Source organism: Stenotrophomonas sp. CASM101, assembly GCF_049384845.1.
Taxonomy (GTDB): Bacteria; Pseudomonadota; Gammaproteobacteria; order Xanthomonadales; family Xanthomonadaceae; genus Stenotrophomonas; species Stenotrophomonas hibiscicola.
This window is the reverse complement of sequence record NZ_JBMRFR010000003.1, coordinates 286173-342451: the sequence shown is the minus strand read 5'-3', so window position 1 is coordinate 342451 and position 56279 is coordinate 286173. Positions and strand designations below refer to the sequence as shown.

The window sequence follows — 56279 nt, the reverse complement described above, 5'->3', positions numbered from 1 at the left end:
GCGACGGGTAACTGACCTCGCGACCGAGGCTGGAATCCTGTGGGGTGTTCATGGGGGGCATTGTATCGCGCGGACGGCGGGCCTTCGGCCGGGCCGGCCAACGGCGAAGCCCCTCCGTGGTGGTTGTATTGGGATGATCGCGAAAGGCGGTCTATCGGCTTGGCCGGATGGGCAGGCGGGTCGGGGGACGCCGTAAACCCGTCCATGGGGGCTTGGCCGCGGCATCCATGCCGCAGACACCCCCGCCCCGCCTGCCCACCCGGCCCCTGACAGTTCCTTGCACGCGGCCACCACCACGGGAAAGATCAGAAAATCAAGATCAAAAGCCGATTCTTCAGACGTTCACGACGCCTGCCGTGTCGACCAGGGTCGACACCCACCAGAAGCAGAGTGTCGTTCCGACAGCCCGCGGGAAACTGTCGAAGGCGGGGCGGTCCGGTGGCAGGGGCGTGAGCCGCATGGATGCGGCGACCGAGCTTACATGGACGTACTTGCAGCGTCCCCTGCCACCGGACCCACCCCGCCATCCCTCAGGAAACCAGCTTTTGCCGTTGACGTGGCTTTGGTCTCGGCGGGTGCAGGGCTGCAAGCCCTGCCGGAAACCCTCACCCCGCCGGAGTGCCGGTACCGTGCAGGTAATCCAGGCTCACCTGCAGCAACGCGCGCAATCCCACATCCAGCGCCTTCTCATCCAGCAGGAACTTCGGCGAATGATTGGCCGGCGCCGTCGCCGGGTCGATGCCCACGCTGGTGGAACCGACGAAGAAGAACATGCCAGGCACTTCCTTCGCGTACAGCGAGAAATCCTCCGCGCCCATCTGAAGCGGTGGCTCGTACACGTTGTCCTTGCCCACCACCGCCTGCAGGCTCGGCAGCATCTTCGCGGTCAGCGCCGGGTCGTTCACCGTGGCCGGGTTGCCCTCCGATTCGTAGATGTCGGTCACCGCCTTGGCACCGTGCGCGGCGGCCGTGTGCTCGGCCACGTTGCGCAGGTCGGCGAAGATCTGCTGGCGCATCCCTTCGTCGAAGGTCCGGATGGTGCCGACCATCTCCACTTCATCGGGAATGATGTTGTAGCGGATGCCGCCGTTGATTGCGCCGAAGGTCAGCACCGCCGGTTGCTTGGACAGGTTGGCACGGCGGCTGACGATGGTCTGCGCGGTGCCGACCAGATCGGCGGTGGCGACGATCGGGTCAACACCGTTCCACGGTGCCGAGCCATGCGTCTGGCGCCCGATCACTTTGATGCCGAAACGGTCCGAGGCGGCCATCAACGGGCCACCGCGCACCGCGATCTGGCCGGCCTGCACGCTGGAGAACACATGCAGGCCAAACACCGCCTCCGGCTTGAAATCGGCGAACAGCCCTTCCTTCAGCATGAGTGCGGCACCGCCCTCTTCCGGCGGCGGCGCGCCCTCCTCGGCCGGCTGGAAGATCAGCATCACCTGGCCCGGCAGGTCCTTCTTCATCGACACCAGTGCTTCGGCCACGCCGAGCAGCGTCGCGGTGTGCGCGTCGTGGCCACAGGCATGCATCACGCCCACGGTCTGCCCGCGGTACTGGTCAGTGGCCTTGGAAGCGAACGGCAGGCCGGTCTGCTCGGTCACCGGCAGCGCGTCCATGTCCGCGCGCAATGCGATCTTCGGGCCCGGCTTGCCGCCTTCGATGATCGCCACCACGCCGTGGTGGGCGATGCCGGTCTTCGGCTTCAGGCCCATCGCCCGCAGGCGCTTGGCGACTTCGGCCGAGGTACGCACTTCGCGGTTGGACAGCTCCGGGTGCTGGTGGAAATCACGACGCCACTCGATCACCTTGGACTGCAGCCGCTGCGCGGCGGCGGTCACTTCCGGGCGCTGCCCGTCCTGGGCGTGGGCAAGGGCCGGCAGGGCCAGCAGCAGGGCGGACAGCAGCAGCGAACGGCGCATCACAATCTCCACGGCAGGGGGTTCCAGCTGAATGTAGGGCAACACTGCCGCCACGGGAACCTCCGGCGCGGCATCCGGTCTTAGCGCCCGTCCCATCCGTCATGCAGGAAACGTGATGTGGCACAGGTATGCTTTGCGCATTGCCCCCGGGTCGCGCCCGGTCCAGCCCTTTTGGAGTCCTCGTAATGTCACGTGTTTGGAAGATCGTGCTGCTGGTCGTGGCAGTGCTGGTGCTGGCCGTGGTCGGCCTGCGGGTCATCGGCGGCGGCAAGGACGAGGCTGGAAAACCGGCTGCGGGCGCACGCCAGGGCGGCGAAGACCCGGATGCGGGCCCGGTGCCGGTGACCGTGGTCGATGCCACCCGCCAGGACGTACCGGTGTACGCCAGCGCGCTGGGCACGGTGACCGCAATGAATACCGTTACGGTCAGCCCGCAGGTCGGCGGCCAGCTGATGAGCCTGAATTTCCGCGAAGGCCAGGAAGTGAAGCAGGGTGATGTGCTGGCGGTGATCGATCCGCGCACTGCCCAGGCCAGCTATGACCAGGCCGCGGCAGCCAAGCGCCAGAACGAAGCCCTGCTGGCCACCGCGCGCTCCAACTACCAGCGCTCCAACGCGCCGGAATACCGCCAGTACGTCGCCAAGACCGATCTGGATACACAGCGAAACCAAGTGGCACAGTACGAAAGCGCAGTCGCTGCGAACGAGGCCAGCATGCGCTCGGCGCAGGTGCAGCTGCAGTACACCCGGGTCACTGCGCCGATCTCCGGCATCGCCGGCATCCGTGCGGTCGATGCGGGCAACGTGGTCAACGCCGGCACCGCGCTGGTCACGCTGACCCAGATCCATCCGATCCACGTGCTGTTCAACCTGCCCGAGCGCCAGCTGGGTGATGTGCGCCAGGCACAGGCCGCCGGCACGGTGCCGGTGGCCGCGCTGGACCGCGCCGACTCGCATGTTCTGTCCGGCGACGGCAAGCTGGACGTGGTCGACAACCTGATCAGTGCGGACAGCGGCACGTTCAAGGCACGTGCGGTCTTCGACAACACCGACAATGGCCTGTGGCCGGGCCAGTTCGTCAACGTGCGCATGCAGCTGCGCACGATCGCCGGTGGCGTGGTCATCCCGACCCAGGCGGTGCTGCGTGGCCCGGATGGCGAATACGTCTATGTCGTGCAGGGCGACAACACGGTGAAGATGCAGACCGTGCGCAGCGGCGTGGAAGTGGGCGACAGCCAGGTGCAGATTGCCGAAGGCCTGAAAGGCGGCGAGCGGGTGGTCAGTGAAGGCCAGTTCCGCCTGAAGCCGGGCAGCAAGGTCACCGCACTGAAGCCGGGCCAGACCCCGGCCGCACCGACCGAGGCCGAGCTGAAGGCGGCCGAGCAGAAGAACGGTGGCGGCGGTGGCCGTCGCGGTGGTGGCCCGCGCTGAGCGCAGGCGACTGTTCTCCCTCGCGCCGGCATGCTCGTCGGCGCCGACATTGAAGTGCCAGCAAGGATCAGTCCGTGGGCTTTTCGACGATCTTCATCCGCCGCCCGATCGCCACCTCGCTGTTGATGGCGGGCCTGTTGCTGCTGGGCATCCTCGGCTACCGCAAGCTGCCGGTGTCGGCGCTGCCGGAAATCGATGCGCCCAGCCTGGTGGTCACCACCCAGTACCCCGGCGCCAACGCCACCACCATGGCCTCGCTGGTCACCACGCCGCTGGAGCGCCAGTTCGGGCAGATCTCCGGGCTGGAGCTGATGACCTCCGACTCGTCGGCCGGGTTGTCCACGATCATCCTGCAGTTCTCGATGGACCGGAACATCGACATCGCCGCGCAGGACGTACAGGCGGCGATACGCCAGGCCACCCTGCCCTCGTCGCTGCCCTACCAGCCGGTCTACAACCGGGTGAACCCGGCTGACGCGGCCATCGTTACCTTGAAACTGACGTCTGACACGCGTCCGCTGCGCGATGTCAACAACTACGCCGACTCCATCCTGGCCCAGCGCCTGTCACAGGTGCAGGGCGTCGGCCTGGTCTCGATTGCCGGCAACGTGCGCCCGGCCGTGCGCATCCAGGTCAATCCGGCGCAGCTGTCGAACATGGGCCTGCCCCTGGAACAGCTGCGCAGCGCGCTCACCCAGGCCAACGTCAATGCGCCCAAGGGCTCGTTGAACGGCAAGACCCAGTCCTACAGCATCGGCACCAACGACCAGCTGGCCAGCGCCGCCGAGTACCGCGACACCATCATCAGCTACAAGAACGGCCGCCCGGTGCGGCTGTCGGACGTGGCCGAGGTGGTCGATGGCGTGGAGAACGACCAGCTCGCCGCCTGGGCCGATGGCAAGCCGGCGGTGCTGTTGGAAGTGCGGCGCCAGCCCGGTGCCAACATCGTGCAGACGGTCGAGCGCATCCGCGCGATCCTGCCGCAGCTGCAGGGCGTGCTGCCAGCCGACGTGCACCTGGAGATCTTCAACGACCGTACCGAGACCATCCGCGCCTCGGTGCACGAAGTGCAGTTCACCCTGATCCTCACCATCGGCCTGGTGGTGGCGGTGATCTTCGTGTTCCTGCGCCGGTTGTGGGCCACGATCATTCCCTCGGTGGCGGTACCGCTCTCGCTGGCCGGCACTTTCGCGGTGATGGCCTTTGCCGGCATGTCGCTGGACAACCTCTCGCTGATGGCGCTGGTGGTGGCCACCGGTTTCGTGGTCGACGATGCGATCGTGATGATCGAGAACATCGTGCGGTATATCGAACAGGGCAAGAGCGGCAAGGAAGCGGCCGAGATCGGTGCACGCCAGATCGGCTTCACCGTGCTGTCGCTGACCATCTCGCTGGTGGCGGTGTTCCTGCCGCTGCTGCTGATGCCCGGTGTGACCGGCCGCCTGTTCCATGAGTTCGCCTGGGTGCTGAGCATCGCGGTGGTGCTGTCGATGCTGATCTCGCTGACGCTCACCCCGATGATGTGCGCCTACCTGCTCAAGCCCGACGCCCTGCCCGAGGGCGAGGACGCGCACGAGCGCGCGGCGGCGGCCGGCAAGCAGAACCTGTGGACGCGCACCGTCGGCCTGTACGAGCACAGCCTGGACTGGGTGCTGGGCCACCAGCGCCTGACCCTGGCCGTGGCCGGCGGCGCACTGGTGCTGACCGTGCTGCTGTACGTGCTGATTCCCAAGGGCCTGCTGCCCGAACAGGACACCGGCCTGATCACCGGCGTGGTGCAGGCCGACCAGAACATCGCCTTCCCGCAGATGGAGCAGCGCACCAGGCAGGTGGCCGAAGCGCTGCGCCAGGATCCGGACGTGACCGGCGTATCGGCCTTCATCGGCGCCGGCAGCATGAACCCCACGCTCAACCAGGGCCAGCTGTCGATCGTGCTGAAGGAACGCGGCGAGCGCGCTGGCCTGGAGGACATCCTGCCGCGCCTGCAGAAGGCAGTGGCCGGCATTCCGGGGGTGGCGCTGTACCTGAAGCCGGTGCAGGACGTAACCCTGGATACCCGTGTGGCCGCCACCGAGTACCAGTACTCGCTGTCGGACGTGGATTCGGCGACGGTGGCGACCCAGGCCACGCGCCTGACCGAAGCGCTGCGCAAGCGCCCGGAACTGGCCGACGTCGACAACAACCTGTCCAGCCAGGGCCGCGCCCTGGAGCTGAACATCGACCGGGACAAGGCCAGCGTGCTGGGCGTGCCGATGCAGACCATCGACGACACGCTCTACGATGCGTTCGGCCAGCGCCAGATCTCGACCATCTTCACCGAGCTCAACCAGTATCGCGTGGTGCTGGAAGTGGCACCGGAGTTCCGCACCAGCACCGCGCTGATGGAACAGCTGGCGGTCGCCTCCAACGGCGCCGGCGCATTGACCGGCACCAATGCCACCAGCTTCGGCCAGGTCACCTCCTCCAACTCGTCCACCGCCACCGGCATCGGCGCGCAGAACACCGGCATCACCGTCGGCGCCGGCAACATCATTCCGCTGTCGGCGCTGGCCGAAGGCAAGGTGAGCAGCGCACCGCTGGTGGTCAGCCACCAGCAGCAGCTGCCGGCGGTGACGGTGTCGTTCAACGTGGCGCCGGGCTATTCGCTGTCCGAAGCGGTGCGAGCGATCCAGGAGACCAAGGACAGCCTGGACATGCCGGCACATCTGCATGCCGAATTCATCGGCAAGGCAGCCGAGTTCACCGGCAGCCAGACCGATGTGGTGTGGCTGCTGCTGGCCTCGCTGGTGGTGATCTACATCGTGCTGGGCGTGCTCTACGAGAGCTACATCCACCCGATCACGATCATCTCCACGCTGCCGCCGGCCGGTGTCGGCGCGCTGCTGGCGCTGATGCTGTGCGGGCTGAGCCTGTCGGTGGATGGCATCGTCGGCATCGTGCTGCTGATCGGCATCGTCAAGAAGAACGGTATCATGATGGTCGACTTCGCGATCGAGGCGCGCCGCGCCGGTGCCAACGCGCATGACGCGATCCGTCGCGCCTGCCTGCTGCGCTTCCGCCCGATCATGATGACCACCGCCGCAGCCATGCTCGGCGCACTGCCGCTGGCGCTGGGCACCGGCATCGGTTCGGAGCTGCGCCGCCCGCTGGGTATCGCCATCGTCGGCGGCCTGCTGCTGTCGCAGCTGGTCACGCTGTACACCACGCCGGTGATCTACCTGTACATGGAGCGCTTCTCCGAGTGGCTGGCGCGCCGCCGCGAACAGCGCGCGCTGCGCAATGGTTCGCTGCAGGAGCCGCAGGCATGATCCACGCCCCGCTGCTGCGGGAGGCCGCACGATGAACCTGTCCGGCCCTTTCATCCGCCGCCCGATCGGCACCGCGCTGCTGGCCATCGGCTTGTTCATGGTCGGCCTGATCTGCTACCTGCGCCTGGGCGTGTCGGCGCTGCCGAACATCGAGATCCCCGTGATCTTCGTGCACGCCAGCCAGTCCGGCGCCGATGCGGCAACCATGGCGTCCACGGTCACCGCACCGCTGGAACGCCACCTCGGCCAGCTGCCGGGCATCGACCGCATGCGCTCGTCGAGCTCGGAAGGCAGCTCGCTGGTGTTCATGATCTTCCAGAGCGGCCACGACATCGATTCGGCCGCGCTGGACGTGCAGACCGCGATCAACTCGGCGCAGGCCGACCTGCCCTCGGGCATGGGCTCGCCGATGTACCAGAAGGCAAACCCGAACGACGACCCGGTCATCGCCATTGCGCTGACCTCGCAGACGCAGTCGGCCGACGAGCTCTACAACGTCGCCGATTCGCTGCTGGCACAGCGCATCCGCCAGATCAGCGGCGTGGCCTCGGTGGACATCGCCGGTGCCTCGACGCCGGCCGTGCGCGTGGACGTCAACCTGCGCCTGATGAACGCGCTGGGCCTGACTGCCGATGATCTGCGCAACGCCGTACGCGCAGCCAATGTCACCTCGCCCACCGGCTTCCTCAGCGATGGAAATACCACCACCGCGATCATCGCCAACGATTCGGTCGCGCGTGCAGCCGACTTCGCCGACCTGGTGGTGAAGACCCAGGGCGATGGCCGGGTGATCCGCCTGAAGGACATCGCCAACGTCTATGACGGCCAGCAGGATGCCTACCAGGCCGCCTGGTTCGACCACAAGCCGGCGGTGGTGATGTACGTGTTCACCCGCGCCGGGGCCAACATCGTGGAGACCGTGGACCGGGTCAAGGCGCAGATTCCCGCGCTGCGCGACTACCTGCAGCCCGGCACCACGATGACGCCGTACTTCGACCGTACGCCGACCATCCGCTCGTCGCTGCATGAAGTGCAGATTACCCTGCTGATCAGCCTGGCGATGGTGGTGCTGACCATGGCGCTGTTCCTGCGCCGGCTGGCGCCGACGCTGATCGCCGCCGTAACCGTGCCGCTGTCGCTGGCCGGTGCGGCGCTGGTGATGTACGTGATGGGCTTCACCCTGAACAACCTGAGCCTGCTGGCGCTGGTGATCGCGATCGGCTTCGTGGTGGACGATGCGATCGTGGTGATCGAGAACATCATGCGCCATCTCGACGAGGGCATGCCGCGCATGCAGGCGGCACTGACCGGCGCGCGCGAGATCGGCTTCACCATCGTCTCGATCACTGCCTCGCTGGTGGCGGTGTTCATTCCGCTGCTGTTCGCCAGCGGCATGATGGGCGCGTTCTTCCGCGAGTTCACCGTCACCCTGGTGGCGGCCATTGTGGTCTCGATGATCGTCTCGCTGACGCTGACCCCGGCGCTGTGCAGCCGCTTCCTCAGTGCGCACGACCACAGCGCGCCGCCGTCGCGTTTCGGCCGCTGGCTCGATGCCGGCCACGAGCGGATGCTGCGCATCTACACCGTGTTCCTCGACTTCTCGCTGCGCCACGCGCTGCTGCTATCGTTGACGCCGTTGCTGCTGATCGCCGCCACCATCTTCCTGTTCGGTGCAGTGAAGAAGGGTGCGTTCCCGCCGCAGGACACCGGCCTGATCTGGGGCCGGGCCAATTCCAGCGCCACTGTTTCCTTCGAGGACATGGTCAGCCGCCAGCGTCGCATCACCGACATGCTGATGGCCGACCCGGCAGTGAAGACCGTGGGCGTTCGCCTGGGCAGCGGCCGCCAGGGGTCGAGTGCGCAGTTCAACATCGAGCTGAAATCGCGCAGGGAAGGCCGTCGCGAAACCACCGCGCACGCCCTGGCGCGGCTGAGCGCCAAGGCCGACCGCTACCCCGACCTGCAACTGCGCCTGCGCGCTATCCAGGATCTGCCCAGCAATGACGGCGGCGGCTCAAGCCAGGGCGCGCAGTACCGCATCTCGCTGCAGGGCAACGACCTGGCATCACTGCAGGAGTGGTTGCCCAAGCTGCAGGCGGAGCTGAAGAAGAACCCGAAGCTGCGCGACGTCGGCACCGACGTGGACAATGCCGGCCTGCGCCAGAACATCCAGATCGACCGCGCAAAGGCCGCGCGCCTGGGCATCACGGTGGGCGCCATCGACGGCGCGCTGTACGGTGCGTTCGGCCAGCGCCAGATCTCCACCATCTATTCGGACATCAACCAGTACAGCGTGGTGGTCAATGCCCTGCCCTCGCAGACCGCCACCCCGGCGGCGCTGGATGAGGTGTACGTGCGTGCGCGCAACGGCGACATGGTGCCGATCACCGCGGTGGCCACCCAGGTGCCCGGCCTGGCACCGTCGCAGATCACCCATGAAAACCAGTACACGACGATGGACCTCAGCTACAACCTTGCTCCGAACGTGAGCATGGGCGAAGCCAAGGCGATCATCGACGCCACCGTAGCCGGCATGCGCATGCCCGGTGACATCCGCCTGGCCGACGACGCGGGCTTCGGCTTCAATTCAGATCCCAGCGACATGCTGATCCTGGTGTTTGCCGCGATCCTGACCGTCTACCTGGTGCTGGGCATGCTCTACGAGAGCCTGATCCACCCGGTCACCATCCTGTCCACGCTGCCGGCGGCGGGCGTCGGTGCGCTGCTGGCGTTGTTCGGCACCAACACCGAACTGTCGGTGATCTCGATGATCGCGCTGGTGCTGCTGATCGGCATCGTCAAGAAGAACGCGATCATGATGATCGACTTCGCGCTGGTGGCGCAGCGCGAGCATGGGCTGGCGCCGCGCGAGGCGGCACGCGAGGCCAGCATCGTGCGCTTCCGTCCGATCATGATGACCACGATGGTGGCGATCCTGGCAGCGGTTCCGCTGGCGATCGGCCTGGGCGAAGGGTCCGAACTGCGTCGTCCGCTGGGTATCGCGATGATCGGCGGCCTGCTGTTCTCGCAGAGCCTGACCCTGCTCAGCACGCCGGCGCTGTACGTGATCTTCTCGTGCCTGGCCGAACGCTGGCGGGCCCGTCGCGCGCGCAGGCGCGAAGCGAAGCTGCTCAAGCGCGCGCAGCGGGCGTAGGGCGGCCCATCCACGCATGGCGTGGATCTACGGGGGTAGAGCCGGCCACTGGCCGGCTTTCTCCGTATGGCGAATCTGCCGGCCAGCGGCCGGCACTACCGTGGATGCGAATGGTGGGTACGGACCGTGGGTGCGGACCGTTGGTCCGCACGCCTCCAGGTTTGACGTGCCGTAACGAAAAGAGAACAATTCTCATCCAGCCACGGTCCTGCGCCCCGTTGCGGCGCCCCGCTGCCTTCCCCGGCCAGCCTGCGTGATCCCAGCCACTGCCCCTTCCCCCACCCGTGGGCGGATGGCCTGTGGCCGTCCGTCGAGGACCACCATCGATGCTGCCTTCCCGTCTCCCCCGCCTGGCCCTGCTGGCCTCCGCCCTGTCCGCCGCCTGCGCTGCCCATGCCGAAGCGCCGGCCGTCAGCCGCAAAGCCACCGATCTGGATGCGGTGAATGTCACCGCCGAACGCACCCATACCGACGCCGGCGCACTGGGCGACCGCGCCCTGCGCGACACTCCGTTTGCGATCACCGCTGTTGGCCGCGAGCAGATCGAGCAGCGCCAGGTGGTCTCGCTGGGCGAAGCCTTCCTGCTTGACCCTTCGGTCACCACCCAGGTCAGCGCCTACGCCAGCGGCTGGAGCTCACCCATCCGCAATCGCGGTATCGAACTGAATTTTGACAGCTATCGCGTCAATGGCCTGCAGGTCTCTTCCTGGGGTACCGAATGGCCGCTGGAAGTGATGGAACAGGTCGATCTGCTGAAAGGCCCGGGCGGCTTCCTGTACGGGTTCGGTGCACCCGGCGGCATCGTCAACTACATCACCAAGAAGCCGACGGACACGCCCACCTTCTCCGCCCAGCTGGGTTGGCGTGAACAGGGCATCGTCAGCGGCGGCATCGACGTTGGCGGACGTTTCGGCAACGAGCAGATGTTCGGCTACCGTTTCAACGCCTTCCAGGAAAAGGGCGAGACCTTCAATGGTGGGCACGTCGATCGCAAGGTTGGCGCACTCTCGCTGGATGCCCGTCTGAGCGATGTACTGACCTGGACCTTCGACGGCGTATTCCAGTCACGCGATCTGCGCGAAGAATCGCCGCAGTACTACTTCCGTGGCCTGACATCGCTGCCGCGACCGATTGCCGGGGATACCCACAACAGCGTGCCCGGCACCTACTACGACACCCGATCCAGCCTGCTGTCGACCGGCTTGAACTGGCAGATCAACAGCGACTGGAAAGCCAGCCTGAGTTACGGCGTCACCACCTCGTGGAACGACGTCAACAAGATCTTCGCCTACATCGACAATCCCAACGGCGACTATGACGTCAACGTCTACGAACTGGGCGGCAAGAGCGAGTGGAAGCTGGCCCAGGCGATGCTGCAGGGCAGCTTCCGCACTGGCCCGCTGCAGCATCAGGTGGTGGCGGGCATCAGCCACCAGACCGGGCTGGGCTGGGACCGCCCCTACGAATGGAACCTGATCGGCCGCGGCAACCTGTACCAGCGCCACGCCATCCGCCACGATGCCGTCGGTTCACGAGTGATGACCCGTGGCGACGAAGCCGTGCAGCAAGCGGTGTTCGCAAGCGATACCGTCGATCTCGGCAGTGGCTGGTCGGTATTGGCAGGCTGGCGTTACAACGACTACGAGACCAGGGGCCGCTACCACACCTACCCGGTCACACCGACCTACGCGGTGATGCTCAAGCCCCGCGAGGCCGTCACCCTCTACGCCAGCTACATCGAATCGCTGGAAGCGGGCAGCCGCGTGGGCAACAGCTACGTCAACGCCGGCGACGTGCTCGACCCGACCATCAGCAAGCAGTACGAGATCGGCGCGAAGGTCGAGGGGGCACGCTGGAATGCGAACCTGGCGGCGTTCCGGCTGGAGCGTGGCGCCAACATCGATGAGCTCACGCCTGCCGGCAAGCGCCTGGTGCAGGACGGCATCACGCTGTACGAAGGCATCGAAGCCAGTGCCGACCTGCACCTCAACGATGCCCTGACGGTCGGCGGTGGCGTCACCTGGCTGGACCCGACCTACGACAGGCTGTCGCCGGCCAGCGCCGCACAGGAAGGCAACCGTACCGCCGGTGCCGCGCGCTGGAGCGGCGTCATGCATGCCACCTACCAGCTGCCGTGGGTGGACGGCCTGGAAACGTATGCGGCCGTGCGCTACTACGGCGATGTCTGGTACGACGCCGACAACACCCTGAAGCTGCCCGACTACACGCTGGTGAATGCCGGCGTCGGCTACCGGCTGCTTGCCTCGGGCCACCCGGTGACCCTGCGTGCCAGCGTCGAGAACCTGGCCAACCGGAAGTACTGGTCCAACGCTGGCGCCGGCCTGCCGCGTACGTTCGCGGTGAGCGTTCGGTTCGACATGTAACCCCGGCAACCCCGTAGTGCCGCCCGCCGGCCGGCTCCTCGCACCTTCGTCCGGGCGCATGAAGAGCCGGGCAACGGCCGGCACTACCGCGTATCGAGCGGAAAATCATCCACGCGTGGCGTGGATCTACCATTTCACGCGTGGCCCGCAATAATGGTGGAAGACCCTTCCACCGAGCCTGCATGTCCGCCCGCCAATCCCGCCTCAGCCGCCTCTGGGCCCACGAAAAGGCCAGCTACGGCCTGCGCGTGTTCATCGCGCTGGCCACCGCGGTTGCTGTGTGCTGGCAGTTCGATGCATTGACTGCCCTGCCGGGCGTGTTCCTCGGCATCATCGCCAGTGCCATCGCGGAAACCGACGACAACTGGTGGGGCCGGACCAAGGCCGTGATGCTGTCGCTGCTGTGCTTCTGCCTCGCTGCGGCCTCGGTGATCTGGCTGTTCCCGTGGCCGTGGGTCTTCATCGGCGCGCTGGCACTGTCCACCTTCGGCCTGACCCTGCTTGGCGCGCTCGGCGAGCGCTACGCGTCGATCGCCCAGGCGACGGTGACGCTGGCGATCTACACCATGATCGGCCTGGAGCAGCATGGCGTCGGCGACCTGCACAGCGCGCTGGACGCGGTCAGCCACCTGCTGGCCGGTGCGGTCTGGTATGGCCTGCTGTCGATCCTGTGGACCGCGCTGTTCGCCAACCGTCCGGTGCGCGAACGCGTGGCGCGGCTGTATCAGGAACTGGGCCGCTACCTGCAGCTGAAGGCCGCGCTGTTCGAGCCGGTGAGGGAAGCAGACCTGCAACGTCGCCAACTCGACCTGGCCGAACAGAACCGGCGTGTGGTCGGTGCGTTGAACGAGGCCAAGACCGCGATCCTGGCCCGCTTCGGCCGTTCCGGGCGGCCGGGCGTGAACTCCGGCCTGTACCTGCGTCTCTATTACATGGCACAGGATTTCCACGAGCGCGCCAGTTCCTCGCACTACCCCTATGGCGCGCTGGTCGACGCCTTCTTCCACAGCGATGTGCTGTACCGCTGCCAGCGCCTGCTCGACCTGCAGGGCCAGGCCTGCGCGCGCCTGGGCGAAGCGATCCGCCTGCGCCGTCCGTTCGTGTATGACGAAAGCAACCAGCAGGCCGGACGCGATCTGGCCGATGCGCTGGCCTACCTGCGTGACCAGCAGCGCCCGCAGTGGCAGCGCCTGCTTGGTTCTCTGGACCTGCTGGTGCACAACCTGCGCAGCATCGAGCGCCGCCTGCTGGACGCCGAGCGCTCCGAGGCCAGTCTGGACAACGTCGACACCCGCCTGCGCGACAGCAACCCGCACACGTTGCGCGAGATGGGCGTGCGCATCCGCCAGCAGCTCACGCCCGGCTCGGTGCTATTCCGCCATGGCCTGCGCATGGCGCTGGCGCTGATCGCCGGCTTTGCCGCGATACGCCTGTTCAATGCACAGAACGGCTCGTGGGTGCTGCTGACCATCGTGTTCGTGTGCCGCCCCAACTTCGGTGCCACCCGCCAGCGCCTGGCGCAACGCATCGTCGGCACCGTGGCCGGCCTGGTACTGACCTGGGCGCTGTTGCAGCTGTTCCCACAGCTGCACGTGCAGCTGCTGATCGCACTGCTGTCGGCGCTGCTGTTCTTCTTCACCCGTACCGATCGCTACCTGGTGGCATCGGCGGCGATCACGGTGATGGCGCTGACCTGCTTCAACCTTATCGGCGACGGCTTCGTGCTGATCGTGCCGCGCATGGTCGATACGCTGCTGGGCTGCGTGATCGCCGCCGTCGCCGCATTCCTGATCCTGCCCGACTGGCAGGGCCGGCAGCTGCATCTCGTCCTGGCACGCGTGCTGGACACTGCGGCTCGCTACCTGGATTCGGTGCTGGGCCAGTACCGCAGCGGCATGCGCGATGACCTGGCCTACCGCATCGCCCGCCGCGACATGCACAACGCCGACGCCGCGCTGTCCACCGCATTGTCGAACATGCTGCGCGAACCCGGCCATGTGCGCCGCAATCTGGATGCCGGCTTCCGCTTCCTGGCGCTGTCCAACACGCTGCTGGGGCATCTGTCGGCGCTGGGTGCGCACCGCGACCAGGTGGACAGCTATGCTGGCGATCCACTGGCGCTGGCCGCGGGCGATCGCGTGCGCAAGGCACTTCAGCAGCTGGCGACGGCGCTGACCGCGCGGCAACCCGTTGCGGAAGATGACAACGACTCAGACCGCGCGGTGGCCGCCGAGCTGGAGCAGATCGACGAGGCGATGCCGCCGAAACTGCAGCTGATCCGTACCCAGATGGCGCTGGTGCTGCGGATGCTGCCGAAGGTGCGTGCAGCGGCCAATGAGGCAGTGACCAACCTGACCTGATTCCTTGTCGCTGGTCGGACATCCCATCCGCGCGTGGCGTGGATCTACTGCACCGTGTGCAACCGTGTGTTGCGCCTTGCGATGCATCCCGATCACGTTCCCGCGCGGATACTGGGTGATCCCCTGGTACTGGAATCCCCCATGAAGATCGAACTCGCCGGCCGCACCGCGCTGGTCACCGCCTCCACCGCCGGCATCGGCCTGGCGATCGCCCAGGGTCTTGCCGCGGCGGGTGCGCGGGTCATTCTCAACGGCCGCAGCACCGACAGTGTCGAACGCGCCCGCCAGCGCCTGCTCGCTACCGTCCCGGGTGCCGAGGTGATCGGCGTGGCCGCCGATCTCTCCGATGCGGCCGGCGTCGATACGCTGCTGGCCGGCCTGCCCAAGGTCGACATCCTGGTCAACAACGCCGGCGTCTTCGGCCCCGAGGACTTCTTCGAGACCGAAGATGCCACCTGGGAGCGTTACTGGCAGACCAACGTGATGTCCGGTGTGCGCCTGTCGCGGGCACTGCTGCCGGCGATGGTCGATGCCGGCTGGGGTCGCGTGCTGTTCATCTCCTCCGAATCGGCACGCAACATTCCCGCCGACATGATCCACTACGGGGTCAGCAAGACCGCGCAGCTGTCGCTGTCGCGCGGCCTGGCCAAGCGCGTGGCCGGCAGTGGCGTCACCGTCAACGCGGTGCTGCCCGGCCCGACCCTGTCCGATGGCTTCGCGGCGATGTTCGAGGATGAACGCCAGCGCAGCGGCAAGCCGCTGGAGCAGATCGGCCGCGAGTTCGTGATGGCACACAGGCCATCCTCGGTGATCCAGCGCACTGCCACGGTCGAGGAAGTGGCCAACATGGTGGTGTACCTGGCCTCGCCGCAGGCTTCCGCCACCTCCGGCGCGGCGCTGCGCGTGGACGGCGGCGTGGTCGACGATATCGTCTGAGGGTGCTGGCAGGTGTGCGAACCAACGGGTCCGCACCCACAGGTCCGTACCCACAGCAGATGGGCAGGAATGCTAGGCTGCGCCGGTCAAGGAGGCTCCATGTCCGGTCACAACCAGTTCGCCCTGCTGCGCCAGCGCCGTTTCCTGCCGTTCTTCGTGGTCCAGGCACTCGGCGCGTTCAACGACAACGTGTACCGGCAGGCGATCATCAGCATGTTGCTGTTCATGGCCGTGCCGGAGGAGGAGCTGGGGCTGTACGCCACGCTGGCACCGGCCATCTTCATCCTGCCCTACTTCCTGTTCTCGGCACTGGCCGGGCAGATCGCCGACAAACTTGAGAAATCGCGACTGATCGTGATCACCACCACCATGGAGATCGTGATCATGTCGCTGGCGGCCGCCGGCTTCCTCACCCAGAGCCTGCCGGTGCTGCTGGTGGCCCTGTTCTGCACCGGCATGCAGTCGACCCTGTTCGGCCCGGTGAAGTACTCGGTGCTGCCGTCGGTGCTCAAGCCCGAGGAACTGACCGGCGGCAACGGCCTGGTCGAGATGGGCACCTCGATGTCGATCCTGTCCGGCATGATCGTCGGCGGCCTGGTGTTCACCGTGGCCGGCAGCCACGGCACCGTGGTGGCGGCCTGCGCGATCATCGCGCTGGCGATCTGCGGCAACATCGCCGCGCGCCTGATTCCCAAGGTCGATGCCGGCGACCCGAACCTGAAGATCAACTGGAACCCGTTGCCGGAATCGCTGGCGGTGCTGCGCATGGCGCGCCAGCAGAAAGCCGTGCGCAATTCGATCCTGGGCGTGTCCTGGTTCTGGTTCGTCGGCACCGTGCTGACCTCGCAGCTACCGGCCTATGCGGTGACCAACCTGGGCGGTGAGCCAACCCTGTACATCTTTGCGCTGGCCCTGTTCTCGGTTGGCACCGGCATCGGCTCGCTGCTGTGCGAGAAGCTGTCGGCGCGCACGGTGGAAATCGGCCTGGTGCCGCTGGGCGCGTTCGGCATGACCGCGTTCCTGCTCGACCTGTACTTCGCCCGCAGCGGCGAGGCGACCGTGCAGGGGCTGGCCATCGGGCCGTTCCTGCAGCAGCCGGGCAGCAGCCGCATCGTCATCGACCTGGTCGGCATCGGCCTGTTCACCGGCATCTTCGTGGTGCCGCTGTTCGCGCTGATCCAGAGCCGCACGCCGAAGGCGCAGATGTCGCGCGTGTTCGCGGCGCTGAACATCCAGAATTCCGGCTTCATCGTCGCTGCGGCCCTGCTGTCGCTGGCCGCGCACACGCTGCTGCACTGGACCATCCCGCAGCAGTTCCTGGCGCTGGCCATCGCCAACGCGCTGGTGGCGATCTACATCTTCACCATCGTCCCCGAATTCCTGATGCGCTTCCTCAGCTGGCTGATGGTGCGCACGCTGTACCGGCTGCGCCCGCACGGCATCGAGGCCAACGTGCCCGACGAAGGCGCCGCGCTGCTGGTCTGCAACCATGTCAGCTACATGGACGCGCTGATCCTGTCGGCGACGATTCCGCGCCCGGTGCGCTTCGTCATGTACTACCGGATCTTCAACATCCCGGTGATGCGCTGGATCTTCCGCACCGCCAAGGCGATCCCGATCGCCGGCGCGCGCGAAGACCCGGCGCTGATGCAGCGCGCGTTCGACGAGATTGACGCCGCGTTGGCCGAAGGTGAGCTGGTCTGCATCTTCCCGGAAGGTGCGCTGACCAGAGATGGTGCGATGGCCCCGTTCAAGTCCGGCGTTGAGAAGATCCTCCAACGGCGGCCGGTGCCGGTGGTGCCGATGGCCCTGCGCGGCATGTGGTCGAGCATGTGGAGCCGGCGCGACAGCCGCCTGGGCCGCATGCGGGTGCCGCGCCGTTTCCGTGCCACCGTCGAAGTGGTCGCGGCGCCGGCCGTGGATGGCCACAGCACCAGCGCCCCGGTGCTGGAGGCCCAGGTGCGGGCACTGCGCGGCGATCACGCCTGACGGAACCGGCCCGCCAGGCGGGCCCGGCGACCTCCCCCACATACGTCACCGTCCAGTGGCGTACGCGACATGTCGTGACTGTAAACGCATACATGCAACGTCGGTTGCGGTAGATTACGCACCCACAGGGGGGAGGTCCGGCCGAAACATCACGGCTGGCCACCAAGGAATGGAGTCTTGCTTTGAATCAACCACCACCGCTCAGCCGTCCGGTCTACATCCCCAACCATCTGGTCTGGGCGATCCTGACGACGCTGTTCTGCTGCCTCCCGTTGGGCGTGGTGTCGATCGTGTACGCCTCCCAGGTCGATGGCCGCCGCGCGGCCGGCGACCTGCCGGGGGCCTACAGTGCGTCGCGCAAGGCGGGCTGGTGGGCGGTGGCTTCGGCCGTGGCCCTGCCGGTCCTGTTGCTGTTGTGGTTCGGGCTGTTCGGCGGCTTGGCCGTGCTGGGCGCTCTTTCCGACCAATGATCTACCACCACCACCCATCAAGGAGCTTGAACCCATGAATACCGCCACTCCGCAGGTCCCGAACAACCTGGTCTGGGCGATCCTGACCACCCTGTTCTGCTGCCTGCCGGCCGGCATCGTGTCGATCGTCTATGCCGCCCAGGTCAATGGCAAGCTGGCCGCTGGCGACATTGCCGGCGCCCAGGACTCCGCCGCCAAGGCCAAGAAGTGGGCCATCTGGTCGGCCATCGCCTGGGCCGTCGTGGTCGTGCTGTACGTGCTGTTCTTCGTTGTGCTCGGCGGCATGGGCGCGATGAGCAACAGCGGCTACTGATACGCCTGGACGGATCCGGCGCCTGCGCCGGATCCGTTGTTGCATGTCCGCGCTTCCTGCTCGTTCCCGGTTCGCCCGCTGGGCGCCGCTGCTGGTTTCCGCCGGCCTGGCCGCGGGCGCCACGGTGGTCCTGCGCAACGTCAATCCGTATGTCGCCGGCAATCCCTTGCCGAGCTGCCCGCTCTACGCCCTGACCGGCCTGTACTGCCCGGGCTGTGGCAGCACGCGCTGCCTGTATTCCCTGGTCCACTTCGACCTGCCCGGCGCGATGGCGATGAACCCGCTGCTGGTCATCAGCCTGCCGTTCCTGTTGCTGATGCTGCTGAACATCGCCGGCATCCGCCCACGCCTGCTCGACCCGCTCATGCGGGTGCTGGCCAATCCTGTGTTCTGGCTCTGGGTGCTGCCTGGGTATGCGCTGCTGCGCAACCTGCCGTGGGCACCGTTTACCGCGCTGGCGCCGATCTAGGTTTCCAGCCAACGGCGCAGCCCCTCGTGGTGGGCGGCGTTCGTCGATCATGGGGTTGGCCGGGCGGGATGGGTTTGCGGGGGACGCCGCGAATCCGTCCGTGGAGGCTTGGCCGCGGCTTGCTCGCGTGCGCTGTCCTGCGCACACGGCAAGACCGGGGTTGGGCCTCCTGCCCAACCCGCCCGAGGCATGCCTCGGACCCATGCCGCGGACACCCCCTCAAACCCATCCCGCCCGGCCACAGACAGTTTCCGTGCGCGTCCGCCACGGAAAAGAAAAAGAAGATCAAAAGCGGATAGCTTCGCTGCGCTCGCTCGGAGCCGAGCATGGCTCGGCTCTACAGAACGTCAGTGCGCGGAAAACTGTCGAAGGCGGGGTGGGTCGGATGGCGGGGGTGTGAGCCGCATGGATGCGGCGACCAAGCCCCCATGGACGGGTTTACGGCGTCCCCCGCCATCCGACCCACCCCGCCATCCCGAGGTAATCCGGCTGTTGCTGTTGCTCCGGCTTTGGCCTCTGCAGGTGCAGGGCTGCAAGCCCTGCCAGAACACCTACGTCACCCAGCCTGCAATCACCAGCAACGCGAGGATCGCCAGCCACAGCAGCAGCATCCGCCACACCAGGCTCATCGCATCACGCAGGTCCGGCAGCCGCTGCCACACCGGCAACAGCCCGGCCTCGGTGTAATCGTGCGCATCTTCGCGCAGCTCGGCGTTGACGCTGGCCCGCGCCACCGCGCCCAGGAACCCGATGGTGCCGGCCAGCCGCTCGCCATGCGCCTGGCGCCACGCCTTCCACGCCGTATCGAAGTTGCCCACCAGCGCCATCGAAAACGCCATCAGCTGCGCCACCGGCCACTCGATCCAGCCCAGCAGGCGCTGCGCCAGCGCCAGCGGCTCCACCGGCACGCGGGCACGCATCGGGCTTTCCGCCATCAGCGCCAGCAGCCGGTACCCCAGCGCACCGGCCGGGCCCAGCAGCAGGAACCAGAACAGCACCGCGAACCAGCGCCGCAGCGCGTTGAGCACGGTGGCCTCGACCAGCGACGGCACGTCTTCGCGCAGGCTGCCACCGGCCGCCTGCAGGTTGCGCACGGCGGCCTGACGCGTTGCGGCGTCGTCCGCATCGATGATCGCTTCGATATCACGATCCAGATCACGCGGCCCCCAGCACCAGGCCAGCACCGCCACGCCCAGCATCAGCGACGGCAGCCCGAACAGCACCCCGCGCAGCAGCCATGCCAGCAGCGCCATCAGCAGCAGCGGCGGCAGCAGTGCCAATGCAACACCGGCCGGTGCCTGCCACGCCTTTCCGCCATGCGCGTCCAGCCAGCCCAGCCAGCGCCGGAAGCCGTCGAAACGGCGCAGCGAGGCGGCAGCGGCCGGGGCAACATGGCCCAGGGCCAGTGCCACCAGCACGGCGGCCAGAGTGGTGAACATGGCAGGTCTCCCTACGAAACGGAACGCTCGGCGCCGTTACCTTACCTGTCGCAGCGGCGCCCCTCAGCGGTGAACCGGACTGTAACCCGGGCCGTGTTCAGGTGGCGGCAATACAGCAGCCACAACCGGCCCGGCCGCAGCCCGGTTCAGCCCTGCTGCTCGCGGTACCAGTGTTCGATCAGGCCGCGCGAAATCGAGATCGGCGGCGACAGGCGGATGCCCTGGCCATCGTCGTCCAAATCGCGTGCCAATGCTGCGCCAACCTCATCGGCAGTGAACCAGCGCGCGTCTTCCAGTTCGCCATCCACAGTCGGCAGGTCATCCTGCGCCTGTGCACGGAAACCGATCATCAGCGCGCCGGGGAAAGGCCACGGCTGCGAACCGAGGTACTGGCAGGCCGTCACCCGCACCTTGCTCTCCTCGTGCACTTCACGCACCACGGTCTGCTCGAACGTCTCGCCGGGTTCGACGAAGCCAGCCAGCACCGAGTAACGACGCGGGGCCCAGTTCGACTGCCGGCCCAGCAGCAGCCGGCCCTGGTTCTCCACGGCGACGATCACGGCGGGATCGACACGCGGGTAGTGCTCGGTGGAACACTGCGCGCAACGGCCGACGAAGCCGCCGCGGGCAAACGCCACGGCGCCGCCGCACACACCGCAGAAGCGGGTGCGCGAGTGCCAGTAGGACATGCCGCGGGCATAGCTGAAGGCGGTCGCATCGGCCATCGACCACAGCAGAGCGGCCTGGCGCAGGTCGAGGCGACGTGGTGCGGTGACGGTGACGCTGGCGGCTTCAACCGAGAACCATGCTTGTTCCCCGCGCAGGCCGAGGAAGATCGCGGAGCCGGGACCACCCCCGATGTCGGCGCCGGTCAGCGCCAGCGGCTGGTCGTCATCGCCGGTAAAGGCGCTGCCGTCCTGATCGAGCACGAGAATGCGCGCGCCCGGCCACAGGCGCGCCAGTGCATCGGCATCGTCGCGCAGGGCATCGGCGCGCTCCAGCGGTTCGCCAACGAAGGCGAAACCGGAAAGCGGCGAAGAAGTATTGGGCATCCGGCAAGCGTGCCGCCAATCGATGCGGGTGGCAAGGTCGGCGCTGTGCGCAATCTGCTGTTGTGTGCATGGAGGCACAGAGCATCCACGCACGGCGTGGATCTACTGATCCGCTCTGGTGGGTGCCAACCTTGGTTGGCACATCCTGGCCACAGGGCTCTTACATGCTGAAGCTGCTGCCGCAGCCGCAGGTGGTCTTCGCGTTCGGGTTGCGGATCACGAACTGCGCACCGGTCAGGCTCTCGGTGTAATCCACCTCGGCGCCCATCAGGTACTGCAGGCTCAGCGGGTCGACCAGCAGGGTCACCCCGCTGGTCTGTACCGCCAGGTCGTCCTCGGCACGGTTCTCGTCGAACTCGAACCCGTACTGGAAGCCCGAACAGCCACCGCCTTCGATGTACACACGCAGGGCCAGGTCGGGGTTGCCCTCTTCCTGGATCAGGGATTTGACCTTGGCGGCCGCCGACTCGGTGAAGTTCAGCGGACGCTCCAGCGATTGGTAATCGGGCGCGGCAACCGGAGTGGCGCCGGGCAGGGAGACTAACGTGCTCATGATGCCAGCATGGGGGTGCCGGGGATGGCTTTCAAGCCATCGCCTCGGCCAGCTTGCGGCGTGCGGCGGTGTCACCCTTGCCACCATTGGCCTCTTCGCCTTCCGGAGCCGGCAGGGCGGCCATCGGGGCGCTGGCATGGATCAGGCGACCGTTCAGCTGGGCGCCCGCATTCATCTCCACCACCTGGTAATGGACGTTGCCATTGACCCGTGCGCTCGGGGTCAGTTCGACCTTCTCGGTGGCATGCACGTCGCCGTCCAGGCGGCCACTGATGACCACCACCTGGGCACGGATCTCGCCCTCGATCACGCCATGCTCGGCGACCGTCAGGGTCGCGCCACTGGCGCCTTCGGCGGCGATCACCTTGCCATGGATGCGGCCTTCCACATACAGGCCCCCACTGAATTCCACATCACCGCGGATCACCACCTGGTTGCCGATCAGGGCATCCACCACCAGCTGGCCTTCACGGTTGGATTTGCTGCTTCCGAACATCTGCCTACTCCCCTTTGGCGGCCGGCGCACCGGCCTGTTTCCAGTCGAATACCTGGGTGGTACCCCCCGTACCACTCCCCAATGTCACCCGCACGCGTTGCGGGGTGAAGTCAGCCGGCAGCATCACGCTGCCGGTGAGCTGCTGGAAGTACCGGAACGAGTAATCCTGTCCCGGTACCTTGCTGCGCTGGTGCAGATCATCCCAGCTGATCGTGGCCAGCTTGCCGTTCCTGACGCCTTCCACGGTGAAGCGCATCTGCCCCTGGCTGATGGCGCCGCGGTTGAGGTTCTGGGTCAGCACGGCGGTGTATTGCCAGGTGCCGGCCGCTTCCGGGCTGAACTCGATCGAATGGGTGTTCAGGCCCTTGCGCTGGCTGGTCGAACCCACCAGGCGCTCATAGAAGGCAACGTCGGCACGCAGGCCGGCGATTTCCTCATCGCGCTCGGCCAGCGAGGACTGCACCTCGGTGTTGGCAGCGCGGCTGATGCGGTCGGAGGCTTCCAGCGTGGCCTGCTTCTGGCGCAGTTCGGTCAGCTGCGCCTGCAGCGTCTCGGCACGCTTCTCGGCGGCCTGCAGGCGCTGGCCCTGGGCATCGCGCGGGGTGGCCATCCAGCAGCCACCGAGCACTGCCAGCACCAGGCTGAGCAGCCAGATGCCGCCGATCACCAGCAGGCGGCGACGGTCGGCAGGCGGTTGCGGCGCGCCGGGCAGGCGGACCTGCACGCGCATGGGAGGACGGTTGGTCATGGGTGGTTTCCGGGGTATCGCAAGGGCGACACCGGTACGGCCCCTGTGGCAAACGACGGGCTAGTGTATGACAGGACGGGTGGGTTTCCTGCGCAGCAGCGAGCCACGGTCTGTGGCGTTCAGGCATGCCATCGTCGATAGTGTGGTCCCCTGCACAGTTCCGTCGCCGGAGCATCGCCATGACCGAAGCCCACCTGTTCGTGATCGGCATCCTGCTGGCCTGGCTGGCCGGCATCCGCGTCTACCTCACCGTGTTCGGTGTCGGCCTGGCCGGCCTGCTCGGCTGGGTCGACCTGCCACCGGCCCTGCAGGCTACTGAATCGTTGTGGGTGCTGGGCACTTCGGCGGCGCTGGCGGTGACCGAATTCTTCGCCGACAAGATTCCCGGCGTGGACTCGGCGTGGGACCTGGTGCAGACCCTGGCACGTGTACCCGCAGGTGCCTTCCTTGCCGCAGCCACGCTGTCGCCGGATGGGCAGCTGGGTACCGGCGCACTTGCTGCCGGTGCCGGTGTCGCGCTGGCCAGCCATGGACTGAAAGCCGGCACCCGTGCCCTGCTCAATACCTCGCCCGAGCCTGCCAGCAACTGGGTGGCCTCCGCCGCCGAGGACACCGTGGTGGTCGGGGGCCTGGCCCTGGCCCTGGCACACCCGTGGATCGCGCTGATCGTGGTGCTGGCCTGCAGCCTGGCGGGCGCGCTGCTGGTGTGGCTGGTCTGGCGCACCTTGTGGAAGGGCGTGCGCTGGCTGGCACGCAGTGCGTCGCCGGACGGTCCGCGCGAGCCGGGTACCGGTTGAACCTCGGGCTTGTCGCATAATGGACGCGAACACCAGGAGCACCGATGGCCGCAAACGAATCCCCCGCGGGCGCCCGCCCGGGACGCGCTGAATCCCCTCCGGCCGATCATTGGCAACGCTGGGCCGCGGAGCCGGCGAGCGCGGTCGCCGCAGTACCCGCAGTGGTTCCGCCGCTGGCCAGCTCCGACATGCCCGCATCGATCGGCAGCGCGCCACCGCCTCTGCCGGGCCCGGCCTTCCTGGCCGAGGCTGGCAACAACGACCAGGCGCCGTTGGCCTCCGATTCGCCCTACCGCGTTCTGATCGTCGAGGACGACCGCGCCCAGGCCCTGTTCGCGCAGAGCGTGCTGCACGGCGCCGGCATGCAGGCGATCGTGCACAGCGACGCCGATGGCGCGCTGCAGGCGATCAAGGAACACCGTCCCGACCTGATCCTGATGGATCTGCACCTGCCCGGACTGGATGGCATGCGGCTGACCGCACTGATTCGCCAGCAGCCCGGCCTGCAGCTGCTGCCGATCGTGTTCCTCAGCGGCGATCCGGATCCAGAGCGCCAGTTCGAAGTGCTCGACAGCGGCGCCGACGATTACCTGAGCAAGCCGATCCGCCCGCGCCACCTGATCGCCGCCGTGGCCAACCGCATCCGCCGCGCACGTGCGCAGGCCGCGACCCTGCCCGGTGCCAGCGGCGTACCGGCCACCAGCAATCCGGAAACCGGCCTGCCGACGCGCCATCACGTACTGCAGCAGCTGAACACCGCACTCGCCCACCGCGACCGGGGCGGTGTGTTCTTCATCGAAGTGGCCAGCGCGCTGGGGCTGCGCGAACGCTATGGTTATGCCGCCTTCGAGCGCCTGATGGTACAGGCCGGGCAGCGCCTGGCCGAGGCCGGCCATCCACACCTGCTGGCACGCCTGAACGACAACAGTTTCCTGCTGCTGGCCCGCAACGCCGACGAAGATGCCCTGGAAGGCATCGCCGCTTCCCTGCGCGAGCAGCTGTCGGCGCGTGCCTTCGTGATCCGCGACGACGAATCGGTGCTCCTGCGCGGCGTGGTGGGTTATGCGCCGCTGTCGCCGGGCTTCGACGATGCCAACGCTGCACTGGAAGCGATCGAGCGCACCACCCTGCAGGCACGCCTGCTCAGCGCCGGTGTGGCGGGCCATGTGCACCGCCAGGCCGTCACCGAACAGGAGCACCTGGCACTGCTGGAAGGCCAGCTGGAGCTGGCCTATCAGCCGATCGTCGCCGTCGCCGGTGGCAACACCGCGCAGTACCAGCTGCTGCTGCGCCTGCGCCAGGCCGATGGCACGGTGCTGGCGGCCGGCCAGGTTATTCCGGCCGCCGAAGCGGCAGGCCGTATCGCCGACCTCGACCAGCAGGTGATGGACCACGCGCTGGGCCTGCTGGATCTCTACCGGCACGCCACGCCGCCGCTGAACCTGTTCGTCTCGCAGTCGCTGCGCACCCTGCAGCGCGACGCCTTCGCCGACTGGCTGCTGGAATCGCTGCAGCAGCGTGACCTGCCGGGCAGTGCGCTGGTGATCGACGTGCGCCTGCCCGACGCACTGATCCACACCGTGCCGCTGCAACAGTTCTGCCAGCGCATGGCCGGCCCCGGGGTGCGCTTCTGCCTGAGCCAGTTCGAGCCCAGCGGCGAAGCCGACGCCCTGCTGACCCAGCTGCCGCTGTCGTTCGTGCGCATGGCCGCGCGCTTCTCCAGCAGCCATGCCAACCCGGCCACGCGCGAGGAACTGCGCAAGGCGATCGAACAGGCACATGCGGCCGGGCTGCAGATCATCGGGCAGCAGATCGAGGACCCACAGGCCGCCGCGGCGATGTGGGTCGGCGGCGTCGACTACATCCAGGGCAACATGGTGCAGTCGGCCGGCAGCGACCTGAACTTCGACTTCCACAACGCGGTACTCTGACGTGCCGCTGTGGGGCGTGCTGCTGGTTGCCCTTGCCGCGGCCGCCGTGGCGCTGCTGTTGGGCCTGCGCCTGCGCGCACGCAGCCGTGCACTGGCCCGGCTGCAACGCGCACACGATGCGCTCGCCGTCGAACGCGACCAGCTGCGCCGTACCACCGAACGCCAGGGCCAGCTGGAACAGCAGCTGCTGCAGGCCAAGCAGGCCGCCGAAGCAGCGGTGCTGGCCAAGGGCGAGTTCCTGGCCACCATGAGCCACGAGATCCGCACCCCGCTCAACGGCATCCTGCCGATGCTGGAGCTGATCGCGCACGGGCCGCTGGGCGAGGACCAGCGGCAGATGCTGGCCACCGCTTCGGCCAGTTCACAGCAGCTGCTGCGCATCGTCGATGACATCCTCGACTACTCACGGCTGGAAGCACAGGCGCTGGAACTGGAAATCACCAGCTTCAACCTGCGCGATCTGCTGGATGGCGTGGTGCAGCTGATGCAGCGCGCCGCCGACGCCAAGGGCCTGTCCCTGACCCTGCAGCTTGACCCGTCGGTGCGCCTGCCGGTGCGCGGCGACCCGGTACGCCTGCGCCAGGTGCTGAGCAATCTTCTGGCCAATGCCATCAAGTTCACCGCGCGCGGCCAGGTACAGCTGCGCGTGCAGCGGCTGGGCGAAGGCGCGGCCCAGCACCAGCTGCGCTTCGAGATCATCGACACCGGCATCGGCATCGATGAGGCACTGCAGGCACGCCTGTTCCAGTCCTTCAGCCAGGCCGATGCCTCGACCACGCGCATCTACGGCGGCACCGGCCTGGGCCTGGCCATCTGCAGGCGCATCATCGACCTGATGCACGGGCAGATCGGCGTGCAGTCCACGCCCGGCCAGGGTGCTACGTTCTGGTTCGAGATTCCGCTGCTGAAGGTGCCCGGCGACCTGCCGGCGATGGCCCGCGCGCCGACAGCGCTGCTGCTGTTCAGTGCCGATGCAATGCTGCAGAAACGCATCGAGCGCATCGCCGCCCACCATGGGCTGCAGGTGCAGATGCTGAGCCAGCTGGACGCCGTGGTCGAACAGCTGCGCACCGCGCCGCAACCCGGGCAACCGGCACCGGCGTGGCTGCTGGTCGATGCACGCGCGCGGCGCAGCGGCGAGGCGATGCTGCAGCAGGCACTGGCCGAGCGCGGTGACGACGACGCACTGCAGGTGCTCTGGCTGCAGGATGACGCACCAGCGCAACGACCGCGCCAGCGCCAGCTGCCCACGCACTTCGACGATGCCGCACTGCATGCACTCCTGGCCGCACCTGTCACGCCTGCCCGTCCTGCCGCCCTGCTTTCCAGTGCCGGAGATGAGGTACCCGCGCCGGTGCTGCCGCCACTGCACCTGCGCGTGCTGCTGGTGGAAGACAATACGGTCAACCGGATGGTGGCCGATCAGCTGCTGCGCGTATTCCAGTGCGAGGTGCGCAACGCCGTCGATGGCGAGCAGGCATTGGCCGCTCTTCGCGAAGGCGGCGTGGACATCGTGCTGATGGATTGCCAGATGCCGGTGCTGGACGGCTACGCCGCCACGCGCCACTGGCGTGCGGAAGAAGCGGAAACCGGGCGAGCGCGCCTGCCGATCATCGCGATGACCGCCAATGCCATGGCCGGCGACCGCGAGCGCTGCCTGCAGGCTGGCATGGACGATTACCTGTCCAAGCCGATCGCCCGCGCCACGCTGCATGCGCTGTTGAAGCGCTGGGGTGGCGGTAAAGCCGCATCACCTGCACGGCCTTCTGCAGAGCCGAGCATGGCTCGGCTGACGGCCAACAGCAGTGGGGCTCCATCAGCCGAGCATGGCTCGGCTCTGCAGGACGATGACAGCCGAGTGGGCTCCAAGCCACAACCGGTACTCGACCGCGATGTGCTGGACGAACTGCACGCGGTGATCGGCGACGCCGCCATCCAGATCGTGTCGGTCTTTCTTGACGATGCGCCAGCGATGGTGCAGCAGCTGCAGCAGGCCGCGCAGAGCGGCGACGAGCCCCGCCTGCAGGCGGTCGCGCACAGCCTGAAATCGTCGAGTGCGAACGTGGGAGCCCTGTCGCTGTCGGCGGTCGCGCAGCGCATCGAACGCGAGGCCCGTGGTGGCAGCCTGCAGCGCCCCGCGGTGGCGGTCGCGCTGCTGGTTGCCGAATTCGCCCGGGCACGTGTGGCGCTGACGGGCTACCTGGCGCAGCATCGTGCCGGCCAGGACAGCTGACTCACTCTTCCAGCTTGCTCAGCAGGTACTTGGGCTCGCCGATGCGCTCGATCAGGTCGAGCTGGGTTTCCAGCCAGTCGATGTGTTCTTCTTCCGAATCGAGAATCTTCACGAACAGCTGGCGGCTGACATAGTCGCCGACCGAATCGGCATAGGCGACGGCCTCGCGCAGGGTGACCACGCCGTCGCGCTCCAGCGACAGGTCGCACTGCAGGATCTCGGTCGGGTTCTCGCCGATGCGCAGCTTGCCCAGCGCCTGGAAGTTCGGCAGGCCTTCGAGGAACAGGATGCGGTCGGCGAGCATGTCGGCATGCTTCATCTCGTCGATCGATTCCTTGTACTCGTGCTCGGCCAGTTCCTTGATGCCCCAGTTCTTCAGCATCTTGGCGTGCAGGAAGTACTGGTTGATCGCGGTCAACTCGTTGTAGAGGACCTTGTTGAGGAATTCGATGACCTTGGTGTCGCCCTTCATGGGATGCTCCTGCACGCTGAAAACGCAGGCACTTTAACGCCTTGCCTGCGGCCGTGAAGGAACGCGAATCGTGCGCATTGGCCTGTGCGGCCGCGCGTGAAGGATGCGAAAGCGCGGCGTCAATGCGCCGCGAAGAAACGATCAGGCAACCTGGGCCAGGCCCAATACCGGCAGCGGCAGATCGTGGGTCGCACGCGCCTTGGCCAAGAGGTCCGCGGCCATGTCCAGGCAGGAACCGCAGGTCGCACCACAGCCGGTCCGCATGGTCAGTTCGGCCACCGTGCTGACACCATGGCTGGCGGCTTCGCGGATCTGGTGGTCGGTGACTCCGTTGCAGATGCAGACGTACACAGGCGGGAACCGGGCTGACAGGCCAGGAGCGGCCTGATGGCTATTCCAATGGAAACGAGAATGGTTGTCAATCAGAGACCTGAACCATTCTCGATACCGTTCAGCCCGTCAGCTGGCTGGGCCATCACCCGTGGCCTTCTTCGGCCAGTAGCCGCGCGTCCGCGGGCGCTTGCGCGGGCGGTCGTGGCCGGCCGTGTGGCCGGGCATCCAAGCCTCGGCGGCGCTCTTGGGCATGGCGGTTACGCCCTGTCCGGCGACCCCGCGCGCCAAAGGCGCCAGATGACGCAGTGCGCGCGCATAGACGCCGCGCTTGAACACCACCACATGCTCCACCGGGTACCAGAAATCGACCCAGCGCCAATGATCGAACTCGGGCGAGTCAGTGTGGTCCAGCTTCACATGGGATTCGTCGCCGGTCAGGCGCAGCAGGAACCAGACCTGCTTCTGGCCGATGCAGACCTGCCGCTCGTTGCGGCGGATGGCCCGCGCCGGCAGCTTGTAGCGCAGCCAACCGGGCGTGGCCCCGAGCACTTCCACATGCTCAGGCAGCAGGCCGGTTTCTTCCTGCAGTTCACGATACATGGCCTCGACGGGCGTCTCATCGGTGTTCATGCCCCCTTGCGGGAACTGCCAACCATCCCGGCGCACGCGTCGTGCCCAGAACACCTGGCCGTCCTGCCGCATCAGCACAATGCCGACGTTCGGTCGATAGCCGTCCGGATCGATCACGATGCGGACTCCTAAGAAAATCTACTGCCCGGGACTATCCCACGCCCTCTGTCGGCCCACAAGCACGGCACAAAAGTGTTGACAGGGACGGTACACATCCGCAGAATAGCGGGCTCACCAAGGCTATGTAGCTCAGCCGGTTAGAGCACAGCACTCATAATGCTGGGGTCGGTGGTTCGAGTCCACCCATAGCCACCACACTGAAAATGAAGTTGTTTTTCAGCGTGATAAGTGAGAAAATCGTTGTACGTTTTGCCCCGTCGCCAAGCGGTAAGGCACCTGACTCTGACTCAGGCATTCGGTGGTTCGAATCCATCCGGGGCAGCCAAATTAAAAGCAAAAGGCCAGATCGAAAGATCTGGCCTTTTGCTTTTAATTTGGTCACGCATTCCACCTTATCCCCGCGCCTGTCGGCGCACCCCCTTGAACAACAAGGGGGCTCTTCTCCAGAGAGAGGCCCGGGGTCGGACATGCAAAAAGACGGGTAGTGCCGGCCGCTGGCCGGCAACCACGAAATGCCTGACTCCAAAACGACAAAAGCCCGGCCAAAGCCGGGCTTTTGCTTTTCCATCCAGCGGGCCCCCGAAGGAGCCCAACCAGGCGCAGCAGATCAGCGCTTGGAGAACTGGGTGGCGCGGCGGGCCTTGTGCAGACCGACCTTCTTACGCTCGACTTCGCGGGCGTCGCGGGTCATGAAGCCAGCCTTGCGCAGCTCGGACTTCAGGCTTTCGTCGTACTCGACCAGCGCACGGGCGATACCCAGACGGATCGCACCGGCCTGGCCGGTGGTGCCGCCGCCAGCGGCGGTGACCAGGATGTCGAAGCTTTCGGTGTTCTTGGTCAGCTCGAGCGGCTGGCGCACGATCATGCGCGCGGTCTCACGACCGAAGAACTCGTCCAGCGGACGACCATTGACGGTGATGTTGCCCGAACCCTTGCGCAGGAACACGCGAGCGGTGGAGGACTTGCGGCGGCCAGTGCCGTAGTTTTGAGTGATAGCCATGATTAGATATCCAGAACCTGCGGCTGCTGTGCGGCGTGCGGATGCTCAGTGCCGGCGTAGACCTTGAGCTTGCGGTACATCTGGCGACCCAGCGGGCCCTTCGGCAGCATGCCCTTGACGGCGATCTCGATCACGCGCTCCGGGTGGCGCTCCAGCGCCTGGGCCAGGGACTCGGTCTTCAGGTTGCCGATGTAACCGGTGAAACGGTGATACATCTTGTCCTGCAGCTTCTTGCCGGTGACGGCAATCTTTTCTGCATTGATGACGACCAGGTAGTCGCCGGTATCAACGTGCGGGGTGTAGACCGGCTTGTGCTTGCCACGCAGACGGCGGGCCAGCTCGGTGGCGAGACGGCCCAGGGTCTTGCCCTCGGCGTCGACGAGGTACCAGTCGCGCTGGACGGTCTCGTTCTTGGCAGTGAAAGTGCTCATGAAGAACTCTAGGTTAGGTCGGGCTCATTGCGGCGAAAGGCTCGCCGGAACTCTGCCACGCGTTGTGAAAAGGTGAAGCGCAAGAGGCGGGATTGTACTGGCCTTGCCAGCCACTTGCAAGTGGACCGTCAGGCCGGGTTGGCACGGACGCAGGGCCGGGCGAGAATCGGGGGACTTCCGCCCCACCGCGTACTGCCATGACCGTGCTCCGCCAGACCACCCCGCTGGACCACCTGCTGACCGAGGCGCAGCGCGCCCTGGATACGGTGTTCGGCAACCCACCGGCGGCCCGCCCCTACCCGGCTGCAGAGACCGACGAGCCCGGCATGGGCAGCGCCGAGCGCCGCCATGCCGCCGGCCTGATGCGGATCAACCACGTCGGCGAAGTCTGTGCGCAGGGCCTGTATTTCGGCCAGGCCGCCGTGGCCCGCGACCCGGCCACGCGTGAACACCTGCTGGAAGCGGCCCAGGAAGAGACCGACCATCTGGCCTGGTGTGCCACCCGGCTGGCCGAACTGGACAGCCGTCCCAGCCTGTTCAACCCGCTGTGGTACGCCGGCAGCTATACCATCGGTACGCTGGCCGGGCTGCGCGGTGACGGCTGGAACCTCGGCTTCGTGGTCGAGACCGAGCGCCAGGTGGAGGCCCACCTGGACGAGCATCTGGTCGACCTGCCGCCCGGCGACCTGCGCAGCCGCGCGGTCATCCAGGTGATGAAGGAGGACGAGGCCCGCCATGCCGAGCACGCCGAGCAGGCCGGCGCACGCCGCCTTCCGTTCCCGATTCCGGGCGCGATGGCACTGGCCTCCAGGGTGATGAAGACCATCGCCTACCGCATTTGAAGGGTCGCCCGCACCAACGGTGCGGGCCTACCAGGAGGTGCGGGGGGGCCGACGGTGGGGCCCGACCGTTGGTCGGGCCATCAATCAGTTGGGCGAGACCAGCTTCAGGCCGATCACGCCGGCTACGATCAGGCCCACGCAGGCCAGGCGGGCCGGCGACGCACTGTCGTTGAACAGATAGATGCCCAGCACCGCCACGCCCATGGCACCGATGCCGGTCCAGATCGCATAGGCCGTGCCGACCGGGATGCTCTTCATCGCCTGGCTCATCAGGTACAGGCTGATCAGGGCGGACACCACCGTGGCAACGGTGGGCAGGGGTTTGCTGAAGCCTTCGGAGTACTTCATTCCGAGGGCGAAACCGATCTCGAACAGGCCGGCCAGCAGCAGGTAGATCCAGGGCATGGGTGGGGGCTCCTTACCTTTTGGGGAAAAAACGAAACGGCCCGGTGTTTTCACACCGGGCCGTGGGTCGGTACATCACCATGGAGCCAATCGCGCGTGCGACGCCAGTTCCACGGGGCGGGTCGTCCCGCCTGGGTGGCGATGCCTGCGGGCATCGCACATGGGGCTTACTCGGACAGGTTCCGGCCGTGGAACAACTCTTCGATCTCGCGCTTGAGCAGCGCCTCGATCTTCATGCGCTCCTTGAACGACAGGTTCCTGGCCTTTTCCTCGAACAGGTACTGGTCCAGGTCGAAGTCCTTCAGGTGCATCTTCGTGTGGAAGATGTTTTCCTGGTAGACGTTGACGTCGAACATCTCGTAACGCGACTTGATGTTCTTGGCCAGGAAGTTCTGGATCGAGTTGATCTTGTGGTCGATGAAGTGCTTCTTGCCCTTCACATCACGGGTGAAGCCACGGACGCGGTAGTCCATGATCACGATGTCCGATTCCAGGCTCTCGATCAGGTAGTTCAGGGCCTTCAGCGGGGAAATGACGCCACAGGTGGCCACGTCGATGTCCGCGCGGAACGTCGCGATACCTTCCTGCGGATGGGTCTCCGGGTAGGTATGGACCGTGATGTGGCTCTTGTCCATGTGCGCGACCACGGCGTCGGAGATCAGCTCCTTGCCGGCCAGCTTCTTGTCGATCACCGGTTCTTCGGAGATCAGGATGGTCACCGAGGCACCCTGCGGGTCGTAGTCCTGGCGGGCCACGTTCAGGATGTTGGCGCCGATGATCTCGGCGACATCGGTCAAGATCTGAGTCAGCCTGTCGGCGTTGTACTCTTCATCGATGTATTCAATGTAACGCTGACGCTCCTCTTCGGTGCGCGCGTAACACACGTCATAGATGTTGAAGCTCAGCGCCTTGGTGAGGTTGTTGAAACCCTGCAGCCTCAGGCGAGGCAACGGCTTGACCACGGCGGTCGATTCCTGTGTAAGAAGGGAAAGGGGGAATTATGGGGCAAACTGCCCCCGGGGGGAACGTGAAGAGCGCTCACATCTGGCACACTGTTTGCCCTTAACAATTGCGCTGGTTAAGCTCCGCTATCGACCCCGTGAATCCGTTCATGCGCAGAGGGAGCGCTCCTATCGTGTCAACCGTGCGCCTAGCTAGCAGTCCACTGGCCCTGGATATCGCCACAATCGATCGTTTCCTGGCGCACAGCCACAGGCGGCGATACCCCACCCGTACCGACGTCTTCCGGCCCGGGGACCCGGCGGGAACCCTGTATTACGTCATCAGCGGCTCGGTTTCGATCATGGCCGAGGAAGATGACGATCGCGAGCTGGTGCTGGGCTACTTTGGTGCCGGCGAATTCGTCGGCGAGATGGGCCTGTTCGTCGAATCGGACCGCCGCGAGGTGATCCTGCGGACCCGTACCGCCTGCGAGCTGGCCGAAATCAGCTACGAGCGCCTGCATCAGCTGTTCCTCGGCCCGCTGTCGGCCGATGCCCCGCGCCTGCTGTATGCGCTGGGCCAGCAGATTTCCAAGCGCCTGCTCGACACCAGCCGCAAGGCCAGCCGCCTGGCATTCCTGGACGTGACCGACCGGATCGTGCGCACCCTGCACGACCTGGCGCAGGAGCCGGAGGCGATGAGCCATCCGCAAGGCAGCCAGCTGCGTGTATCGCGCCAGGAGCTGGCGCGCCTGGTCGGCTGCTCGCGCGAGATGGCCGGCCGCGTGCTGAAGAAACTGCAGACCGACGGCCTGCTGCATGCCCGCGGCAAGACCGTGGTGCTGTACGGCACCCGTTGACCGTTGAGCACCCGGTGGGTGCGGACCTTGGTCCGCACTCCCTGGCGCGCTAGGCTCGGTGCATGGAGCTGAGCAGCGAATTCTGGTGGTTCATCCTCATCGGCCTGGGCGCACAGCTGGTCGACGGCGCGCTGGGCATGGCGTTCGGCCTGGTGTCCTCGTCGGTGATGCTGAGCATGGGCCTGCCGCCGGCGCAGGTCAGCGCCAGCATCCACACCGCTGAAGTGTTCACCACGGGCGCCTCGGGTGTGTCGCACCTCGCAGCCGGAAATGTCGATAAGCGCCTGTTCCTGCGCCTGGCCCTGCCCGGCGCAGTGGGCGGCGCCCTGGGCGCGTACGTGCTCACACAGCTCCCGGGCGAGATCATCCGGCCACTGATCTACCTGTACCTGCTGGTGCTGGCGATCATCATCCTGGCCCGCTCCGCTGGGCGCTGGATGCCCAAGGGCGAGATCCGCCGGGTGCCGGTGCTGGGCTTCTTCGCCGGCCTGCTCGACGCCAGCGGCGGCGGTGGCTGGGGGCCCATCGCCACGTCCACCCTGCTCGCCCGCGGCGGCCAGGCGCGCACCACCATCGGAACAGTCAACGCAGCCGAGTTCGTGGTCACGTTGACGGTGTCAGCGACCTTCCTGTTGTCGATGGGCGTGCAGCACCTGCAGATCGTCGCCGGCCTGCTGATCGGCGGCATGATGGCCGCGCCGGTGGCGGCGATCCTGGTCAAGCGGGTGAAGGAGCGCTGGGTGCTGATGGCCGTGGGCGTGCTGGTGCTGGGCATCAGCCTGTTCCAGATCGGCCACGCGGTATACGGGCACCTGGGGCGCTGATCGCTCGCCGGGCATGGCCCGGCGCTACCCGCGCCTTTTCCGGTAGCGCCGGGCCATGCCCGGCGGATCATTCACCGTGAGATGGGGTCAGAGCCCCTTCGGGGATCTGACCCTTGGATCAGGCCTTGTCACCGCCGCGGTCAGCGCAGCCCCAGTTGAGGATGCGGGTGCCGGCGGGCAGCACGCGGCGGAAGAACGCCACCCGGCCCGGCTTCGGGTTCACCACCACCGGTGCCTTGGCCGCCAGCAGCAGCGGCAGGTCGGCGGTGCTATCGGAGTAGGCGATATCGATATCGCCGTAGCCGCGCTCGCGCAGCATGCGCATTTTCTCTTCGTTGTGGCAGTGACGGGTTGGACCGACGCCGCCCAGCCGTGGGCCGACCTCGGTACCGATCACCGGCACATCCTGATGGGCCACGAAGGCCAGGATCGCGCGTGCAAGCTCCGGCGGCGCACCTGTGGCAACCACCACGCGGTCGCCCTTGGCCCGGTGCGCGGCGAACACCTCCAGCGCCTGCGGCAGCAGCTTGGCGCGCATCTGCGCCTCGTTGCGCAGCACATAGGCGTCGATCACCTTGTTGAAATCGCGCGCACGGTGCAGGCCGAAACTGCCGATCCACACGTAGACCGAAATGCCGGCACGACGGGTCGGCAGCAGCGCCACCATCGGCCCGGCGATCGGCGTGACCAGCAGCGCCGCCAGCATGCGCAACGGGTTGCGCTTGATCAGCGAGGCGAACAGATGGGTGCCCGAATCGCCGTCGTAGAGGGTGTGGTCGAAGTCGAAGACCACCAGCGGCGCATCCTCGCGCGGCGTCGGATAGTGCGTTTTCATGCCGCGAAGAATAGCTGACGCAGGCCCTCGCCCGGCTCTTCCACGCGCATGAAGGCCTCGCCCACCAGGAACGCGTGGATGCCGGCATCACGCATCAGCGCCACGTCCTGCGGCCCCAGGATGCCACTCTCGGTGACCAGCAGGCGGTCGCGCGGCACGGCCTGCTGCATGTCCAGCGTGGTCTGCAGCGACACCTCGAAGGTGCGCAGGTTGCGGTTGTTGATGCCGATCATCGGTGCCGGCACCTGCAGCGCACGCTCCAGTTCGTCGATGTCGTGCACTTCCACCAGCACGTCCATGCCCAGCGACAGCGCCAGTTCGGACAAGGTGGCCAGCTGGGTGTCGTCCAGCGCGGCCACGATCAGCAGGATGCAGTCGGCGCCCAGCACGCGCGCTTCGTACACCTGGTAGGCGTCGATCACGAAGTCCTTGCGCAGCACCGGCAGCGTGCAGGCCTCGCGGGCCTGCTGCAGGTAGGCGTCGGCACCCTGGAAGAAGTCCACGTCGGTCAGCACCGACAGGCAGCTGGCACCGCCGAATTCGTAGCTGACGGCGATGTCGGCCGGGCGGAAGTCCGGGCGGATCACACCCTTGGACGGGCTGGCCTTCTTCACCTCGGCGATCACCGCCGGGTCGCCATTGGCCACCGCCGCCTGCAGCGCGCGCACGAAGCCGCGTACCGGCGGGGCGCTGGCCGCGGCGGCCTGAAGCTCCTCGAGCGGGCGCTGGGCGCGGCGCTGGGCCACTTCTTCGGCCTTGCGGGCCAGGATCGTCTGCAGGATGTCGCTCATCGTCTTCGGTTCGGTGCGGGGGCGGTGAGGACGGCCATTATCGGGCCATCGACGGGGTCAGGCTGAACCGCGCGCTCAGGCAACCAGCGCGCGGGTGGTTTCCACATACTGCTGCAGGCGCTGGCGGGCGCTGCCATTGGCGATGGCGGCACGGGCACGGGCCAGGCCATCGCCGATATCGCTGGCCACGCCGGCAACGTACAGGGCGGCACCGGCATTGAGCGCCACGATGTCCAGCGCCGGGCCCGGCTCGTTGTCCAGCACCGCGCGCAGCATCTGGATGGACTGTTCCGGGCCGTCCACGCGCAGGTTGCGGCTGGCCGACATGGCGATGCCGAAGTCTTCCGGGTGGATCTCGTACTCGCGGACCTTGCCGTCGCGCAGCTCGCCCACCAGGGTGCCCGCCCCCAGCGAGATCTCGTCCATGTTGTCGCGGCCCCAGACCACCATCGCGCGCTCGGTGCCCAGTTCGCGCAGCACGCGGGCCTGGATGCCCACCAGATCGGGATGGAACACGCCCATCAGCACAGACGGCGCGCTGGCCGGATTGGTCAGCGGGCCGAGGATGTTGAAGATGGTGCGCACGCCCATCTCGCGGCGTACCGGCGCGACCACCTTCATCGACGGATGATGGATCGGCGCAAACATGAAGCCGATGCCGGTCCGCTCGATGGCCGCGGCCACCTGATCCGGCTGCAGTTCGATCACCGCGCCCAGCGCTTCCAGCGCATCGGCACTGCCGGACTTGGACGACACGCTGCGGTTGCCGTGCTTGGCCACGCGCGCACCGGCGGCAGCGGCCACGAACATCGAACATGTGGAGATGTTGAAGGTGTGCGAGCCATCGCCACCGGTACCGACGATATCAACCAGGTTGGAGGTATCGGCCACCGGCACTGGCCGGGCGAATTCACGCATCACGGTGGCCGCCGCGGCGATTTCGTCCACGGTCTCCTTCTTCACGCGCAGGCCGGTGAGGATCGCGGCGGTCATCATCGGAGACACATCGCCGCGCATGATCTGCCGCATCAGGTCGACCATTTCGTCGAAGAAGATTTCGCGGTGCTCGATGGTGCGTTGCAGGGCTTCCTGGGGGGAGAAGCTCATGGGTATGCTCCTTGGATCAGGCCGCCGGGCGCTGGAGGAAATTGCGCAGCAGCGCGTGGCCGTGTTCGGTGAGGATGGATTCGGGATGGAACTGGACGCCTTCCACCGGGAACTGGCGGTGGCGCAGGCCCATGATCTCTTCGATCGAGCCGTCCTCGTTCTCGGTCCAGGCGGTCACTTGCAGGCAGTCGGGCAGACTGTTCTTGTCCACCACCAGCGAGTGGTAGCGGGTGGCCTGGTAGCGGTCCGGCAGGCCGGCGAACACGCCCTTGCCCTCATGGCGGATCGGCGAGGTCTTGCCGTGCATGATGTTGCCGGCGCGGATGACGGTGCCGCCGTAGACCTGGCCGATGCCCTGGTGGCCCAGGCACACGCCGAGGATCGGCGTGGTCGGGCCCAGGCGTTCGATCAGCTCCAGCGAAACGCCCGCTTCGTTGGGGGTGCACGGGCCGGGCGAAATGACGATGCGCTCGGGCTTCTGCGCGGCGATCTCGTCCACGCTCATCACATCGTTGCGCACCACCTTCACTTCGGCGCCCAGCGTCTGCAGGTACTGCACGAGGTTGTAGGTGAAGCTGTCGTAGTTGTCGATCATCCACAACATGGTCAGGTTCCGTCGCTTATCAGGAAAATGGCGTACACGTTTTCGGTGTAGGTGATGGGGCCGGCTTCAATGGATTCGGGCTCAGCGGGCGCGGGCGCGGAGGCGGGCGCGTAGCTGCCGGTCACCGAGATCCTGTCGAGGTCCCCGCCGTCCTCGCCCTGCTGGGGCCATTGCCCGGCCCGGATGCCGTAGGCGAAGTCCGGCGCCACATCGGAGATGCTGTACAGACCACGCACTCTTGTTCCATAGGCCTTGGCCAGGCCCTGCGCGGACTCGCGGGTCTGGGCCGCTGCCTCGCCCTTGAGTTCGCGGCGCAGCGCCACTTCGCCCGAATAGGTCGGCGCCAGGCTGCTCACCTGTACGTTCTCGTTGGCCTTCAACGCCCCCAGAACATCCTGCATCGCCTTCACGCTGGCGAAGCTGGCACGCAGCTGGCGCGATACGCGGGTACCGATGAAGACCTGCCGGTTCTGCTCATAGCGCGTGGCCGGGCCGATCCGCAGGTTGTCCGCACGCACGCTGCCGTCCACCGCCTTGTGCTGCTTGAACAGTGCCAGCACGCGCGCCACGTTGTCCTGCACGCGGCGGCGCGCCGCGTCGGCATCCATGTCGGTCTCTTCGATGTTCAGCTGCAGGCCGAACCGATCGGGCATCACCGTGCGGGTACCCTGCCCCTTCACCAGCAGATGCGGCTGCGAGGGAATGGTATTGGCCTGCGCCCACGCAGACGGGGCCATCGTGGCCAGCAGCGACGACCACAGCAATGCGCTCAGCAGCTTCATGCGGTACTCCTTGTCTTGAATGGGAACAGCGGAAGGTGCCGCGGCGCAGGCCACGGCACGGGGAGGATCACAGGCCCTTGGCGGCCTGGGCGACGGCGCGGAACAGCGCGCGGCCCTTGTTCATCGTCTCATCCCATTCCTTGTCCGGGTCCGAGTCGTAGACGATGCCGGCGCCGGCCTGCACGTACAGGCGGCCGTCCTTGATCACCGCGGTGCGGATCGCGATCGCGGTATCGGCATCGCCGTGCCAGCCGATGTAGCCGATGCTGCCGGCGTAGACATTGCGCTTGATCGGTTCCAGCTCGCGGATCACTTCCAGCGCGCGGATCTTCGGCGCGCCGCTGACCGTGCCGGCCGGGAAGGTGGCACGCAGCACGTCGGCATAGCTCAGGCCCGGCTGCAGCTGCCCGGTCACTTCGCTGACGATGTGCATCACGTGGCTGTAGCGTTCGATCACGAACTGCTCGCCCACCTCCACGGTACCTGCCTTCGAGACGCGGCCGGCATCGTTGCGGCCCAGGTCAATCAGCATCAGATGCTCGGCGCGTTCCTTCGGATCGGCCAGCAGCTCGGCTTCCAGCGCCAGGTCCTGCTCGGGCGTGGCACCACGCGGGCGGGTGCCGGCGATCGGGCGCACGGTGACTTCGCCATCCTGAAGGCGCACCAGGATTTCCGGCGAGGAACCGACCACCTGCAGGTCGCCGACATCGAGGAAATACATGTACGGCGACGGATTCAGTGCACGCAGCGCGCGGTACACATCCACCGGGCGCGCCTTGAACGGCACGCTCAGGCGCTGGCTGAGCACCACCTGGAAGATGTCACCGGCGCGGATGTATTCCTTGCTGCGCTGGACCGCATCGACGAAGCCTTCGCGGGTGAAGCCGGAGACGAAGTCGGACTCGTCCAGCACGTCGCTGTTGAGCGGTGCGGGATAACCGGCGCCGGGCGCGCGCAGCTTGGCAGTCAGCGCATCCAGGCGTGCCTGGGCCTGCTCGAAGGCGCCCTCGACCCGTGGGTCGGCGTGCACGATCAGGTACAGCCGGCCCTTGAGATTGTCGAACACCGCCAGCTCGTTGGAATCCAGCAGCAGGATGTCCGGCGTGCCCAGCTCATCGCGGCCGGCCGGCGGGGCCAGGCGCGGCTCGATGTAGCCGATGCACTCGAAACCGAACCAGCCGACCAGGCCACCGGTGAAGCCCGGCAGGCCTTCCAGCTTCGGCACCGAGTGGGCGCTGCGCAGCGCCTCGACTTCGGCGAACGGGTCGGCCACTTCGCGGGTGTCCGCCACCTGGCCGTCTTCGCGCACAGTCAGCGTGTGGCCATGGAAGGCGTACACGCGACGCGCCGGCAGGCCGATGATCGAGTAACGACCAAAGCGCTCGCCGCCTTCGACGGATTCAAACAGGTAGGTATTGGGGCCGTCGGCGAGCTTCAGATAGACCGAAAGCGGCGTGTCCAGGTCGGACAGCACTTCACGGACGACGGGAATGTGGGTGTGGCCTTCAGCGGCCTGCTGCTGAAACTGAGCGTGCGAGTTCAAGACGACTTTCCTTCCGGGACACAGCGTTATGGGGGCGGACGACGGCAACGGGCCACCATCGCCACCAACGGCGTGCGGAAGAAAGGGTATGCGGGGTCGTCAGGCTGGACACCCCCTGACTGTATCGCAGCCGGGGCGGGAGGGGAACCCTGGGAAACTGAACCACGGGAAAGCACAGGGCTCATGGCGGGGACCGGTGGGGGACCGGCGCGGGAACCGGTGGAGTCGACTGTTAGTCGACTGCTCTTCGTCCCGACGGTAAAACCGGCGCTACACGCGTAAGTCGACTAACAGTCGACTCTACCCCGCCTACCCCGCCAGCAACGGGCAACCGACCGGCAGATGCATGCGCACCCTGCCCGGCACGCACGCGATGCGGAACTGGCGGGCCTGGACTGGTTCGCCGTCCAGGTTGAGGGTCAACGGGCGCTCGGACTCCACCTGCAGCCACGGCAGCCGCGCACGCGTGGCCAGCTGTTCCAGCGCCGCCTGGGTGCCCGACTTCAGCATCTGGCCGAGCGTGGCGGTGACCTCACCCTCCAGTTCCGGAAGCACGGTGACATCCAGCAGCCCATCGTCGATCACGGCCTGCGGGCACAACTGCTGGCCACCGCCGGCCTGCCGGCCATTGCCGATGCCCAGGGCGATGAAGTCGCCTTCCCACGCGAAATCCGGGCCGGACAGCCGCGCGGTGATCGGCTCGATGCGGCCCAGCTTGGCGATGCCGGTGATCACATAGGCCAGCCCGCCCAGCATCTTCTTCAGGCCGGCATCGGTCTCCACCGTCACCTGCGTGCCGAAGCCACCGCTGGCGAGATTGGCGCACCACCATTGCGTGCCATCGGCGTCCACGCGCAACAGGTCAATGGCGTGCGGCGTCGCCTGCCCGATCAAGGCGAAGGCCTCCTTCGGCTCAGTGGGAATGCCGGCAGCAGTCGCGAAATCGTTGGCGGTCCCCATCGGAATCAGCGCCAGCGAGGGCAGCGCATCTGCCGGCTCCTCACGATGTGCCAGTGTCTCGGCCACCGCACTGAGCGTGCCATCGCCACCGGCGGCCACGATCACGTCCACGCCATGATCGATCGCCTCGGCCACGTAGCGTTCGGCGTCACCGTCTTCCCAGGTCACCCGCACTTCCAGCTGCACGCCCTGTCCGCGCCAATGGCCGACGGCGTCGCGCAACTCATCGTTGCCGGCGGATTTGCCGTTGAGGATCAGGCGCCAGCGCGGGGTGGTCATGCAGAGCTTCCAGGGATGCGGTGGCACAGGCTAGCAATGCGCTGTTTGCCCGCGGTGAATGTCACGCAGATGTCATTCAGCTGCTGGAGAATGGAAGGCCATAGCAGGGACGACGGATGGAGGCAGGATCAGCCTCCCACGCATGCAGCGAGGCCACGCCAGTGATTGGCGTGGCCTTTTTTTTGCCGGCCGTAGATCCACGCCATGCGTGGATGCATTTCACGTCAACCGTTGGCGAAATCGTGCAGCGCCTGGCCCTGCAGCCGGTACACGGTCCACTCGTCCTGCGGCTTTGCGCCGGCGGCGGTGTAGAACTCGATGGCCGGGGTGTTCCAGTCCAGCACCGACCATTCGAAACGACCGCAGCCTTCGGCCACGGCCTGGCGGGCGATGTACTTCAGTAGTGCCTTGCCGGCGCCGCCGCCGCGCTTCTCCGGGCTGATGTAGAGGTCTTCCAGGTAGATGCCCTTGCGGCCCAGCCAGGTGGAGTAGTTGTAGAAATACACCGCATAGCCGATGGCCTCACCGTCGGCTTCGCAGATCAACGCGCGGGCAGTCGCATCGGCACCGAACAGGCTTTCGGCAATACCGATCTCATCGGTCTGCACCGAATGCTCGGCCTTCTCGTAGATGGCCAGTTCGCGGATGAAGCGCAGGATCAGGCCAGCGTCGGCCACGGTGGCCGGGCGGATGTTCAACACGGCCACCGTACCCATGGCTCAGCCCCTTGCCGCAGCAACGTTCGCGCGCATCTGCGCGATCACGTCCTGGTAGCTGGTCCTGGCGTTGAAGATGGCCGAACCGGCAACGAAGGTGTCAGCGCCGGCGGCGGCGATCTCACCGATGTTGTCGGCTTTCACGCCACCGTCGATCTCCAGGCGGATGTCCTTGCCGCTGGCATCGATCATCTTGCGCACCACCTTCAGCTTGTCCAGCGCCGAGGGGATGAAGGCCTGGCCGCCGAAGCCCGGGTTGACCGACATCAGCAGCACCAGGTCCAGGTCATCCAGCACCCAGTCGAGGATGTCCACCGGGGTGGCCGGATTGAGCACGATGCCCGGCTTGCAGCCCAGCGAGCGGATCAGTTGGATGGTGCGGTGCACGTGGCGGCTCGCCTCCGGATGGAAGCTGATGTAGGTGGCACCGGCCTCGGCGAAGTCCGGGATGATGCGGTCCACCGGCTCGACCATCAGGTGCACGTCGATCGGCGCGGTCACGCCGTGCTTGCGCAGCGCCTGGCAGACCATCGGGCCGATGGTCAGGTTCGGCACGTAGTGGTTGTCCATCACGTCGAAGTGGACCCAGTCCGCGCCGGCGGCGAGGACGTTGTCGACTTCCTCGCCGAGACGGGCGAAGTTGGCAGAGAGAATGGACGGGGCGATGAGGCAGTTGGACATGGCCGGGGCCTTCGGAACGGGGAAAGGATTCTCCCGCCCGCAGGCGGGACTGTCGGATCAGCGCTTGCGCAGGGTCTTGATGCGGTCGTAGGCGGCATTGATCCGCCGCGACTTCTGCTCGGCCTGCTGCTGCAGCTCGGGGGCGGCGCCGCCAAGCTTGTCGGGGTGGTACTGCGAGATCAGCTTTCGGTAGGCGCGCTCGATCTCGGCATCGGTGGCCTCGGAGGTCAGCCCCAGCTCCCGGTACGGGTTCTCCTTGTTCAGGCGGAACCAGTCCGAATCAAAGGCATGGCCGATCAACAGGCCGACTACCGCGCCGAACAGCGGATTGGGCCGGAACAGCAGGGCCCCGGCGATGAAACCGAGCAGTTTTCCGTACCAGCGCATGGCGCCCCAGGGTCGACCGGCGAAATGGATGCTCATTTTACGTCACAGCGGGCCCGGACCGCTTTACACTAGGCCGCCCGCTGGTCAGCGGGCCCGCCGGGTCCGCTGGGCAGCCGTATCGACAACGCCCCAGGAGTGCCCGTGCCAACCACGCTGTTGCAATCCGATCTCCCCGGCCTGCCCTTGCGCCATCGCGGCAAGGTGCGTGATGTGTTCGATATCCCGCGCGAGCGGCTGCCTGCAGGGACCCCGCCGGGCGACTACCTGCTGATGGTGGCCACCGATCGCCTGTCGGCGTTCGACGTGGTCCTGCCCGACCCGATCCCGGGCAAGGGCGAGATGCTCTGCCAGGTCTCCAACTTCTGGTTCGCCAAGACCGCGCACCTGATGCCCAACCACCTGACCGGCATCGACGTGGCCAGCGTGCTGCCCGAAGGCGTGGACCCGGCCCTGTATGCCAAGCGCGCGGTGGTCACCCGCAAGCTGAAGCCGGTGCCGGTGGAAGCGATCGCCCGCGGCTACCTGATCGGCAGCGGCTGGAAGGATTACCAGCGCACCGGCAAGGTCAGCGGCATCGATCTGCCCGACGGCCTGCGCCAGGCCGAGCAGCTGCCCGAGCCGATCTTCACCCCCTCGACCAAGGCCGCCGTCGGCGACCACGACGAGAACATCGATTTCGACGCGATGGTGAAGCAGGTCGGTGCGGACCTGGCCGAGCGCGTGCGCGACGCCACCCTGCGCATCTACAAGTTCGCCGCCGATTACGCCCGCGAACGCGGCATCCTCCTCGCCGATACCAAGTTCGAGTTCGGTACCGACGCCGATGGCCGCCTGTACATCATGGACGAGATGCTGACGCCGGATTCCTCGCGTTACTGGCCGGCCGACGAGTACGAAGTGGGTACCAGCCCGCCGAGCTACGACAAGCAGTTCGTGCGCGATTACCTGGAGACGCTGGACTGGGGCAAGACCGCCCCGGGCCCGACCATCCCGGCCGAGATCATCGAGCGCACCCGCGCCAAGTACGCCGAGGCGCTGCAGCGCCTGGCCGGGATCAGCGTCGACTGATCCGCCTGCGCCCCCGGCCGGACAGGCGGGGGCACTCTGAAGGGGTAGTGCCGGCCGCTGGCCGGCTACCTCGGCGAATCCGCAGCCAGGCATGGCCTGGCTCTGGTAGTGCCGGCCGCTGGCCGGCAACCTCATGAACTCGGCTATGCTCTGGAGTGCCGGCCAGCGGCCGGCACTACCGTTGTCCGAGGAAGCAACGCAGCATGCAGACATCCACCGAGCTTGCGCGGCCGATCGACCGCTATTTCGCCAGCTACTCCGACGACCATCGCAATGTGATCAACCAGCGCATCCACGTGGTGGCGGTTCCGGCGATCCTGTGGTCGGTGGTGGCCCTGCTGTGGTGCCTGCCGCCGCTGATCACCTGGTTCCAGTACGGCATCTGGTCGGCGTTCGCGATGTTCAGCGCCTGGTGCTTCTACAACAAGCTGTCGCGCCCGCTGGGCATCGGCATGCTCATCCAGTTCTTCGTGTTCGGCTGCCTGTGCCGCCTGCTGGAAGCCGAAATCGGCCTGCAGGCCCTGCGCTGGCTGGCGGTGGGCGTGTTCGTGGTGGCCTGGATCGCGCAGTTCATCGGCCACACGTTCGAGGGCCGCAAGCCCAGCTTCCTGACCGACCTGACCTACCTGCTGATCGGCCCGGCCTGGGTGATGGCCAAGTTCTACCGCAAGCTCGACTGGCGCTACTGACCTGCCCAGGGCCGACGGCGCACCTCGTTTCCTGAACGGGCAGATCCCGTCACCCGCACTCCACGACGGCCCTGCCAGCCTGCGCCGGTGATCCGCTCCCCACTTCCCGCCCGTCGACGGCAGCCCCTGTGCGACAGGGCCTGCGGTCTCCCTGCGTGGGCGTAGGGCGTCCCCCGAGGGCAAGCGAGGAGAACACGCAGGAACGCGATGTTGCGTCGCAGAAAATATGAATCAGCGGACGTTACATGCAATTGATCGCTGTTCGATGGGTTTCAGCGACATTTCGCAGCCTGTTATTCTCCCTGACCTGCTCGTGAATCATGGATTCCCTGCATGCTCCCCAGCCTGCCCCTGCTGCTGGCCCTGCCGTTCCTGATGGCAGCGGCTGTTGCGGCCTTCCCCCGTAGTTCGCGCTCGACTGCTGCCTGGCTGGCGGCGCTGGCGCCGTTGGGCGGGCTGGCCATCCTCGGCTGGCTGACCCCGGCGGTGCTCGATGGCCAGGTGGTTCGCACCCTGGTGCCCTGGCTTCCACAGATCGGGCTGGACTTCACCCTGCGCCTGGACGGGCTGGCGTGGATGTTCGCCGGGCTGGTACTGGGCATCGGCGCGCTGGTGGTGCTGTACGCGCGCTACTACCTGAGCCAGCAGGACAACGCGCACCGCTTCTACTGCTACCTGCTGCTGTTCATGGGCGCCATGCTGGGCATGGTGCTGTCGGGCAACCTGCTGTTGCTGATGATCTTCTGGGAAATGACCAGCATCAGTTCGTTCCTGCTGATCGGCTTCTGGTCGCACCGCCAGGACGCCCGCGAAGGCGCACGCATGGCGCTGGTGATCACCGGTGGCGGTGGCCTGGCCCTGCTCGGTGGCGTGCTGCTGATCGGCCGCATCGTCGGCAGCTTCGACCTGGACGTGGTGCTGGCCGCTGGCGAGCAGATCCGCGCCAGCGCGCTGTACCCCTACGCCCTGTTCCTGGTACTGGCCGGCATCTTCACCAAGAGCGCGCAGTTCCCGTTCCACTTCTGGCTGCCGCACGCGATGGCGGCGCCGACCCCGGTCTCGGCGTACCTGCACTCGGCCACCATGGTAAAGGCCGGCGTGTTCCTGCTGGCGCGGCTGCATCCGGCACTGGCCGGCAGCGACCTGTTCTTCTACACGGTCAGCGGCATCGGCGCACTGACCCTGCTGATCGGCGCCTGGAATGCGATCTTCCAGCATGACCTGAAGGGCCTGCTGGCGTACTCGACCATTTCCCACCTGGGCCTGATCACCCTGCTGTTCGGCCTGTCCACGCCGATGGCGGTGGTGGCCGGCGTGTTCCACATCCTCAACCACGCCACCTTCAAGGCCTCGCTGTTCATGGCCGCCGGCATCATCGACCATGAGACCGGCACCCGTGATATGCGCAAGCTCGGAGGCCTGCGTAAGCTGATGCCGTTCACCAGCGCGCTGGCGATCATCGCCTCGCTGGCAATGGCTGGCATCCCCCTGCTCAATGGCTTCCTGTCCAAGGAAATGCTGTTCGCCGAGGCGATCACGGCCGGCGGCCCGGGCATCATGCGCACGGCGGTGTCGATCGCCGCGTTGCTGGCTGGCGTATTCGGCGTGGCGTACAGCCTGCGCTTCGTGCACGACACCTTCTTCGGCCCCGGCCCGCAGGACCTGGACCGCGTGCCGCATGAACCGCCGCGCTGGATGAAGGTGCCGGTGGAACTGCTGGTGGTGATCTGCGTGGCAGTAGGCATCGCCCCGGCACTGACCGTGGCGCCGGTGCTGCATGCCGCTGCGGCGTCGATCCTCGGCAGTGCCATGCCCGAGTACAGCCTGGCGGTATGGCACGGCTTCAACCTGCCGCTGGCGATGAGCGCGATCGGCGTGATCGGCGGCGTGGCGCTGTACTTCGGCCTGCGCAAGCTGATCAACCTGCACGCCGTGACCAACGTCAGCACTGGCCGCAATGTGTTCCATGCGCAGCTGGACGCGATCTCCGCGCTGGCCATGCGCCTGACCAACGGCATCGCCAATGGCAGCCTGCAGCGCATGCTGCTGGGCCTGGTGCTGGTGGCCATCACCGTGGCCGCCGCGCCCTACATCGCCAACCCGGCCTCGCCGAACTGGACCGCGCCGCAGCCGGTTCCCTTGCTGGGCTGGGCGCTGTGGCTGGTGATGATGGCCTGCGCCGTTGCCACCCTGCGCATCTACAAGCAGCGCCTGCTGGCAGTGCTGCTGGTCGGCGGCGTCGGCCTGATGGTGGCGCTGACCTTCGTGTTCCTGTCCGCACCCGACCTGGCCCTGACCCAGCTGCTGGTGGAGATGGTCACCCTGGTGCTGATGCTGCTGGGCATGAACTACCTGCCGGCGCAGTCCGGGCCGGAACGTCCGCGCTGGCGCAAGCGCCGCGATGCGGTGATCGCGATCATCGCCGGCGCCGGCCTGGGTGCGCTGGCCTATTCGGCGATGACCCTGCCGCCGAACACCATGGCCGGCGAACTGCTCGCCCGTGCCCTGCCCGAGGCCTATGGCCAGAACGTGGTCAACGTGATCCTGGTCGACTTCCGCGGCTTCGATACCTTCGGCGAGATCACCGTGTTCGGCATCGCCGCGCTGGTGGTGCATGCCCTGCTGCGGCGCACGCGGATGGCACCGGAGCAGATCATGCCCGGCCCTCCGATCAAGCTGCCGGTTCCAGCCGACCTGGCCCAGATCATGTTCCCGCTGACCCTGACCGTATCGATCTTCCTGTTCCTGCGCGGCCACAACGCGCCAGGCGGTGGCTTCATCGCCGGCCTGGTGCTGGCGGTGCCGCTGCTGATTCAGTACGTGATCCAGGGCACCGCATCGGTGGAATCGCGCTTCGGCTTCGATTACATCCGCTGCATCGGCATGGGCCTGCTGATCGCCCTGCTCAGCGGCAGTGCCTCGATGCTGTTCGGCGTGCCGTTCCTCACCAGCGGCCACCTCGATCTGCACCTGCCGCTGATCGGCGACGTGCCGCTGGCCAGTGCGATCGGTTTCGACATCGGCGTCTACCTGGTGGTGTTCGGCGGCGCGATGCTGATGCTGTCGATGATGGGCACGATCAAGCCGTCGCGTACCCGCACCGCCCGCAAGGGCGAGATCGACCTGCAACGCCGTTCGGCCCGCACCGGGGAGATGCACTGATGGAACTGGCCCTGGCCACCGCGATCGGCGTGCTGACCGCCATCGGCATCTACCTGCTGCTGCGTGCGCGCAGCTTCGATGTGATCCTCGGCATGACCTTCCTGTCCTACGCCACCAACCTGCTGATCTTCGCCGGTGGCCGCGTGGTGCTGGGCAAGGCGCCGGTGCTGCAGGAGGGCGTGGACAGCCACCTCGGCAACTACACCGATCCGCTGCCACAGGCGCTGGTGCTGACCGCGATCGTGATCGCCTTCGCGATGACCGCAGTGAGCATCGTGCTGGCCATGCGCAGCCGCAGCGACAACCACAGCGACCATGTGGACGCCCACGAGCCCGACGATGACCTGCAGGATGAGCGCGTGCCGCCGCGCCAGGGCGAGGACCGCGCATGAACCACCTGGTGATCCTGCCGATCCTGATTCCCCTGCTGGGCGCTGCGCTGTCGCTGTTCGTCGAACATCGCCGCTACGGCCCCAGGGTGCAGCGCGCCGTCGCGTGGACCGCGCTGTCGGCGCTGGCGCTGGCGGTGGGCCTGCTGTTCGCGTCGACCGCGGGCGGTGACATCAATGTCTACCTGCTGGGCGACTGGCCGTCGCGGCTGGGCATCGCGCTGGTGGCCGACCGGCTGTCGGCGTGGATGCTGCTGACCACCCTGCTGCTGGCCATTCCCTGCCTGCTGCACGCCTGCTCGGGTTGGGACCGCCGCGCACCACACTTCCATGCGCTGTTCCAGTTCCAGCTGGTCGGCCTCAACGGTGCATTCCTGACCGGCGACATCTTCAACCTGTTCGTGTTCTTCGAGGTGATGCTGATCGCCTCCTACGGCCTGCTGCTCAGTGGTGGCCGCGGCCTGCGCATGCGCATCGGCCTGCACTACGTGGTGTTCAACGTCACCGCCTCGACCCTGTTCCTGATCGCGCTGGGCCTGCTGTACGCCACGCTGGGTTCGCTGAACATGGCCGAGCTGTCGCAGCGCATCGCGCAGGTGCCGCCGGCACAGCTGACCCTGGTGAAGGCGACGATGGGCCTGTTGCTGCTGGTGTTCTGCGCCAAGGCCGCGCTGATGCCGCTGTACCTGTGGCTGCCGGAAGCCTATTCGCGTGCGCCAGCAGCGGTGGCTGCGCTGTTCGCGATCATGACCAAGGTCGGCCTGTACTCGGTGCTGCGCATCCAGATGCTGTGGTTCGGCGATGACGCAGGCGCGATGGCCGGCTATGGCCGCGACTGGCTGCTGTGGGCCGGCGTGGCGACGCTGGTGCTCGGTGGCCTGGGTGCACTGGCCGCGACCCGCCTGCGCGTCCTGATCTCGTACCTGGTGATCGTGTCGGCGGCCACGCTGTTCATCGCCTTCTCGGTGGGCACGCCGCAGGTACTCTCAGCGGGCCTGTACTACCTGCCGCACAGCAGCTTCGTCGCCGCCGCGCTGTTCCTGATCGCCGACCTGATCCGCCGTCGTCGCGGCGGTGCCAGCGACCGAAAGGAAGTGGTGGCACCGATGCCGGGCAAGGAAACCCCAGCGGTGCTGTTCCTGATCGGGGCAGTGTCGGTGGCCGGCCTGCCGCCACTGTCCGGCTTCCTGGCCAAGGCCGCGCTGCTGGCCGGCATGCCGGCGCAGTACACCGGGCCGGTCTGGACCGCCGTGCTGGTCAGCAGCCTGCTGGTGATCATGGGCCTGACCCGCGGCGGCATCCGCCTGTTCTGGCGCGTGCCGCCGGTCGATCCAGAAGCACCGAAGCCGCGCAAGGCTCCCCTGCGCCGGGTAGAGCTCTACGCCGCCTGCCTGCTGCTGGCCTACGGCATCGGCATGACCTTGGCCGCTGCACCGTTGATGCGCTACACCGACGCCACCGCCGCACAGCTGCTGCACCCCAGCGAGTACGTGCAGCAGCTGCGCGCGACCACGCCGGAGATCCGCCAGCCATGACTGCCCAGCGCTCCCTGTTCCGTCGCCTGATCCCCTCGCCGATGCTCAGCATCATGGTGGTGGCGTTCTGGCTGCTGATGTCCGACAGCTTCACCCTCGGCCAGATCGTGCTGGGGCTGGTGCTGGGCGTGGTGGTGCCGCTGTTCGCCGCGCGCCTGGACCGCGAGTTCGCGCGCATCGGCACCCTGCGGCCGCTGCCCAGACTGGTGTGCGTGACCCTGTGGGACATCCTGATGTCCAACATCCGCGTCGCCCTGCAGGTGCTGGGCCCGGAAAAGAACATCCACCCGGGCTTCATCTGGCTGCCGCTGGACATCGCCAACATCCACGGCATCGCCGCGCTGACCAGCATGATCACCCTGACCCCGGGCACGGTCTCGGCCGCGCTCAGCGACGACCGCAAGTTCCTGCTGGTGCATGTGCTGCACCTGGAGGATCCACAGGACCTGATCGATACGATCAAGCGCCGTTACGAGGCGCCGTTGATGGAGATCTTCCCATGACCGGTTTTGAAGTCATCCAGACCACCCTGGTGGTGTGCATGCACGTGGTCGGCCTGGCCATGCTGCTGGCCACCTGGCGCCTGCTGCGCGGGCCGACCGTGCCCGACCGCATCCTCGCACTGGACACCCTGTCGGTGACCGCGATCGCCGAGCTGATGCTGTTCGGCATGTACCTCAATTCACCGATCTACTTCGAGGCGGCGTTGATCATCGCCATGCTCGGCTTCGGCAGCACCGTGGTGCTGAGCAAGTTCGTGCTGCGCCGGGACATCGTCGAATGATCACTGCCATCCAGATCGGCCTGTCGATCCTGCTGCTGTTCGGCTGCTTCTTCATCCTGGTGGGCGCACTGGGCCTGGTGAAGCTGTCGACCTTCTTCAAGCGCCTGCACGCGCCGACCAAGGCCAGCACGCTGGGCGTGGGCTGCGTGCTGGTGTGCTCGGTCTGCTACCACATCTTCCTCGGCCAGGACCCGCAGCCGCGCGAGCTGCTGATCACCGTGTTCCTGTTCATCACCGCACCGATCAGCGCGCACATGATGGCCAAGGCCGCGCTGTCGCTGCTGATGGAGACCCGCCCCACCCTGCCGGGCAACGAACGTGCCGCCGAGGAGCAGCTGCCACCGCCGGAACCGGTGCGGGAAGAAGAAACCACGCAGAACCGGTAGAACCGGCCGCTGGCCGGCAATGTGACGCCCGGTAGGTGCCGACCGCTGGTCGGCACGAACAGCAGCCGAGCATGGGCTCGGCTCTACAGCGCCGGTGCGCCGACCAGCAGCAGTTCCAGCACGAACCAGCCGACAAACGCGACCAGCAGGATCACACCTTCGCCGCGGCTGATCTTCAGGTCGCCACGCAGCATCGGGTACAGCACCAGCGCGAACGCCAGCAGCGCCGGCAGTTCCAGGCGCACGAACGAGGCCGGCAGCGCCAGCGGCTGCAGCACGGCCATCGCACCGATCACCAGGAGCAGGTTAACCACGCTGGAACCCAGCACGTGGCCCAGCACCATGTCGCCATGCCCGCGACGCGCGGCGGCGATGGCGGTGGCCACCTCCGGCAGTGCGGTACCGATCGCCACCGGCAGCAGGCCGACCAGCAGCGGCGTCCAGCCCAGGGCGACGCCAAAGTCGGCGGCGGCGCCCACCACCAGGCGCGCGCCCCAGTACAGCGCCAACGCGGCAATCAGCACGCGCAGCACGTTCAACGGCAGGCTGGTGCGGCTCAGTGCGGACTCGGCGATGGCCACCTGCACCTCCGCGCTCTCGCTGCGACCACGGCGCAGCAGCAGCACCTGCACCACGATGAAGCCGGCCAGCAGTATGCCGCCCTCCCAACGTGCCAGGCCGCCATCAAGCCCGAACAGGATCAGCAGCACACCTGCCGCCAGCAGCGACCACCACAGCACCGTCTGCAGGCGCGCGCGCAGCAGCAGGGGCGCAGCCATGGCCGCCACGGCCAGGGTCAAGCCCAGGTTGACGATGCTGCTGCCCACCGCGTTGCCCAGTGCCAGCTCCGGTTGGCCCATCGCCAGCGCGCGCGCGTTGACTGCCAGTTCCGGCAAGGAGGTGGTCACCCCGAGCAGCAACAGCCCGGCAGTGAATGGGCTGGCCCCGAAACGCTGGGCCAGGCCGGACACGGCCTTGACGATGGAGTCCCCGCCCAGCGCCAGCAGCAGCAGGCCGAGCAGGAACCACGCAATGGCAATGGCGATCATCGAGCACTCCCCCAGCAATGGTGGCGCGATTCTACGCGTGGCCCGAGCGCATGGCTGGGCGGTGGATCAAGGATCAGCCACAGCCTTCGGCGTAATCGACCTGTGGGGTCTTGCCGACGCGCCAGGCACTGACCCGACCATCACCGCCGAGCGCGAAGTCGATGACCGCACCACCCTCCTGCGCCGGGCGCACGCGCAGGTGCTGGGCCTTCTCGTCGTACTTGTCAGGGCCGACATCGGCCCGCTCCGGGTACAGCACCTGCAGCTCACCCAGGGTCATGCCGACCTTGCCGCCGCCTGGTGCGGTGATGGCGGCGCTGCGCACGTCGTAGCGCACCAGCTTGCGGCCTTCGATCATCAGGCGCGGCTCTTCGGCATCCTGCGGGCGCAGGAAGTAGCAGCCGTCGTTGCTGTCGTCAGCCGGCAGCGGCTTGCCGGCCGCATCGGTGCCCAGACCCTGCAGCGGCGTGCCGAAGCCGGCACGGACCTCGGCGATGCCGGCACCCAGCTTCGCCCCAGCGAAGCCATCCAGGCGCGCGGGACTGTCCTCGCGACGGTCGTTGGCGGGGCGGGTTGCCAGATCAGGATCGGCCGACTGCGCTGGCCCGGTCGCCGAGGCGGTTTCGGCCGGGGTGTCGCTGCCGCTACCGGCCGCCCCCTGCTTGTCGGGGCCCGCACCGCAGGCGGCGAGCGAAAGGAGCAACAGACCAGCAATCGGGAGGTGCTTCATCGGTGCGGTTCCCTGGCACGAAGATGGCTGCACGCTAACCCATCCGGTGTGCAGGCGCTGCATTGTCATCGCGGTTTCATCGCCCTCGTTCAGGCTCGGCGAGCACCGATCTGGCCGTCCCTTCCATGCAACCGCGCAAGACCGATCTCGCCCGAACCGCGCTGCAGGCCCACCGCGCGCCGCTGGACATGCGCCAGCGCCGGCTGCTGATCCTGTGCGACGGCCAGCGCACCGTTGCCGACCTGACCGGTCTGCTCGGCCAGGAAGCACCGGCGATGGTGATCCAGCTGGTGCAGGCGGGCTATCTGGCGACCGGCACGGCAACGGCGGCGGCACTCCCTCACGCCGCTGCCGAACCGGCCAATGCGGCGCTGGTGAAGGTGCCAACGAACGCCAGCGCCACGCCGGTCGAACGTCGCCGTTCGCTGGTGGCAGCGCGCATCTACCTGCTGGGTATCCTGGAAATGCAGCGGCATCCGCAGGCAGCGGCGCTGTTCCGCGATCTGCAGCAGGCGCGTGCGGAGGATGAGGTGCTGCAGCGGCTGCAGTCGGCGATGCAGCTGCTGCCCGCGCTGACTTCGGATGGCTATTGCCAGCGCGTGCGCCAGCGCCTGCTGGAGGCGTTGCCGCTGGAGCATTGCGACGCCTTCGCCGAGGTGGCGTAAGCGCAGGTTCCGGCGCATCGTGCCGACCAACGGTCGGCACCCACCACGCTAGCGGGACGACCGGAAATTGTTGCGCAGGCCGTTCCAGCACTGCTGGTAGTCGCCCTGGCGGTGGCCGGCGGCCAGTGCCTGTGCGGTCGGGCGGATCACCGCGCGGGTCTCGAACATGAAGGCCATCGTGTCCTTGATGACATCGGCCTTGGAAAGGTCGGCATTGGACGCCTTGTCGAAGGTCGGTGCATCCGGGCCGTGGCCGCTCATGCAGTTGTGCAGCGATGCGCCACCCGGCACGAAGCCTTCGGCCTTGGCGTCGTAGGCGCCATGCACCAGGCCCATGAACTCGCTGGCGATGTTGCGGTGGAACCACGGCGGGCGGAACGTGTTCTGCGCCACCAGCCAGCGCGGCGGGAAGATCGCGAAGTCCATGTTGCTGGTCCCCGGCGTGTCGCTGGGCGAATGCAGCACCAGGAAGATCGACGGGTCCGGGTGGTCGTAGCTGATCGAACCGATGGTGTTGAAGCGGCGCAGGTCGTAGCGGTACGGCGCGTAATTGCCATGCCAGGCCACCACGTCCAGCGGCGAATGGTCGATCGGTGCACGCCACAGGCGGCCTTCGAACTTGGCGATCAGTTCGAAGTCGCCATCCACATCCTCGAACGCCGCATGCGGGGTTTCGAAGTCGCGCGGATTGGCCAGGCCGTTGGATCCGATCGGGCCGAGGTCGGGCAGCTTCAGCAGCGCACCGTAGTTCTCGCAGATGTAGCCACGGCTCGGGCCATCGGGCAGTTCAACGCGGAAGCGCACGCCGCGCGGGATCACCGCGATCTGCTGCGGCTCGATCTCGATCACGCCCAGCTCGGTCAGCAGGCGCAGCGCGCCCAGCTGCGGCACGATCAGCAGCTCGCCGTCGGCGTCGTAGAAGTAGCGGCCGACCATGTCGCGGTTGGCAGCGTACAGGTGGATGCCCACGCCGGCATGCGCATCGGGCGAGCCATTGCCACCCATCGTGTACAGGCCTTCGACAAAATCTGTCGGCAGCTCCGGCAGCGGCAGCGGGCTCCAGCGCAGCTGGTTTGGCGAGGCCGGCTGAGCGCCGAAATCACACTGCAGCTGCGACTGCGCGAAGGGGGTGAACTCGCCATGGGCCACTGCCGGGCGGATCCGGTACAGCCAGCTACGGCGGTTGCTGCCGCGCGGCGCAGTGAAGGCGGTGCCGGTCAACTGTTCGGCGTACAGGCCGTGGGCCACCTTCTGCGGTGAGTTCTGTCCGACCGGCAGCGCGCCGGCGACTGCCTCGGTGGCGAATTCGTTGCCGAAGCCGGACTGGTAGCCGCGGGCGGTGATGGCGGGGGACATGGGAACTCCAGAGATTGCCGGCCAGCGGCCGGCACTACCATTCGGACAGGCAATGTCGACCGGAAGCCGACATTGCCTGCAGACCTTACAGCACGCCGCGGCGGATCTGGTCGCGCTCGATGCTCTCGAACAGCGCGGTGAAGTTGCCTTCGCCGAAGCCTTCGTTGCCCTTGCGCTGGATGATCTCGAAGAAGATCGGGCCGATGCAGTTCTGGGTGAAGATCTGCAGCAGCTTGCGCTGGTGGGTTTCCGGATCGGCATCGATCAGGATCTTGTTCTTGGCCAGGCGCGGCACGTCTTCACCGTGGTTCGGCACGCGCTGGTCGATCACCTCGAAGTAGGTCTCCGGCGTATCCAGGAAGTCCACGCCCTGCGCGCGCATTGCTTCGACGGTCTCGTAGATGTTCTCGGTGAAGCAGGCGATGTGCTGGATGCCCTCGCCCTTGTACGCGTCCAGGTACTCGTTGATCTGGCTCTTCGGGTCCGAAGATTCGTTCAGCGGAATGCGCACGATGCCATCGGGCGCGGTCATCGCCTTGGACACCAGGCCGGTCTTCAGGCCCTTGATGTCGAAGTAGCGGATCTCGCGGAAGTTGAACAGGCGCTCGTAGTAGTCCGACCACTGCTGCATGTTGCCGAAGTACAGGTTGTGGGTCAGGTGGTCGATGAAGGTCAGGCCGAAGCCGACCGGGTGCAGGTCGGCCCCTGCGATCGGCTCGTAGTCGCCGTCGTAGATGCTGCCGGCCGCGCCGTAGCGGTCGACCAGGTACAGCATGCAATCGCCGATGCCCTTGATGACCGGGGCGCTGACCGCCTTGCTGTCCGCCTTGAAGGCGATGGCTTCGGCACCGTTGCCCAGCGCGGTCTGGTAGACCTCCTGGCCCGGCTTCTTGAAGCGGATGGCGAAGCCGCAGGCGCACGGACCGTGCTTCTCGG

53 protein-coding genes and 2 tRNA genes (2 of these 55 cut by a window edge) are annotated in these 56279 nt (G+C 67.0%); 27 read left to right on the top strand and 28 right to left on the bottom strand.

Annotation, left to right across the window (positions count from 1 at the left end; translation table 11 throughout):
* Together queF and VG543_RS07835 are read right to left on the bottom strand one after the other, a co-directional pair.
* Positions 1–52 carry the beginning of an NADPH-dependent 7-cyano-7-deazaguanine reductase QueF gene (queF, locus tag VG543_RS07840; protein ID WP_019660849.1) on the bottom strand. It extends 767 nt beyond the left edge of the window, so the window shows 52 of its 819 coding nt (coding positions 1–52); its start codon is at positions 50–52; its stop codon lies beyond the left edge, outside the window.
* Positions 53–605: 553 nt separating this feature from the next.
* Positions 606–1925 (bottom strand): amidohydrolase, encoded by a 1320-nt coding sequence (locus VG543_RS07835; protein WP_164145377.1) that lies wholly within the window; start codon positions 1923–1925, stop codon positions 606–608.
* A 185-nt stretch (positions 1926–2110) separates the two neighbouring features.
* On the opposite strand from VG543_RS07835, the gene VG543_RS07830 reads away from it, so the two are divergent.
* The 10 genes from VG543_RS07830 to VG543_RS07785 all read left to right on the top strand — a co-directional run bounded on the left by VG543_RS07830 (position 2111) and on the right by VG543_RS07785 (position 18738).
* Entirely contained in the window at positions 2111–3355 is a 1245-nt protein-coding gene (locus tag VG543_RS07830; protein ID WP_019661485.1) for an efflux RND transporter periplasmic adaptor subunit, read from the top strand.
* A gap of 74 nt (positions 3356–3429) precedes the next feature.
* On the top strand, positions 3430–6663 hold the full coding sequence (locus VG543_RS07825) for an efflux RND transporter permease subunit (protein ID WP_423178203.1): 3234 nt from the start codon (positions 3430–3432) through the stop codon (positions 6661–6663).
* 31 nt (positions 6664–6694) lie between these two features.
* A complete protein-coding gene (locus VG543_RS07820) occupies positions 6695–9817 on the top strand; it encodes an efflux RND transporter permease subunit (RefSeq protein ID WP_019661487.1) in 3123 nt (1040 codons plus the stop codon).
* A gap of 326 nt (positions 9818–10143) precedes the next feature.
* Complete coding sequence (locus VG543_RS07815) at positions 10144–12201, top strand: TonB-dependent siderophore receptor (protein ID WP_019661488.1); 2058 nt, start codon at positions 10144–10146, stop codon at positions 12199–12201.
* Between the two features lie 182 nt (positions 12202–12383).
* Complete coding sequence (gene yccS / locus VG543_RS07810) at positions 12384–14561, top strand: YccS family putative transporter (RefSeq protein WP_423178206.1); 2178 nt, start codon at positions 12384–12386, stop codon at positions 14559–14561.
* Between the two features lie 141 nt (positions 14562–14702).
* Complete coding sequence (locus VG543_RS07805) at positions 14703–15497, top strand: SDR family NAD(P)-dependent oxidoreductase (protein ID WP_111098931.1); 795 nt, start codon at positions 14703–14705, stop codon at positions 15495–15497.
* A gap of 99 nt (positions 15498–15596) precedes the next feature.
* Complete coding sequence (locus tag VG543_RS07800; RefSeq protein WP_019661491.1) at positions 15597–17486, top strand: MFS transporter; 1890 nt, start codon at positions 15597–15599, stop codon at positions 17484–17486.
* A gap of 182 nt (positions 17487–17668) precedes the next feature.
* Positions 17669–17956: a CD225/dispanin family protein gene (locus VG543_RS07795; RefSeq protein WP_005419784.1), complete on the top strand. Its 288-nt coding sequence runs from the start codon at positions 17669–17671 to the stop codon at positions 17954–17956.
* Positions 17957–17990: 34 nt separating this feature from the next.
* Positions 17991–18269, top strand: a complete 279-nt coding sequence (locus VG543_RS07790; protein WP_019661492.1) for a CD225/dispanin family protein — start codon at positions 17991–17993, stop codon at positions 18267–18269.
* A gap of 43 nt (positions 18270–18312) precedes the next feature.
* Entirely contained in the window at positions 18313–18738 is a 426-nt protein-coding gene (locus VG543_RS07785) for a DUF2752 domain-containing protein (RefSeq protein ID WP_019661493.1), read from the top strand.
* Between the two features lie 551 nt (positions 18739–19289).
* Here the strand turns inward: VG543_RS07785 and ampE are convergent.
* From ampE to VG543_RS07760, 5 genes are all read right to left on the bottom strand, one after another.
* Positions 19290–20177, bottom strand: a complete 888-nt coding sequence (gene ampE, locus VG543_RS07780; RefSeq protein WP_227845010.1) for a regulatory signaling modulator protein AmpE — start codon at positions 20175–20177, stop codon at positions 19290–19292.
* Between the two features lie 146 nt (positions 20178–20323).
* Positions 20324–21229 carry an NAD(+) diphosphatase gene (gene nudC, locus VG543_RS07775; protein ID WP_227845011.1) on the bottom strand — a complete coding sequence of 302 codons (906 nt, stop codon included), beginning with the start codon at positions 21227–21229 and terminating at the stop codon, positions 20324–20326.
* A gap of 160 nt (positions 21230–21389) precedes the next feature.
* Positions 21390–21782 carry an iron-sulfur cluster insertion protein ErpA gene (erpA, locus tag VG543_RS07770; RefSeq protein ID WP_005419789.1) on the bottom strand — a complete coding sequence of 131 codons (393 nt, stop codon included), beginning with the start codon at positions 21780–21782 and terminating at the stop codon, positions 21390–21392.
* A gap of 31 nt (positions 21783–21813) precedes the next feature.
* Positions 21814–22278, bottom strand: a complete 465-nt coding sequence (locus tag VG543_RS07765; RefSeq protein WP_010482635.1) for a bactofilin family protein — start codon at positions 22276–22278, stop codon at positions 21814–21816.
* A gap of 4 nt (positions 22279–22282) precedes the next feature.
* Positions 22283–23026: a DUF6776 family protein gene (locus VG543_RS07760; RefSeq protein ID WP_019661496.1), complete on the bottom strand. Its 744-nt coding sequence runs from the start codon at positions 23024–23026 to the stop codon at positions 22283–22285.
* Between the two features lie 179 nt (positions 23027–23205).
* Here VG543_RS07760 and VG543_RS07755 point away from each other — a divergent pair, with 179 nt between their 5' ends.
* From VG543_RS07755 to VG543_RS07745, 3 genes are read left to right on the top strand one after another with little or no spacing between them, the layout of a single operon-like run.
* Positions 23206–23823 (top strand): DUF4126 domain-containing protein, encoded by a 618-nt coding sequence (locus VG543_RS07755; RefSeq protein ID WP_423178209.1) that lies wholly within the window; start codon positions 23206–23208, stop codon positions 23821–23823.
* 44 nt (positions 23824–23867) lie between these two features.
* Positions 23868–25754, top strand: coding sequence for an EAL domain-containing protein (locus VG543_RS07750; RefSeq protein ID WP_423178211.1), 1887 nt, complete (start codon positions 23868–23870; stop codon positions 25752–25754).
* A gap of 1 nt (position 25755) precedes the next feature.
* Positions 25756–27987, top strand: a complete 2232-nt coding sequence (locus VG543_RS07745; protein ID WP_423178213.1) for an ATP-binding protein — start codon at positions 25756–25758, stop codon at positions 27985–27987.
* 1 nt (position 27988) lies between these two features.
* Here the strand turns inward: VG543_RS07745 and bfr are convergent, their stop codons facing one another.
* The 3 genes from bfr to VG543_RS07730 all read right to left on the bottom strand — a co-directional run bounded on the left by bfr (position 27989) and on the right by VG543_RS07730 (position 29539).
* Positions 27989–28459 carry a bacterioferritin gene (bfr, locus tag VG543_RS07740; RefSeq protein ID WP_005414691.1) on the bottom strand — a complete coding sequence of 157 codons (471 nt, stop codon included), beginning with the start codon at positions 28457–28459 and terminating at the stop codon, positions 27989–27991.
* 141 nt (positions 28460–28600) lie between these two features.
* Complete coding sequence (locus VG543_RS07735) at positions 28601–28810, bottom strand: (2Fe-2S)-binding protein (protein WP_019661500.1); 210 nt, start codon at positions 28808–28810, stop codon at positions 28601–28603.
* A gap of 108 nt (positions 28811–28918) precedes the next feature.
* Positions 28919–29539 carry an RNA pyrophosphohydrolase gene (locus VG543_RS07730; protein WP_019661501.1) on the bottom strand — a complete coding sequence of 207 codons (621 nt, stop codon included), beginning with the start codon at positions 29537–29539 and terminating at the stop codon, positions 28919–28921.
* Positions 29540–29660: 121 nt separating this feature from the next.
* On the opposite strand from VG543_RS07730, the gene VG543_RS07725 reads away from it, so the two are divergent.
* Together VG543_RS07725 and VG543_RS07720 are read left to right on the top strand one after the other, a co-directional pair.
* Positions 29661–29737: transfer RNA gene (locus VG543_RS07725), tRNA-Met, on the top strand.
* 55 nt (positions 29738–29792) lie between these two features.
* Positions 29793–29867 (top strand) — tRNA-Gln (locus VG543_RS07720).
* A 282-nt stretch (positions 29868–30149) separates the two neighbouring features.
* Here VG543_RS07720 and rpsI read toward each other — a convergent pair.
* Both rpsI and rplM read right to left on the bottom strand, forming a co-directional pair.
* Positions 30150–30542 carry a 30S ribosomal protein S9 gene (rpsI, locus tag VG543_RS07715; RefSeq protein ID WP_019661502.1) on the bottom strand — a complete coding sequence of 131 codons (393 nt, stop codon included), beginning with the start codon at positions 30540–30542 and terminating at the stop codon, positions 30150–30152.
* Positions 30543–30544: 2 nt separating this feature from the next.
* On the bottom strand, positions 30545–30973 hold the full coding sequence (rplM, locus tag VG543_RS07710; RefSeq protein ID WP_005414692.1) for a 50S ribosomal protein L13: 429 nt from the start codon (positions 30971–30973) through the stop codon (positions 30545–30547).
* Positions 30974–31170: 197 nt separating this feature from the next.
* Here rplM and coq7 point away from each other — a divergent pair, with 197 nt between their 5' ends.
* The gene (gene coq7 / locus VG543_RS07705) at positions 31171–31815 is read left to right on the top strand and encodes a 2-polyprenyl-3-methyl-6-methoxy-1,4-benzoquinone monooxygenase (RefSeq protein WP_019661503.1); all 645 of its coding nucleotides are present in this window, start codon (positions 31171–31173) and stop codon (positions 31813–31815) included.
* Between the two features lie 84 nt (positions 31816–31899).
* On the opposite strand, the gene VG543_RS07700 is transcribed toward coq7, so the two are convergent.
* Entirely contained in the window at positions 31900–32220 is a 321-nt protein-coding gene (locus tag VG543_RS07700) for a DMT family transporter (RefSeq protein ID WP_005419816.1), read from the bottom strand.
* A 167-nt stretch (positions 32221–32387) separates the two neighbouring features.
* Positions 32388–33182, bottom strand: coding sequence for an adenosylmethionine decarboxylase (gene speD, locus VG543_RS07695; protein WP_019661504.1), 795 nt, complete (start codon positions 33180–33182; stop codon positions 32388–32390).
* A gap of 149 nt (positions 33183–33331) precedes the next feature.
* Between speD and crp the strand changes: the two genes are divergently transcribed.
* Positions 33332–34021: a cAMP-activated global transcriptional regulator CRP gene (gene crp, locus VG543_RS07690; protein WP_010482649.1), complete on the top strand. Its 690-nt coding sequence runs from the start codon at positions 33332–33334 to the stop codon at positions 34019–34021.
* 62 nt (positions 34022–34083) lie between these two features.
* Positions 34084–34845 (top strand): sulfite exporter TauE/SafE family protein, encoded by a 762-nt coding sequence (locus tag VG543_RS07685; protein ID WP_423178215.1) that lies wholly within the window; start codon positions 34084–34086, stop codon positions 34843–34845.
* A 118-nt stretch (positions 34846–34963) separates the two neighbouring features.
* Here VG543_RS07685 and VG543_RS07680 read toward each other — a convergent pair whose 3' ends face one another.
* The 10 genes from VG543_RS07680 to VG543_RS07635 form a co-directional block, all read right to left on the bottom strand.
* Complete coding sequence (locus tag VG543_RS07680; protein ID WP_021202670.1) at positions 34964–35680, bottom strand: haloacid dehalogenase-like hydrolase; 717 nt, start codon at positions 35678–35680, stop codon at positions 34964–34966.
* The gene (trpC, locus tag VG543_RS07675) at positions 35677–36471 is read right to left on the bottom strand and encodes an indole-3-glycerol phosphate synthase TrpC (RefSeq protein ID WP_019661507.1); all 795 of its coding nucleotides are present in this window, start codon (positions 36469–36471) and stop codon (positions 35677–35679) included. Before trpC ends, VG543_RS07680 begins: the two co-directional genes overlap by 4 nt.
* 75 nt (positions 36472–36546) lie before the next feature.
* The gene (gene trpD, locus VG543_RS07670; protein ID WP_329846355.1) at positions 36547–37578 is read right to left on the bottom strand and encodes an anthranilate phosphoribosyltransferase; all 1032 of its coding nucleotides are present in this window, start codon (positions 37576–37578) and stop codon (positions 36547–36549) included.
* A 16-nt stretch (positions 37579–37594) separates the two neighbouring features.
* Entirely contained in the window at positions 37595–38182 is a 588-nt protein-coding gene (locus VG543_RS07665) for an anthranilate synthase component II (protein WP_329846354.1), read from the bottom strand.
* 2 nt (positions 38183–38184) lie between these two features.
* Entirely contained in the window at positions 38185–38964 is a 780-nt protein-coding gene (locus VG543_RS07660) for an SIMPL domain-containing protein (protein ID WP_423178217.1), read from the bottom strand.
* A 67-nt stretch (positions 38965–39031) separates the two neighbouring features.
* Entirely contained in the window at positions 39032–40507 is a 1476-nt protein-coding gene (gene trpE, locus VG543_RS07655; RefSeq protein WP_423178219.1) for an anthranilate synthase component I, read from the bottom strand.
* A gap of 309 nt (positions 40508–40816) precedes the next feature.
* On the bottom strand, positions 40817–41746 hold the full coding sequence (gene yegS / locus VG543_RS07650; protein ID WP_019661512.1) for a lipid kinase YegS: 930 nt from the start codon (positions 41744–41746) through the stop codon (positions 40817–40819).
* A 224-nt stretch (positions 41747–41970) separates the two neighbouring features.
* Positions 41971–42453 (bottom strand): GNAT family N-acetyltransferase, encoded by a 483-nt coding sequence (locus VG543_RS07645; RefSeq protein ID WP_026347198.1) that lies wholly within the window; start codon positions 42451–42453, stop codon positions 41971–41973.
* A gap of 12 nt (positions 42454–42465) precedes the next feature.
* Positions 42466–43143, bottom strand: coding sequence for a ribulose-phosphate 3-epimerase (gene rpe / locus VG543_RS07640; RefSeq protein ID WP_019661514.1), 678 nt, complete (start codon positions 43141–43143; stop codon positions 42466–42468).
* A 57-nt stretch (positions 43144–43200) separates the two neighbouring features.
* A complete protein-coding gene (locus VG543_RS07635; protein WP_008265098.1) occupies positions 43201–43530 on the bottom strand; it encodes a J domain-containing protein in 330 nt (109 codons plus the stop codon).
* 141 nt (positions 43531–43671) lie between these two features.
* Between VG543_RS07635 and VG543_RS07630 the strand changes: the two genes are divergently transcribed.
* The 8 genes from VG543_RS07630 (at position 43672) to VG543_RS07595 (ending at position 51543) form a co-directional block, all read left to right on the top strand.
* Complete coding sequence (locus VG543_RS07630; protein ID WP_021202666.1) at positions 43672–44598, top strand: phosphoribosylaminoimidazolesuccinocarboxamide synthase; 927 nt, start codon at positions 43672–43674, stop codon at positions 44596–44598.
* Positions 44599–44801: 203 nt separating this feature from the next.
* Positions 44802–45287 carry a DUF962 domain-containing protein gene (locus tag VG543_RS07625; protein ID WP_010482667.1) on the top strand — a complete coding sequence of 162 codons (486 nt, stop codon included), beginning with the start codon at positions 44802–44804 and terminating at the stop codon, positions 45285–45287.
* Positions 45288–45620: 333 nt separating this feature from the next.
* Entirely contained in the window at positions 45621–48449 is a 2829-nt protein-coding gene (locus tag VG543_RS07620; RefSeq protein ID WP_423178221.1) for a monovalent cation/H+ antiporter subunit A, read from the top strand.
* Positions 48449–48841 (top strand): Na+/H+ antiporter subunit C, encoded by a 393-nt coding sequence (locus VG543_RS07615; RefSeq protein WP_005419863.1) that lies wholly within the window; start codon positions 48449–48451, stop codon positions 48839–48841. The genes VG543_RS07620 and VG543_RS07615 overlap by 1 nt, the downstream gene beginning before the upstream one ends.
* A complete protein-coding gene (locus VG543_RS07610) occupies positions 48838–50373 on the top strand; it encodes a monovalent cation/H+ antiporter subunit D (RefSeq protein WP_021202663.1) in 1536 nt (511 codons plus the stop codon). The genes VG543_RS07615 and VG543_RS07610 overlap by 4 nt, the downstream gene beginning before the upstream one ends.
* A complete protein-coding gene (locus VG543_RS07605; RefSeq protein WP_164144962.1) occupies positions 50370–50876 on the top strand; it encodes a Na+/H+ antiporter subunit E in 507 nt (168 codons plus the stop codon). The genes VG543_RS07610 and VG543_RS07605 overlap by 4 nt, the downstream gene beginning before the upstream one ends.
* Entirely contained in the window at positions 50873–51157 is a 285-nt protein-coding gene (locus VG543_RS07600) for a K+/H+ antiporter subunit F (RefSeq protein WP_005411334.1), read from the top strand. Before VG543_RS07605 ends, VG543_RS07600 begins: the two co-directional genes overlap by 4 nt.
* Entirely contained in the window at positions 51154–51543 is a 390-nt protein-coding gene (locus VG543_RS07595; protein WP_012481450.1) for a Na+/H+ antiporter subunit G, read from the top strand. The genes VG543_RS07600 and VG543_RS07595 overlap by 4 nt, the downstream gene beginning before the upstream one ends.
* Before the next feature lie 83 nt (positions 51544–51626).
* Here the strand turns inward: VG543_RS07595 and VG543_RS07590 are convergent, their stop codons facing one another.
* Positions 51627–52592, bottom strand: coding sequence for a sodium:calcium antiporter (locus VG543_RS07590; protein ID WP_058978894.1), 966 nt, complete (start codon positions 52590–52592; stop codon positions 51627–51629).
* Positions 52593–52665: 73 nt separating this feature from the next.
* A complete protein-coding gene (locus VG543_RS07585; protein WP_423178223.1) occupies positions 52666–53322 on the bottom strand; it encodes a hypothetical protein in 657 nt (218 codons plus the stop codon).
* Between the two features lie 125 nt (positions 53323–53447).
* Here VG543_RS07585 and VG543_RS07580 point away from each other — a divergent pair, with 125 nt between their 5' ends.
* Entirely contained in the window at positions 53448–53987 is a 540-nt protein-coding gene (locus VG543_RS07580) for a hypothetical protein (RefSeq protein ID WP_312542447.1), read from the top strand.
* 48 nt (positions 53988–54035) lie between these two features.
* Here the strand turns inward: VG543_RS07580 and hmgA are convergent, their stop codons facing one another.
* Together hmgA and hppD are read right to left on the bottom strand one after the other, a co-directional pair.
* Positions 54036–55343, bottom strand: a complete 1308-nt coding sequence (gene hmgA, locus VG543_RS07575; RefSeq protein WP_111099322.1) for a homogentisate 1,2-dioxygenase — start codon at positions 55341–55343, stop codon at positions 54036–54038.
* An 85-nt stretch (positions 55344–55428) separates the two neighbouring features.
* A protein-coding gene (gene hppD, locus VG543_RS07570; protein ID WP_021202657.1) for a 4-hydroxyphenylpyruvate dioxygenase crosses the window boundary here: on the bottom strand, positions 55429–56279 show its 3' portion. It continues 262 nt past the right edge of the window; only the last 851 of its 1113 coding nucleotides appear in the window; its start codon lies off the right edge, out of view; its stop codon occupies positions 55429–55431.

What these genes read in the sequence shown, in the direction of transcription:
- rpsI (WP_019661502.1), bottom strand. Translation starts at nt 30,542, where the DNA reads ATGGCTATCACTCAAAACTACGGCACTGGCCGCCGCAAGTCCTCCACC.
- yegS (WP_019661512.1), bottom strand. Translation starts at nt 41,746, where the DNA reads ATGACCACCCCGCGCTGGCGCCTGATCCTCAACGGCAAATCCGCCGGC.
- hmgA (WP_111099322.1), bottom strand. Translation starts at nt 55,343, where the DNA reads ATGTCCCCCGCCATCACCGCCCGCGGCTACCAGTCCGGCTTCGGCAAC.
- VG543_RS07665 (WP_329846354.1), bottom strand. Translation starts at nt 38,182, where the DNA reads ATGTTGTGGATGATCGACAACTACGACAGCTTCACCTACAACCTCGTG.
- yccS (WP_423178206.1), top strand. Translation starts at nt 12,384, where the DNA reads ATGTCCGCCCGCCAATCCCGCCTCAGCCGCCTCTGGGCCCACGAAAAG.
- VG543_RS07635 (WP_008265098.1), bottom strand. Translation starts at nt 43,530, where the DNA reads ATGCGCTGGTACGGAAAACTGCTCGGTTTCATCGCCGGGGCCCTGCTG.
- VG543_RS07790 (WP_019661492.1), top strand. Translation starts at nt 17,991, where the DNA reads ATGAATACCGCCACTCCGCAGGTCCCGAACAACCTGGTCTGGGCGATC.
- VG543_RS07755 (WP_423178209.1), top strand. Translation starts at nt 23,206, where the DNA reads ATGACCGAAGCCCACCTGTTCGTGATCGGCATCCTGCTGGCCTGGCTG.
- rplM (WP_005414692.1), bottom strand. Translation starts at nt 30,973, where the DNA reads ATGAGCACTTTCACTGCCAAGAACGAGACCGTCCAGCGCGACTGGTAC.
- VG543_RS07815 (WP_019661488.1), top strand. Translation starts at nt 10,144, where the DNA reads ATGCTGCCTTCCCGTCTCCCCCGCCTGGCCCTGCTGGCCTCCGCCCTG.
- VG543_RS07610 (WP_021202663.1), top strand. Translation starts at nt 48,838, where the DNA reads ATGAACCACCTGGTGATCCTGCCGATCCTGATTCCCCTGCTGGGCGCT.
- VG543_RS07820 (WP_019661487.1), top strand. Translation starts at nt 6,695, where the DNA reads ATGAACCTGTCCGGCCCTTTCATCCGCCGCCCGATCGGCACCGCGCTG.
- VG543_RS07585 (WP_423178223.1), bottom strand. Translation starts at nt 53,322, where the DNA reads ATGAAGCACCTCCCGATTGCTGGTCTGTTGCTCCTTTCGCTCGCCGCC.
- VG543_RS07750 (WP_423178211.1), top strand. Translation starts at nt 23,868, where the DNA reads ATGGCCGCAAACGAATCCCCCGCGGGCGCCCGCCCGGGACGCGCTGAA.
- VG543_RS07600 (WP_005411334.1), top strand. Translation starts at nt 50,873, where the DNA reads ATGACCGGTTTTGAAGTCATCCAGACCACCCTGGTGGTGTGCATGCAC.
- coq7 (WP_019661503.1), top strand. Translation starts at nt 31,171, where the DNA reads ATGACCGTGCTCCGCCAGACCACCCCGCTGGACCACCTGCTGACCGAG.
- erpA (WP_005419789.1), bottom strand. Translation starts at nt 21,782, where the DNA reads ATGAGCACGTTAGTCTCCCTGCCCGGCGCCACTCCGGTTGCCGCGCCC.
- trpC (WP_019661507.1), bottom strand. Translation starts at nt 36,471, where the DNA reads ATGAGCGACATCCTGCAGACGATCCTGGCCCGCAAGGCCGAAGAAGTG.
- trpD (WP_329846355.1), bottom strand. Translation starts at nt 37,578, where the DNA reads ATGAGCTTCTCCCCCCAGGAAGCCCTGCAACGCACCATCGAGCACCGC.
- VG543_RS07700 (WP_005419816.1), bottom strand. Translation starts at nt 32,220, where the DNA reads ATGCCCTGGATCTACCTGCTGCTGGCCGGCCTGTTCGAGATCGGTTTC.
- VG543_RS07595 (WP_012481450.1), top strand. Translation starts at nt 51,154, where the DNA reads ATGATCACTGCCATCCAGATCGGCCTGTCGATCCTGCTGCTGTTCGGC.
- nudC (WP_227845011.1), bottom strand. Translation starts at nt 21,229, where the DNA reads ATGCCCAATACTTCTTCGCCGCTTTCCGGTTTCGCCTTCGTTGGCGAA.
- crp (WP_010482649.1), top strand. Translation starts at nt 33,332, where the DNA reads ATGCGCAGAGGGAGCGCTCCTATCGTGTCAACCGTGCGCCTAGCTAGC.
- VG543_RS07785 (WP_019661493.1), top strand. Translation starts at nt 18,313, where the DNA reads ATGTCCGCGCTTCCTGCTCGTTCCCGGTTCGCCCGCTGGGCGCCGCTG.
- ampE (WP_227845010.1), bottom strand. Translation starts at nt 20,177, where the DNA reads ATGTTCACCACTCTGGCCGCCGTGCTGGTGGCACTGGCCCTGGGCCAT.
- VG543_RS07830 (WP_019661485.1), top strand. Translation starts at nt 2,111, where the DNA reads ATGTCACGTGTTTGGAAGATCGTGCTGCTGGTCGTGGCAGTGCTGGTG.
- VG543_RS07765 (WP_010482635.1), bottom strand. Translation starts at nt 22,278, where the DNA reads ATGTTCGGAAGCAGCAAATCCAACCGTGAAGGCCAGCTGGTGGTGGAT.
- VG543_RS07605 (WP_164144962.1), top strand. Translation starts at nt 50,370, where the DNA reads ATGACTGCCCAGCGCTCCCTGTTCCGTCGCCTGATCCCCTCGCCGATG.
- bfr (WP_005414691.1), bottom strand. Translation starts at nt 28,459, where the DNA reads ATGAAGGGCGACACCAAGGTCATCGAATTCCTCAACAAGGTCCTCTAC.
- VG543_RS07685 (WP_423178215.1), top strand. Translation starts at nt 34,084, where the DNA reads ATGGAGCTGAGCAGCGAATTCTGGTGGTTCATCCTCATCGGCCTGGGC.
- VG543_RS07680 (WP_021202670.1), bottom strand. Translation starts at nt 35,680, where the DNA reads ATGAAAACGCACTATCCGACGCCGCGCGAGGATGCGCCGCTGGTGGTC.
- VG543_RS07620 (WP_423178221.1), top strand. Translation starts at nt 45,621, where the DNA reads ATGCTCCCCAGCCTGCCCCTGCTGCTGGCCCTGCCGTTCCTGATGGCA.
- VG543_RS07590 (WP_058978894.1), bottom strand. Translation starts at nt 52,592, where the DNA reads ATGATCGCCATTGCCATTGCGTGGTTCCTGCTCGGCCTGCTGCTGCTG.
- VG543_RS07580 (WP_312542447.1), top strand. Translation starts at nt 53,448, where the DNA reads ATGCAACCGCGCAAGACCGATCTCGCCCGAACCGCGCTGCAGGCCCAC.
- VG543_RS07660 (WP_423178217.1), bottom strand. Translation starts at nt 38,964, where the DNA reads ATGAAGCTGCTGAGCGCATTGCTGTGGTCGTCGCTGCTGGCCACGATG.
- VG543_RS07835 (WP_164145377.1), bottom strand. Translation starts at nt 1,925, where the DNA reads ATGCGCCGTTCGCTGCTGCTGTCCGCCCTGCTGCTGGCCCTGCCGGCC.
- VG543_RS07625 (WP_010482667.1), top strand. Translation starts at nt 44,802, where the DNA reads ATGCAGACATCCACCGAGCTTGCGCGGCCGATCGACCGCTATTTCGCC.
- VG543_RS07615 (WP_005419863.1), top strand. Translation starts at nt 48,449, where the DNA reads ATGGAACTGGCCCTGGCCACCGCGATCGGCGTGCTGACCGCCATCGGC.
- VG543_RS07805 (WP_111098931.1), top strand. Translation starts at nt 14,703, where the DNA reads ATGAAGATCGAACTCGCCGGCCGCACCGCGCTGGTCACCGCCTCCACC.
- VG543_RS07760 (WP_019661496.1), bottom strand. Translation starts at nt 23,026, where the DNA reads ATGACCAACCGTCCTCCCATGCGCGTGCAGGTCCGCCTGCCCGGCGCG.
- VG543_RS07800 (WP_019661491.1), top strand. Translation starts at nt 15,597, where the DNA reads ATGTCCGGTCACAACCAGTTCGCCCTGCTGCGCCAGCGCCGTTTCCTG.
- rpe (WP_019661514.1), bottom strand. Translation starts at nt 43,143, where the DNA reads ATGTCCAACTGCCTCATCGCCCCGTCCATTCTCTCTGCCAACTTCGCC.